This window comes from Sporosarcina luteola, assembly GCF_023715535.1.
GTDB lineage: Bacteria > Bacillota > Bacilli > Bacillales_A > Planococcaceae > Sporosarcina > Sporosarcina luteola_B.
Map to the genome: position 1 here is coordinate 1 of NZ_JAMBOI010000014.1, position 57,671 is coordinate 57,671.

Below are 57,671 nucleotides of genomic sequence, written 5' to 3' on the forward strand. Positions count from 1 at the left end.
TCGGTTTCCTTATACGGATTCAAAGATCCCAGCGTCCGCACGACTTTCCTTCACTTCTACTACAAAAAAATAGTAGCACAAACCATGGCCATGGTCTGCACTACTAATGTTAGTATGTTTCCGCGGGCGAGCGGTGAGCCTCCTCAGTCGCTTCGCTCCCTCCGGGGTCTCACCTGTCTCGCTTTCCCGCAGGAGTCGCCGCCATCCGCTCCGATCAACGGTGTTTGCAATTAAAATAAATTTGTTCAGGATAGCCATCCAGCTACTAAAATCTCAAGTTACCCAATATTGTTCTCTAAGTACGAAAACCTCAATATTGTTTCTTCACATCTTTATAAATTTCTCTAGCCTGTTTATAAATCTCATTACTTGGCTCGATTTGATAATTTCCAGCACCATCACTTAGATGAAAAATCCCCTTCTCATCTATCACCAAAGAACTTGAAATTTGGTCATTATAGATGAAGGTTAGCGTTACTGCTTTTTCATAATTAATTTGTTGGTTTGTTTGTCCACTATATTCTATTTCATTGTAAGCCTTCACAAGCGACTGAACAGTTTCTTTATCTACTTTGTTGTAACCCTCGTACAAGCTTTGTCCAAAGCCAATATCATAGTAATCAGCTTTAATTTGTTTGACAGAGTTACCATTACACCCGCTAACAATAAAAAATACACTTAGTATAATACACAAAAACAATAACTTCCTCACAACTTAACTTTCTCCCTTCAAACTCCGTGAATCTGTTGAACGATCAGTTGTGTTTGGCCGTTGCGCTTTTCCATTGTTCCTGTGATTTGCACCATTGCAAGTTCCTGTATATGGATGTTGCTTGCGGCGTATTGTCTTGGGAAGATCGTGCAAGATAGTTCTCCTGTTTCGTCCTGGAGAGTCAGGAAAGCCATCGCTTCGCCTTTTTTTGTACGGATCCGTTTGACTTCCCTAATCATTCCGGCGACTTTTAGCATCGTCCGTTCTTTTGCATCGGGAACGACTACTAGATCCACCACTTGTTCCTCCAACATCTTTTTCATTTCCAATGCTGGATGTTCGGATAAATAAAAACCAAGCACTTCCCGTTCATATTCGAGCATGGCAAATCTCGGCATTGACCCGCCAGGAGTGTATTTCGGCTTTGCTACTGAATAAATGATTTCGTGGAGTAAGTCATCTCCGTCGGGACTGACGAACTGGGCATGATTGCGCGCAGCTTCAATCGATGCCAACAGGACGGACCGGTCTTCTCCGAATTCATCGAGTGCTCCCGCTTTTATGAGAGGTATGATCGTTTTTTCGGTAAAATAAGTTCCTCCGATTGCTGCTGAAAAATCGAAGAGCGTCTTCCATCCTTCAGGCGTACGCGCGTCTTTAATGACATTGTAAAAAGACGGTGTCACGCCTTTGATTGATCCCAACCCGATACGAATAGCACCTTTCTCGACGATGTGGGAGAATTTGCTCTTTTGAATGGAAGGAGGAAGAATTTCAATTCCTTTCCCTCTAATTTCATGGATGTATTCCATTGTCTTCTCTTGGTTTCCAGTCGCCATCGACAACAGCGCAGCATAAAAATAAGCGGGTGCATTCGCTTTTACGTATGCCAACTGGTAGGAGATCAATGAGTATGCAACCGCATGGCTTTTCGGGAAGCCGTAATCCGCAAATTTGACGATCAAATCATAGATTTCACTTGCGGAGCCTTCAGGAAAGTTCTGTTGGACGGCACTTCTTACAAAGTGTTCGCGTTCCTGTCGCAGCACTTCACGTTTCTTTTTACTGACAGCCCTGCGTAACAGATCCGCTTCCGCCATCGTGAACCCAGCAATTTGCACAGCGATTTGCATGATCTGCTCCTGGTATACGATGATTCCCTCGGTTTCCTGGAGAATCGGCTCTAGGGTAGGGTGTAAATAATTATTTTTTTCCTTTTTGTTTTTCCTCCGACTGTAGAGCGGGATATTCTCCATCGGGCCTGGCCGGTATAATGCATTGATGGCGTACAGGTCACTGAACGCATCCGGTTTGATTAGCCGTAACGCATCTCTCATGCCGTCCGACTCGAATTGGAAAATCCCCGTCATGTCGCCATTCTTGAAAAGTTCAAAAGTCTTTGCGTCATTCAGAGGAATCTCTTCGAAATGCAGCTTCTTGCCCGTGTCGTATTGAATCATCGATTGGATACGGTCCATTAACGTCAAATTGCGCAATCCAAGGAAATCCATTTTCAATAAACCGATTTCCTCCACATCTCCCATTGCCCATTGAGTCAAGTAAATATCATCACCGCCATTTTGGAGTGGAACATTTTCGACTAATGGCATCGGAGACAGGATGACTCCCGCTGCATGGGTGGAAGCATTTCTCGGCAAGCCTTCCAACGTTTTAGCTGCTTGAAACCACTTGGCACGGATAGGATCCATTGCGATCCAGTCTTGAAGGGCTTTCGACTTGCTGACGGACTCTTCCAGCCTTTTGCTATGCCCTTCCTGAATCTGTTTGGATAAGAAAGACATTTCTTCGTTGGAGAAGTCGAATACTCGGGCTACGTTTCTTGCGACAGATTTAGAAGAGAGCGTTCCGAAGGTAATGATTTGAGCAACGTGTGCCTTCCCATATTTCTTAGCTACATATTCAATCACTTCAGAGCGGCGGTTATCGGCAAAATCGATGTCTATATCAGGCATTGAAATTCTTCCTGGATTAAGGAATCTTTCGAAAATGAGCCCATATTTGATTGGATCGACATCCGTGATTCCTAGGGAATAGGCGACGAGGGAACCCGCTGAGGAACCCCTACCCGGGCCTGTCAATATCCCATTCTCCTTTGAAAAACGCATGAAATCCTCAACAATTAAAAAGTAATCTGAGAAGCCCATGTTTTCGATGACTGTGAGTTCTGTGCCAAGCCGTTCATAATAAGTCGGACTTACGGTTCCGAGCCGGCTGATCAACCCTTCCTCACAATTCTTTTTCAGCAATGAAGCTGCCGTGTGCCCTTCCGGGACCGGAAAGGCAGGCATCAACGGACGGCTAGGCGGCAACTTCGCATTACAGGACAACATGATTTCAGCCATTGCTTCAATCCATTCAGGATGATCGGAAAACCAATGCTGCAACTCTTGTTCGTCCGGAACATGAGCATCATAGATATCCATTTTCGGCCTTGACGGGTCATTCAGCTTGTAACCTGACCGTATTGCCGCAGCTACTTCAAAAGCGAAAGCATCCTCTTTGTCAATATATCTTGATTCATGAAAGGCAGTAATGAATGTATCCGTCTCCTCGGCAATACGCTGAATTTCCTCTTCAGCGTGGTGCTTCACCCCACCTGGCCGGGAAATGCCGACAAAGACATTCCTACATGCTTTTTGGATTTTTAGGATCGTATCGGCTTCACGTCTATCATTCCAAGAATTATCGGTCATCGGACAAATGAAGACACACCCCTCGCTATACGCTTGAAGCCATTTAAGAGGTAGTGTTTCAGGCTCCTTTGTAGAAATCGCACTGCTGATTTTAAGTAGGTTGCTATAGCCTCTGTCGTCTTTCGCATATGCATATAGCAGAAGATCGTGACCGTCATCCAACTCCAACATGATTGATAATCCGATGACAGGATGGATGTCATATTTCTCCATCACTTTGCAGAATGAACGGACGCCATACATCTTCGAATTGACAATCCCAACAGATCGAGCCCCTCTCCTTTGCAGAAGCGGGGCCAACTGATCAAGCTTTATAATGCCGCGCAGCAAATCGGCGCCGGTCACAATTTGTGGATAGACAAGTACCAATGAAAATCCCTCCGAACCGTTACTTCACTGCACATAAATCTTTCAATTTCGCAATGACCTCATCCGCTTTATCCCACGAATAAATTGACGCCCCCGAAGCGAGCGGATGTCCCCCGCCGTCATATTCAGCAGCGAGTTGATTAATTACCGGTCCTTTTGAACGGAATCGGACACGGATCTGATCCTCTTCCTCGACAAAAATGACCCATGCACAAATTCCTTTTACATCCCCAAGGGCTCCAACAAGTTGAGATGTCTCGCTCGCGGTTACTCCGAACTTTTCAAGAATCGTTTTGTCGATTTTAATGAAAGCCGCTCCATTTTCATCAATCGTGAATTGTTGATAAATATAACCTTTCAAATTCAGCAATCTACGGTCTTCTTCATACATTTCCGCGAAGAGCTTCGTCCTATCAAAATCATATTTGATTAGACCGCTTGCAATTTCGAACGTCCTTACAGTCGCACTTGGGAAAAGGAATCGGCCTGTATCTCCCACGATCCCTGCAAATAGCAAACGGGCACAAGCATCCGACATCTTCCATCCATAATGCTTTTCCCCTTCTTCAAATAGAAGATATATCATTTCAGATGTGGAACTTGCATCGGTATCCACCCATCTCATATCTCCGTATGGATCGACATTCGGATGGTGATCGATCTTGAGTAAAAAATCGGCTTTCTCATAAAACTCTGCATCGATCCGCTCTGTATTACCCGTATCGGTAACGATGACAAGTGCGTTTTTATAATCGTCAGGTCCTACTTCATCCTGAATCGCTAAATAAGTGAGCATATCATCATGCGTTCCGGATGCATATACTTTCTTTTCTGGATAATTGGTTGTTATCAATTCCTTCAAGCCGACTTGCGAGCCGTATGCATCTGGGTCGGGCCGTACATGACGATGAATGATGATTGTGTCGTATTGTTCAATTGTGTCGATGATTTGTCGTTTCAATTTGCTATTCCTCCGGTTTTTAATGATTTCTGTTCGCATTTACTGAAAGAAGCCGCTACAATGAAAGAAGTTATTTGATGGAGGCTTTTTTATGAAAACACTCAATTTCCTACTAGTCTTTCTTATCATTGCATCAGGCGTTTATTATTTCTATTTCAAGACTCGTCAATTCAGAACACGTCAAGTGTTTCCCATTCGGAAACAGTACTTTGCAAGCAGAGCCGGTACATTTTTGGGGGGATTACTTTTCTTCTTCGGAATAAACCAGCTTCTTCTGTTCCAAGGGATTGCAACGTATGTCGTTTCCAGTCTATTCATCGTACTAGGCGCCTATATTATTTTCTTTAATATGAAAGCTGCAAAGCATTATAAACAATTTATTGACGAAGAGACTACTCTGAATGAAAACTGATGCGACCGCCGCATCAGTTTTTTTCATTCCAATCATCGATCGAATAGCTGATACATTACCATCGCTTTGGCGATTAGTTCCGAATCCGAGAAGAGATCGAAGTCCACTTTAACGAATCTCCTGCTCATATGAAGGATTCTCGGTTCAACTATTACAGTACTTCCGAGCTGAACATGCTTAATGAAGTAGATAGTCATATTTTCGGGAACGCTTTCTCCCCTTTTCCGCATTTTGATTGCACGGTTTCCTACATCCGTCAATAATGTCGTCAGTGCCCCGTACGACAGAGACCCCAATTGGTTCGTCATTTGTGGAACGACAGTGAATTCGATATTCAGCGGCTGATCAGGCACGGCTTTCATTTGGCCCTTGACGATATCATCGATTTTTTCGCCTTGCTGCGGTTGCCTTTGGGTCATCTGAAACGCTTTCAGGACATCTTGGCGGCTGATGATTCCTTGAAGAATTCCACTGTCGCTGACGACAGGCATTAAATCAATGCCCTCCCATATCATGCTATGGCCCGCGGAAGCGACGCTCGTTTTCCCATTCACAGTAATGGGGTTTTGTGTCATCACTTTTTCAATCAGGTCGGTCCCAAGCTTTCCAACAGCATCACGGGAAGTTACTATTCCAATCAATTTTCCGTTCCGATCAATAACCGGATATCCCGAGTGGGCCGTTTTCTGGTTCACTCCATTGAAATGAGCTACATTGTCCTTCGGTGAAAACGTGATTGTCTCAGCGAGAGGAGTCAGTATATCCTCCACAAGAAGTATTTCCTTTTCTATCAATTGGTCATAAATTGCACGGTTCAACATCGTTGCTACTGTGAATGTGTCATAACTGGATGAAATGATCGGTAAATTCAACTCATTCGCCAGTTTTTTCGCTTCATCGGCAACATCGAAACCTCCAGTGACAAGGACGGCCGCACCTGCACTTACTGCAAGTTCATGCGCCTTGAGCCTGTTCCCGACGATCAATAAGCTGCCTGCATCTATATACCGTTTCATATCATCAAGCTGCATCGCACCGATGACGAATTTGGTCAAAGTCTTATGAAGCCCGTCTCTTCCTCCGAGAACGACACCGTCTACGATATTAACGACTTCGGCAAATGTCAGCCTTTCAATATTCTCTTTTTTCTTCTTTTCAATTCGGATTGTGCCAACACGTTCAATCGTATTCACAAGCTTCTGGTTTTCAGCTTCTTTTATTGCCCGGTATGCCGTTCCTTCACTGACGGATAAGGCTTTGGCAACTTGGCGGACTGATATTTTCTCGCCGACTGCCAATCCTTCGATATAGCGTAATATCAGCTCATGTTTTGTCGACATTTCTTCACCTTTTTCTCTTTTAACCTGTCCCCATTTTATCATACATCGGAAAGAATAGTATTTGCAGGAAGACTCAGGTCGATAAATGGTTGAATACTGGAGTAAAGAAAAACCGATCCGGCGATGTGCTATCCGGATCGGTGACGGTATTTATAATTCCAGTGAGTCTCCCGCTTTCATAATCTTCACTTCATGGTTTACGACAAGATCCTTGAATGTTTCCGGATTTTGCCTAATTGGCGGAAATGTGTCGTAATGGATAGGCACGACAACTTTCGGATTCAGCAATTCAACTGCCGCCGCGGCATCTTCCGGACCCATCGTAAAATTATCGCCGATCGGCAAAAAAGCGACGTCGATGGATTGCTGTCTCCCGATGATTGCCATATCGCCGAAAAGGGATGTATCCCCTGCGTGATAAATTGTTTTTCCTTCCACAGTGAACAAAATTCCTGCTGGCATGCCTGTATAGATAATTTCGTTCTGGGCGGTCGTGTAGGAAGAACTATGGAACGCTTGCGTATATTTCACCGTCCCGAAATCGAATGTATGGGAGCCTCCGATGTTCATGCCATGCGTAGTAAAGCCCTGCCAACCTAAGTAGACGGCCAGTTCATTCGGTGCAACGATAAGTGGATTGCATCGTTTTGCTATGTCAAACGTATCTCCGACATGATCGTTATGTCCGTGCGTCAGCAAGATTACATCGGGATTCTGTACTGAAGCATCCAAGTCCGTCAGTTCATTGCCAGTGATGAACGGATCAATCAATAATGTCTTCCCTTCCGTCTCAATTTTCACGACAGAATGTCCGTGATAAGAAATTTTCATTTGCAAATCCCTCCAAATCTGTTCATATACACTATACTTCTTTATCTTACCGGAAAACCCTCTTTTTTGATATGATATGTATGTTGAGGAAGTTGATATCGGAGGGATAAGGTGAATAAAATTAATGAGATCAAAAGTTACTTGCTAGAAAATGATGTGGATGCGGCATTCATTACAACTCCGGACAATGTTTTTTATGTTTCTGGATTTCGCAGTGAACCGCATGAGAGACTATTAGGCGTGATGATCTTCAAGGAAGCTGAACCATTTGTTATCTGTCCTCTAATGGAAGTGCCTGATTTGAAGGCGTCCGGTTGGACATTTGAAGCGATTGGGCATCAAGATACTGAAGATGCTTGGGAAGTTCTCGCAACTGCAGCCGTGAAAAGAGGAGTTCCTCTTCAGACAATTGCAATCGAAAAATCCCATTTAACCGTCGAACGACTAGAACGGATGGAACAACTCTTCGAAGGAGCGTCATTCCAACGTCTCGACGAACAACTGAATAAAATGAGAAATATCAAAAGCGAGGATGAGCTTGTAAAGTTGCGCAAGGCAGCAGCATTGGCAGATCACGCAATCGAAATCGGCTGCAAAGAGATCGCCGAAGGGAAAACCGAGCTTGAAATTCTTATGGCAATTGAATTTGAAATGAAGAAAATGGGCGCAGAAAAGATGTCCTTCGACACGATGGTATTATCAGGTCCTAAAACAGCTTCCCCGCACGGAACGCCGGGAGACCGGAAAATCCAAAAAGGTGATTTCATCCTGTTCGACCTTGGTGTCGTATACGAGGGATATTGTTCAGATATTACAAGAACAGTCGCATTTGGCGAACCTTCCGAAAAACAGCGTGAAATTTATGAAACTGTCAAAAAGGCAGAACAGACAGCAATCGACATGGTCCGTCCTGGCGTGAAAGCAATGGACTTGGATAAAGCCGCAAGGGATGTCATTACGGAAGCAGGCTACGGTGAGTATTTCACGCACCGACTTGGACACGGGCTTGGCATTTCCGTACATGAATTCCCTTCAATTACAGGAACAAATGAAATGGAACTCATTGAAGGAATGGTATTCACTGTCGAACCGGGGATTTATCATCCTGAAATTACGGGAGTGCGAATCGAAGATGATCTAGTCGTCACTTCTGACGGTGTAGAAGTGTTAACGAAATTCCCGAAAGAACTGCAGATCATACAGCCTTGAAATTGAAAACATGCTGTCCGAAATAAATCGGACAGCATGTTTTATTATTTGCTTAGTAGCGTCTCAGCCGGAACATACTCCAAGCCTTGCGCGTCTGCAACAGCTTTATATGTTACATGTCCTTCCAATGTGTTGATGCCTTTTTGCAATGCAGCATTATCCAAACAAGCTTGTTTATAGCCTTTGTTTGCAATTTGCAACGCATATGGAACTGTAACGTTCGTCAAAGCCATCGTCGAAGTGCGCGGAACAGCTCCCGGCATGTTCGCAACTGCATAGTGGACAATGCCATGCTTCTCATACGTAGGATCATCATGAGTCGTCACGCGGTCGGATGTTTCAAAGATTCCGCCTTGGTCGATTGCGATATCCACAAGAACCGAGCCCGGCTTCATCGATTTGACCATCTCTTCCGAAACCAATTTCGGCGCTTTAGCCCCTGGAATCAATACACAGCCAATAACAAGATCTGAATCCTTTACTGATTCTGCAATATTGAACGGGTTGGAAACAAGTGTCTGAATGCTATCACCGAACATTTCATCCAATTGGCGAAGACGGTCTACAGACAAATCGAGCACAGTAACTTTAGCACCCATGCCGACAGCTATTTTCGCAGCGTTCGTTCCAGCCTGTCCGCCACCGATTACTGTGACTTTTCCGCGAGATACGCCTGGGACTCCTGAAAGAAGAATTCCTTTTCCACCGTTAATCTTTTCAAGATATTGCGCGCCGATTTGTGTTGCCATACGTCCTGCAACTTCGCTCATCGGTGCTAGCAACGGTAAAGAATTATTCACTTGCACAGTTTCATAGGCGATGCCGACAACCTTGTTATCTAGCATTGCTTTAGTCAATTCCAATTCAGGGGCAAGATGCAGATAAGTGAACAGGATTAGCCCTTCACGGAAATAATCATACTCGGAAGCAAGCGGTTCTTTCACTTTCATGACCATGTCTACATTCCAGGCTTCTTTCGCAGTAGATACGATTGTCGCACCAGCTTCGATATAATCCTCATCAGTAAAGCTGGAACCATGTCCTGCACCAGTTTCAATGAGTACTTCATGGCCTGCTGACTTCAAGTTGTATGCGCCTGCAGGTGTCATCGCCACCCGATTTTCATTATTCTTCACTTCTTTTGGAATCCCAATACGCATTTCTGATCCTCCTATATATAAGAAAGTTAGTTGGCCACAAATCGACAATTCGACAAGACCAAGTACTAACAATTCTATCAGAAGTTAAAAGAATTTGCGCTATAAATATAATAAACAAATTCTTCAACATAATATTGTTCTATTTTTATTCTGAAGGTTCCAAATTAAACTCCTATGTTTTTTGAAGTTTGTAAAGGGAATAGTATCAGTAACCCCGACATTTTTCAGACAAATTCCAGCGATTCCATTTTGAATTTCCAATAATAGAAGAGGGTTTATTCAATCTATATCGAAGTTAGTAAATGTAAATATAAATATATTGGATGGAGTGATTGGAATGGTATTAAAATACGAGCAGATTATCGTGGCTGTGGATGGATCTAAAGAATCCAGTTGGGCATTCAAGAAGGCAATGGGCATTGCAGCGCGCAATGACGCAACATTGAACTTGGTGAACATCATTGATACTCGTTCCTATGCGGCGGTTGAAGCATACGATCGGTCCATCTCGGAACGAGCACATAAATTTGCCGAAGATCTGCTAACGGAATACAAGCAAGAAGCAGAGGCAGCCGGGTTGAAGAAGGTAAACATCGTCGTGGAATACGGTTCCCCGAAAACGATGATTTCCCGCGATTTATCGAAAAAGCTTAGTGTGGATCTCATCATTTGCGGTGCTACCGGTTTGAACAAAGTAGAGCGCTTCCTTATCGGCAGCGTATCCGAAAATATAGTCCGCTCAGCGGCTTGCGACGTTCTTGTCGTCCGTACACCGGAAGGAATTTGACAAACAAGATAAGAACCTGCCCCTTATGCCGGGCAGGTTCTTGTCTTTCGAAAATTTTAAGTAGTCCACTGTATTATGTATGTCTACTCTCCTCCGTGTTCTTCGATGATTTGCATGGCAATGCCTGTCAACTCGTCATGTTCAGTAAATCGTTCAGATAGCATATCGGTAAGTATATGTTCCAGGAAGTATTTCACACAATTCATATCTTGAAACAACAGGATTGTACGTAATGCCTCTTCGTATATCTCTAAAAACAAAGGCTCGGGATTAGCCTTTTGAATTTCACCAAATGCTTCATAGAGCAAATCGATTTTATCAGCTACAGATAGAATGCGCCCTTCCAATGTCTCATCTTTACCCTCACTAAATCGCTCCAAATAAATGGCTTGAAACTCTTGTGGAAGTTCCTTTTCCACGAACTTCCTCGTCATTTCTTCCTCGACTTCACTGAATAACTGCTTCAACTCTTGCGAAGCATATTTTACAGGCGTCTTTATATCCCCGGTAAAAAGTTCCGCGTAATCATGGTTCAATGCCTTTTCATATAGAATTCTCCAGTCAACTTTCTGGCCGCAATCCTCTTCAACTGTGCCAAGAAATTGAGCAATTTTCGCCACCTTAAAGGAATGACTGGCGACGGTATGGTGCTGATATTTGAACTTTCCTGGACAACGAATAATTTGTTCTAAATCAGAAAGACTTTTAAAGTATTGATGTACACCCATCTTTTTCATCACCGCTTCTGTATTATTTGAGGACTTGAACATTTCCACACAGTACAATCATAATTACGTCTTGTAAATGCTTTCCCCTATTCTCACTAAAGTATGCAGGAAAGGGATAATATACACAGCCAATTCAATACTCCTACTCATTGAACGCCATGCAAAAAACCCTTCAAATCCATGAAAGGATAAGAAGGGTTAATTAAGATACAATAAATTAAAAACAATAATCGGATATCAACAGCACTTATAATTCCTCACTTACCCAGTCCTCAATCTGTTCGAGGAACCGGGACATCGCTAGTTTATCTGACATATTCGGCACTTTTGAGAGCAGTACATCCGGCTTTGCTTTCATTTCAGCATACGGCTTCTGCAGGATGAAAAGGCTCTTTTCGTGTGCGGCGCTTCTGAATAAGGATTCCGGTAATTGGAGGACCGCCCTGATGACAGCATTCTTTTTCAAATAGCGATGAAGTTCTGCTGATTGATCTGATTCGAAAAGGGATGAAGGCGTTAGGAAAATCGCATATCCACCTTCCCTCAAGTGATTCATCGATTGTTCAATGAATAGATGATGGGCAAACGCATGTCCTTCCGCCGGCATCATTTCAAAGCTGATGGCATTGTCGTCATCAGGATAATAGCCGACTGGAAGATCACATACGACCAAGTCAACAGGATCTACGAGCAAAGGACGCAATGCATCCTGAACGAAAAAGCGTACAGGCTGTTCCAGAAGTTCAGCAGTGATGGCAGATAATCTGACGAGTAGTTCATCAATTTCCACCGATGTCGCCGTTGCTTTATCTCCGATTGCATTCATGACTGTGAACAGCAAATTGCCCGTTCCTGCTGCTGGATCAAGCAAGGTAACTTGCTCTTTGTGCTGCATCAACTTGTTTGCAAAATGCCCGATGAGCATGCCAATCGCATCTGGTGTCATCTGATGATTCGGTTGAGCTTGCTCTTTCATCCCTTTCAGGACAGCGAGCTGAATTCCTCTTCGGATTTCCTCTTTTGTCACGGAAGGAGACAATCGGGGCATTCTTTCCCCTGACAGCCATTCCTGACATGCTTCAATGACTGCTTCCAAATAAAGGTCTTCATTGTTAGATTCTGCGTGTTCATTTAAAAATGTAAAGATCTGTTCAGTATTTGTTACCATTTCGTATCCCTCTAATCCAAAATATAGCTTGCTAAAAACCTTTTATAACGGAATATGGCCCACCCGTTGCCGAGTGGGCCACGTTATTATTTTGTCAATTCGTTTACGGCTGCAATCGCCTTTTCGTAATCTGGATGGTCTGTGCCTTCCATTACATACTCGACATAAGTGACTGTATCGTCCTTGTCGACTACGAAGATGGAGCGAGCTAATAGCCGCAGCTCTTTCATGACGACACCGTACGCTTCCCCGAATGAAAGGTCGCGGTGATCCGACAATGTCTGGACATTGCTGACACCTTCCGCAGCACCCCATCTCGCTTGCGCAAAAGGAAGATCGACGGATATCGTTAGCACTTCCACATCGTCTCCGAGTGAAGTCGCTTCCTGGCTGAATTTTCGCGTCTGTTCAGAACATACACCAGTATCGATGGATGGAACAACGCTTATCAATCTGATTTTCCCTTTTGAATCATTCAGCGTAACCGGTTGTAAATCGTTGGATAGTACTGTGAAATCTGGAGCTTTGTCGCCTACTGTTACTTCTTTACCGAGCAATGTGACCGGATTTTGTTTGAAAGTGACATTTACCATGAAGACGCCTCCTATTCATTTCAATTCATTCTACTAAACAATTGTTCCTGCTTGCAACTCTTCACCCTTGCGCTCCTGCCTCGTTTCAATTACTTCCCTTTCAAATGCTTGTTCATGGATGACGTATGTGTCAGCAAAAAGGTCATGTAACGCTTCCTTTTTAGGCATGAAGGCAACGAACAGATAAGGGATGGTAAGAAGCTTTGAAATGAAGCGGCCAATTACTTCCCTGAAGAAAACTGTTGCCCACGTAAGTTTTCCGCCGTCTTTTGTGACAACTTTTATCCCCAAAATCATCTTTCCTACCGTCTGACCTGTAAATTTTGTCATAAGTGCAAAATAAGCAAGGAAAAGGATAAGGAGTGTGACTTTGTATGGGCTGAATAAAAGAAAAGATGGATTTGAAATTTTAATATCCAGAACCCTGAATATAGGTTTGATGAAGATTCCGCTGATTGATGATACGACAAGCAAGTCAATGATATATGCCCAGAAACGTGTCCAAAAACCGGCAAATTTCGGTATGAATCGCTCCTTCTGGACAATCTCATATGCAGGGAGGCGTACTGCTTCAGGTATATCGTTCATCGGCTGGTTATTTTCAATATGATCCGTCATGCCCTATCCCCTCCTTATTTTTCACCATACAAGTACATCATCCGCGGCGCATCGTAATCTGAAAGCAATTTCCCGATAAGTTCAGACTCAATATTGCGTCCGAAAAGATTGCCGACCTTCACTCCGAAAAGCGAGCCAAAGCTATCCATCGGCGCGTATTCAAAAACTGTAGCGTTCTCCAACTTGTAATCAGCCTTCATTGCATCGATGACATCGCCCATCTTTCCGAAATCGTCTGCAAGACCGGATTCAATCGCCTGTCTGCCATTCATGATACGGCCATCCGCGATCTTTTTAACTTGTTCTGTCGACATGTTACGGCCTTCTGCAACAATCGCCACAAATCGTTCGTAAGAGTCATTGATCATTTCTTGAAGCATATTGTGCTCTTCATCTGTCATTTCGCGAGATCCGCTCATGATGTCTTTGTAAGGGCCTGTTTTGATCGTATTGAAATCAATCCCGTATTTTTCCGCAAGCTTTGCATAATTAACGCTTTCCATGATGACCCCAATTGATCCCGTAATCGTTTCAGGGTGCACAAAGATTTTTTCGGCAGGAGCAGATACATAATAACCTCCGGATGCGGCAAGTCCTCCCATTGCTACGTAAACGGGAATTTCCCTATCAATCTGGATCGCCTTGATGGCATCATAAATATCCGATGATTCCACCACTCCACCGCCTGGCGTGTTCACCGAAAGGACGATGCCCTTAATCGTTTGATCGTTCAAAATCTCAGTAAGCTGTGACATGAACATTTGGTGATTGTAACCGCCTGATGCGAACAAGGAACTCCCGACATCCTGGATGACGCCATCCAATGTAAGAACGGCAATCCGATCCCTGCCTTTTCCTTGTTCGATGACCACTTCGCTATAGCCTGTTTTTCCTGCAGCCATTTCTTCCATTAAGCCGCTGAAATCCCTCGTGAATAAATACGAAAGTGAGTTAATGCCTATTGAAATGAATACAAGTACTGCAGCTACGATGATCGCAATCCACCGTTTTATTGCCATTATGTAATTCCCCCTTCTTTCTTCCACCATTGTATACGTTTCGTACCCGATAAATGTTTCATTTTACTTGGAAGGATGATGAGCGCTCCTTTTTGTCGCGATCGATTCATAAACCTTTGAAACCGTGAAGAGGATAAGTGCCGACCATATCAATGAAAATGATAATAGTTCAATCCCGCCAAATGATTCCTTGTAGACGACTACGCCCAGGAACAACATGAGCGTCGGTGCGATGTATTGAATGAAACCCGCGACATATAACGGAATCATCCGCACTCCTTTTGCGTACATGACGAGAGGAAGTGCAGTCCCGATGCCTGTAAGGATGAGAAGAATATCTGTTTTCACATCCGCATGTAAAAAGACGGCTTGCCCTTTCACGAAAAGGAATATGTAATAGCCGATTGCGAATGGCGTAATGAATAATGTCTCGATTGCCAGTCCCCGAAGCGCATCCAATTTAATGTTTTTCTTAATGAATCCGTAAATCGCGAACGTAAATGCAAGACATAAAGCGATCCACGGAAATTTTCCGTATGAAACCGTCAGGATGATGACACCCGTAAAGGCAAGTAGGAAAGCGATTTTCTGTGAGGAGGAAAGTCTCTCCTTCAGAAAGAAAATGCCGAGCAAAACGGATACAAGAGGATTGATATAATAGCCAAGGCTCGTTTGTACGATGTAATTATGATTGACCGCCCATATGTAGGTGAACCAATTTCCTGAAATTAACACGGTTGCGATAAATAGTCCCCAAAATTGGGACTGGCTTTTCCATAGCTCCTTGATGTCACTAAGTAGCTCTCTGCCATTTTTCATGAGCAAAACTACAAGGACTGTGGAAACGAATGCCCACACGATTCGTCCCGTTAAAATTTCATCACTTTGTACATGTTCAAGATGTTTCCAATAAATCGGCATGAATCCCCAAAAGAGAAAGGCTCCGACGACCCATAGGACACCACTTTTTTCAGACTGCATTCAGGCACCCTCCTTTCGAATAGGACAATTATAGTCCTTCCAAAACCGTTCGTAAACCCATCAAGGAAAAACCGTCCATGCCATTCCGGCTTTGGACGGTATAAGTGATTCATTTATTCTGTTCTTGCTTTCTCAATTCTACGCGCATGATTTTACCGGAGGCCGTCTTCGGCAATTCACTCAAAAACTCGATTTTTCTCGGGTATTTATAAGGAGCTGTAAGTGTTTTCACGTGCTCCTGTAATTCTTGTACAAGATTGTCATCTTGCTTCATTGCAGGATCGCGTAGGACGATGAAGGCTTTGACGATGCTTCCCCTCACTTCATCGGGACTGCCGACAACTGCACATTCACGTACTGCGGGATGCTTCGTCAGCGCATCTTCAACTTCAAACGGACCGATCGTATAACCTGAACTGATGATAATATCATCGCCGCGCCCTTCAAACCAGAAGTAGCCATCCTCATCGAGCCGTGCACGATCCCCCGTAACGTAATATTCGCCCCTAAACTGCATTTTAGTCCTTTCAGGGTCATTCAAATATTCTTTGAAAAGGGCAGGCGTCGAAATGTGGACAGCAATATCGCCCACCTCTCCGGCAGAAACCGGATTGCCTTCATCATCGATGATGTCCACACAGTTCCCTGGAGTCGGTTTCCCCATCGAACCCGGTCTGGCTTCCATTCCTAACATTGTTCCGACAAGCAGGGTATTTTCCGTTTGTCCATACCCATCCCTGACCGCAAGATTGAAAGTCCTCTCAAAAATATCGATCACTTCCCTGTTCAACGGCTCGCCTGCTGATACAGCACTGCGAAGGGAGGAAAGGTCGTAGTCCTGTAAATTTTCGGCTTTTGCGATGAACCGGTATTCCGTTGGCGTACAGCATAGCACGTTCACTGCATATTTTTTCATTAAATCCAAATACGTATTCACATCGAATTTCCCGTCATAAACAAGTCCTGTCGCTCCGCTGCCTAGAACGGAAAGGAATGGTGACCATATCCATTTTTGCCATCCCGGTGCAGCGGTCGCCCATACGACATCTCCTTCCTCAATGCCAAGCCAGTTTGGTCCCGCGGTCCGTAAATGTGCATAGGCCCAAGCGTGTGTATGAACGACTCCTTTCGGCTTTCCTGTCGTACCTGAAGTATACGACAGGAAAGCCATATCCGTCCCCTTCGTATTGGGAACTTCAAAATCAGAAGAGGCCGATTCCATCATTCGTGTCAATGATTTTTGTCCATCTTTTGCTTCACCTATAACAAATAATTGGACGTCTTGTAGATTTTCCACGTCTTCAAACTGATCCATGAATGCGTCATATGCAATGATCGCTTTAGCCTGACTGTGTTCCAACCTATATTCAATATCCGAAGAACGAAGCATTTCAGAGCTTGGAATGACAACAATCCCTGCCATCAATGCTCCGATATATGTTACATATGCATCAATTGTCCGGGGGACCATGACAAGGATGACATCCCCTTTGCCCAAGCCGTTTTGGATAAAAACATTCGCGCACTTTTTCGCTGAAGTCATTAATTCATCGTATGTAATTTCCTTTTCCTGTCTATCCGAACTGATATAAATGAGCGCGCGCTTTTCCTTGCCAGTAGCGTACTTTTCAAATTCAGAAACAAGATTATAGTTCTCCGGTGCAAGTAAATCTTCACGTTTCATCTAATTTCCCCCTTTTCGTCTATCACAATTATACAAACGTCTTGTGGAAATTTCAAAACATATTCATTTTTCTTGCAAGGCGTATGAATAACCTATCCATTCGAGGTGAAGAATGAGGTGTAATGCAACTAAAAGAAAAACTGCCCCGGAAAACCGGGACAGCTGGCGTGCGTCTGTTATTATTGTTGGAAACCGTTCATTTGTTGTTGGGCTTGACGCACTAATCGCTTAGTAATTTCTCCGCCGACGGAACCGTTGGCACGCGATGTGGAGTCTGCTCCAAGGTTTACACCAAATTCTGCAGCGATTTCGTTTTTCATTTGGTCAAGCGCTTGTTGTGCCCCTGGAACTAGAAGTTGGTTTGAGTTGCCGCTGTTGTTGTTAGCCATGTTGTTCTCACCTCCTTGTGCATATAGAATGGACCGTTTCCGGAAATTCATGCAGGAGGCTAAAATGGTAATTATTGCCCTTATATCAAAGCAGATCCTCGAAATCATCCTTCTCATGTTGACGCCAAACTTCGATAACCTCTCTATTTCTCACCGCTTCTTCAATCAATGGTTGAAAATCAAAAAAGCTTTCAAAACGATGGACTTTTTCAAGTTTCGGTTTTGTTTTTGGATTGCTCGGGGTAAAGATTGTACAGCAATCTTCATATGGCCTAATTGAAGTTTCGTAAGTCCCGATCCGCTCTGAAAGCTCGATAATGTCCAGTTTATCCATCGCAATCAAAGGACGGAGAATTGGCGTGGAAGTCACTTCATTAATAGCAGTCAGGCTCTCAAGCGTTTGACTCGCCACTTGCCCGAGGCTTTCCCCGGTGACAAGCGCTAATGCGCCGATTTCTTCTCTCACTTTATCGGCGATTTGAAGCATCATTCTTCTCGTAGTCGTCATTGATAAATTATCAGGTACTTGTTGGACAATGGCTTGCTGCAACTCTGTAAAAGGAATGACGTGAAGACGGACTGGCGCACCGAACGAGCATAGTTTTTCAGTCAAATCCATCACTTTTTGTTTTGCCAACTCACTCGTATACGGCGGGCTTGCAAAATGGATCGCATCAATTGAGACGCCGCGTTTCATAAGAAGATATCCCGCGACCGGACTATCGATGCCGCCTGAAAGCATAAGCAGTGAATGCCCATTTGAACCGACAGGCATGCCGCCCGCACCTTTATACACTTTGGACGTCAGGAATGCACCCTCCTTCCGGATATCGACATGCAGCAGTATATCCGGCTTTTTCATTTGAACGATAAGTTCAGGAAAATGATGCAATACATGTCCACCGAGTGCTTGTTGCAGTTCTGCTGTCACGTATGGGAATGTTTTATCCGCCCGTTTTATTTCCACTTTGAATGTTTTGCCTGCCGTATCTTCAGTACCGACCACTTCGAGCGCCTTCTCTTTAATGGCGTCCAGATCAGCTTCGCACATAGCAACCGGACTGAATGACTGGATGCCGAAAATATACGGCAGCCGTTCAATTGCCTTTTGCATATCAGACTCTTCATCAGCGATTAAAAACATCCGGTCACGCTCGGCACGCAATTGAATAGATTTCAGATCACTCATTGCACCCTTTATGTTGTTTCGTAATTTACGCACGAAGTGATTGCGGTTACGCCCTTTCAGCGACAATTCTCCGTATCGTATTAAAATTTCCTTCCATTTCATTAGTTACATTCCCCTCTCAATCAATTCCATAAAGCTTTTAAGCACTTTTATGAATTCGGCGATTTCGTCTTTTGTATTAGTGTTGCCGAAGCTGACTCGGATGACACCGTTTTTAAATTTATTTTCCAATCCAATTGCTTCGATGACATGTCCCGCATTTTTATTTTTCGAGGAGCAGGCGCTTGAAGTCGATATGATGATGCCATGTTCCTGGAAGTAATTCACGGCCACTTCTCCATTGATCGATTTGAACGAAATGGATAGAATATGCGGCGCGCCATGATGCGGCGAAAGGATGCGTATGTTTTCATACAAACTGCATGCATCTATCAACAGATTCCGCCACTCCCGATAATCTGCACTGTCTTCATGAATAGTGCTCATTCTCATCGCCTTTGCCATAGCAACAGCATTCGGAACTGAAACTGTACCACTTCTCAAGCCATTTTCTTGACCGCCGCCGAAATTGATTGCGTGTGGTGTAACGTTTTTTTTCAAAAACAAAGCACCAGAGTTTTTCAATCCATTCATCTTATGCGCTGAGACGGTGATGGCATCCAGGCCTAATGATTCCATGCTGACAGGCAGCTTCCCGAAACTTTGGACGCAGTCCGAGTGAAAAACTGCACGGCTGCTTTTTTTGATCAATTCGGCGCACTGCCTGATCGGTTGGATTGTGCCGATTTCATTATTGACATGCATGATACTGACAAGGATGGTGTCCTTTCTAAGCTTCTTCTCCAATTCCTCTATCGAGATTAGTCCTTGGGCGTCCACTGCCAAGTAGTCCACTTCGAATCCGATCTCTTCCAACTTTATACATGCATTCAAGATGGAAGGATGTTCGATTTGAGTTGTGATCACATGATTGCCTCTCGAACGATATGCTTCAGCGATGCCTAGAATGGCCAAATTATTCGCTTCCGTTCCACCCGACGTGAGTACGACTTCTCCGCTTTCATTATCGATAAGCTTTAGCATTTGTTCTTTCGAACGCTTCAATAAAGCTTCAGCTTCCCTTCCTAACACATGGAGCGAAGCGGGATTCGCATAATATTTCATATTTGCGGCAATGAAAGATTCGAGTACGCTCTCATCCGGTCGTGTCGTTGAACTGTTATCAAAATAAATCATATGGATTTCCCTTCCTTTTTGGCGCAATAAAGCCACCCGCAATTAGTATGCCGGTGGCTTGTTACTGTCAACCAACTATCAATTACTTCCTTATATTACACTTGTTCCTTCAACATTTCTTCAATTTGCTTCATTGCACCCGGCTCGACTGCTTCCACAGCTGTAGCCGCTTCTTCCAATGCCTTCGCATAGCGGAATTGCCGGAAAGATTCTTCTGCATCGAGCAATCTTTCGTGCATTTCCGGATTGGATGCACGGTAGCGGTTTCCATACTGGATGATCCGCTCTACGAGCATCACGTTTTCAAGAAGCTCCTCGACTTTTTCATTCACTTCTTTTACAACGTTTTGCGCATTCGCTAAATAGCTTTCAGCAACGGACATATTCAACGGAATTTCCTGCAAGCTTTGGCTTACTAGGAAAAGCTGTTCCTCCGCTTCTTCAAGCCTAGCATCCATTTCATCCGGAATGCCTGGAATATTGCCTCTGTGAAGCTTCCGATCAGCATTTTGCAGTTCCCGTGCTAGATCAGCCAGCTTGTTCCTGACAGTATTTTCGTCTATCCGAAGATTTTTCATCCGGTTGGCAAGACTTTCTTGTTCCTCCGCGATTTCCTCAAGCTCATCGGAAATTCCTTTAAGTTCCGCTTGTATGTAGGAATAGGCCGAGTCTTCTTCCTCCATCATGATTTTCAACGTGTCATGACGATTTTGGATTGTTTCCAACCTTTTCAAGCTTGCTTGAGGCAATTTCGCTTCTTTTTCATCCAACCGGTAACTTTGTTGCACATAGACGGCTTCATCGGATGTTTCCCTAGTTAATTGTATGATGGCATCGAGCGATTCTTCAATTTCAGCAAAATGAAAATCAACATAATGCTTGGCATTCACTTCTTTTTCCAATGAATCGTAGAATGTATCGATACGGTCGTTCATATCCATAACGTTTTGCCGTACCGCATCGATATCAAGATGGGCCAATCTCGTCAATTGTTCGCCGATTCCTTCTTCGATTTCATCCAACTGATGATGCAGGTCAAGATGTGCCAAGTTATAGGATTGGTCTTCCATTTCCTTGATTCCAATCCGCAATTCCCGTATGGAAGCCGGCATCTTGTTTTGAAGTTCCGTCAGCAATGAAGGAATCTCATGGATAAGCGTCGACAGCCTCTCCCCTTTTGCAGATAGGGTGATGACAATTTCACGTGCAAGCAAATAATTTCCATTTGCCGTCAATTCATCATATTGCTCGAATTTAGGAGTGAAGGACTCAAGTTCTTTCTCTAATGGGACGACTGTCATTCCGTAAGAATGCTGATGGGCTAAAATTGATTTCCTTGCCAATCTGTATTGCTCGCGGAGGTTTTCCATTTCAATCCTGTTCTTTTCCTCGCTGCCGATCAATTCATTCAGCTCGTCCAATATGTCGTTTTTCCTCTTGTCACAGTCGCGGATTTTTTCCTGGATCTCTTTTTCCGTTGCCGTCGCCTTTTTAAACCGGAAACGATCAATCATATCTTCCGCATCAAAGAGCAATGAATCGATTTTTGGCATATGTACATCGACGACTTCGGTCCACTCATTTCTCCACCGCTCGAATTTCTCCTCAGTTTCGCCTGTCATATTCAGTTGTTTTACTTTCATCATCTCTTCAAAAATCGGTTTGTTTTGAATTTGCATCTTTTCATGTTCCAGTTTGTTGATTTCGCTAATATGTTTACGCCTGAACAAAAAGGCGATGGTAATAAGTACAAGTAGAACAATAATTGGAATGATGAAGTATTTCACCATTGTGATCCCCCTATTCCGAAGTCACTGAAATATACTTTTAACTGCTGGATACAACAATATTATCTTATATAGTAACATGTTTAAAGCCTTTTCATATGAATTTGGGCGAATTATAGGGAAAAAGTTGTTTTCTGCGCTAAATTCCGCGAAATTTGTAGAATTTTCATGAGAGACTTATACTTAATGAGACTATATTCAGGGGGTGCTATTTTGTTTACTGCAACTAATTATTCGGATATTCCGAAGGAGAAGTATGGACAACTGGCAAAACAGCTGGATGCCTTACTTTCAGGAGAGAGCAACCGCTATGCAAATTTAAGCAATGCATCGGCTTTGCTCAATCAATTTTTTGATCGTATCAATTGGGTCGGCTTTTATATGATGGATGGCGAGGATGAGCTTGTGCTCGGACCATTCCAAGGATTGCCTGCTTGTATTCGCATTCCGCTAGGGAAAGGTGTATGCGGGACTGCAGCGCAAAAACAGGAGACCATTTTGGTTCCTGACGTCAATCAGTTTCCGGGCCATATCGCATGTGATGCTGCATCACGTTCAGAGATTGTCGTTCCTTTGATGAAAGACGGCAGAGTGATCGGGGTTCTCGATATCGACAGCCCGGAGTATGATCGTTTTAATGAAGATGATCAAGCGGGGCTAGAGCAATTTGTGAATGTGCTTGTTAACCATATATGAGTGAATGAAAAATTGCCCGGCGAATTTCAACGCCGGGCAATTTTCATGCATGGGTGGAATGATTTTGTTCCAGGATGATAAACGCTGATTCCAAGTCGGCAATGAGATCGTCTGCGTGTTCGAGACCGACAGATAGACGGAGCAAGGAATTTTCAATGCCCATTTGCAGGCGAGCAGCCTCCGGGACGCCAGAATGCGTCATCGTAGCTGGATGTTGAATGAGCGTTTCAGCATCACCAAGACTGACGGCTATTTTGATCAACGAGAGGCTATCCATGAATGTTTGCGCGCCTTCTTTACCGCCTTTTACTGTAAATGAAATAAGCCCGCCTCCAGCTTTCATTTGTCGCTTGGCAATTTCAAATTGCGGATTGCTTTGATCGAAAGGATAATAGATATTTTCGACAAGTTTTTTGCCTTTCAAATAGGAAAGTAGTTTTTCGGCATTTGCCGTATGCCTTTCCATCCGGATTGGCAGCGTCTTCAATCCACGGATTAGCAACCATGCGTCGAACGGAGACATGATCGCACCGTAATCCTTTTGAACGGTCATCTTCAGCTTTTGCATCTCTCCGGCATCTTTTCCGACAAGCAGTCCAGCAATCACGTCTCCATGACCGTTAATATATTTCGTTGCGCTATGCAAGACAAAGTCCGCTCCGCAATCGATGGGGTTTTGTAAATAAGGGGAAGTGAATGTGTTATCCACGACGACGACTAATCCATGTTTCCGAGCTACATCACAGACCATTTCCAAGTCTACCAATTCCATCGTTGGATTGATCGGTGTTTCCACATAAATGCATACCGTTTCCGGCGTGATTGCCTTTTCGATCTCTTCCTCAGTCGTCATGCTGATCAAGCTATGGGTAATATTATATTTCTCTTTCATGATTCCTAGTAAACCGAATGTACATCCATAGATTCCCCTGGAGCAGATAATATGGTCGCCCGCTTTCGTCAAGTGGACAAGTATGGAGCTGACCGCTGCCATTCCGGAGCCGAAAGCAAGGGCACCTGCCCCATTTTCAAGAGCGGCCATCCTTTCCTCAAGTATACGTACTGTTGGATTGCCGAGCCGTGAGTAAATATTGCCCGCCTCCTCACCCGAGAAGCGCTTCTCCCCTTGTTCTGCAGTTTCAAAAGAATATGTCGAAGTCTGATAGAGTGGCACAGCCAAACTGCCATGATGTTCAGTATCATCATAGCCTTCATGGATTACGAGCGTGTCTTTGTGCAGTTTCGATTTATTCATTTCCATTCCGCCCTTCTGTAATGTAAGCACTTACATTTCCTGTTTTCATTTTACCCTCTTTCATGAAAAAGAAAAAGAGCAACTTCAGCGTCATTTTAGCGCTGAAGCTGCTCATGGAGAACGAACCTATTCTTCCCATTGTTTTTCGCGTGATAAAGAGCATGATCCGTCGCTTGGAAAAGCCCCTTATACGATTTTCCGTCAGTCGGAGACCAACCACTCAAGCCAATCGATACTGTCACACGCGGATCGGTGGCCTCAGGGATTCCTTCGACAAGTTGCTTGGCCAAGTTGAGACCTTCTTCGACTGTTGCGGACGGCATGAAGACTGCGATTTCCTCACCACCCCATCTACTGGCGATTCCCCGACCTTCCACTTTCGAGAGGATAAATGCCGAGATCTGTTGCAATACCAAGTCCCCTGTCGTATGACCGTAAGAGTCATTCACCAATTTGAAATCATCGACATCCATCAGGATGAATACGCCGGATTCCTCTCTTTCAATCGTTGCTGTAACAATTTCATCTAAATACGAACGGGTGAATAATTTAGTTAGATGATCTTTATTAACAAGCTCTTGCAACTGATCACGCAGCATGATGTTGGAGATCGCCAGAGATGAATGGCCGATGAGGGAACGCATCAATTTGAAACTGTCAAATGAAAAAAAATATTCTTCCCGGTGCATGAGGATTACAAATCCGATCACCTCGCCTCCATTGCTGATTGGAAGGGCCACAAGTGATTTGAACTCATTGATATGATCCGCATCTATATTGGCGTCAAAAACTGCCTCTTCCCCTTTTCTGAAACGTGCCGAAACTGAATCAAGATACCTTTTACCTGCCATTTCTTTGAAGAGTGGCGTGGAAGAATGCGAGATGGAGTAATTGCATTGTTCTTCATAAAAGACAAAGGCCATTTCATGCGGGTAGAATGCATGCATAAACTGGTCTTTGAGAAAAGCGATCATTTCATCTAGATCCAAATTGCTGTTCAACTTCCTTGACGCTTCATTCACTAATTGCAGATCATCCACCAGGCGATGGGATTGGTCATAGAGACTGGCGTTTTCAAGTGCATTTCCTGCGCCATTCGCCATCGATCGGATAAAACTCTTCTGCGCAATCGTAAATTCAGTGTTCTTCGGAGCAGTTATCTGCAGTATGCCATAAATCCCCTGCCTTCCACGAATGGGCGCATTCAGTAGACTGCTTGCAATATCAACGGCGTTCTCAATCGTCAAATCCCCTGAGAGGAATGCATCGACTGCAGACACTCTTTCATTAGCATAGTCAAACAACCGGTACTCATCCGTCTTCCCTATCTGTTCATTCGAAAGAAGCAGATCGACGTCGTAAGCCGGAAAAGAGCCGCATACCGCTTCCATCAAGCCGTCAAGAATGACGTCACTTTCCATCGTAGAGTTGAAAAGTTCAGCCACTTCAAATAGATGCCTATATGCCTTCTCGCTCTCCGAAATCTTATGCATTTGTACAACTTGGCCAATGAATGTGCCGAACGCTTTTTTCAGCGCTTTCAAGTGAGGCGTTTGGGCAAATTCATGCCATTTATCACTGGCCCTGAATAGAAGTGCGGCAAGAGGAGCAAGATGGACATTCCTGATGATGAGCGAATCGTCCGCAAACTCATATTCCCTATCTGAAGAATGCGAGATGAATGACACATTGAAGATTGGATGGTCTTTCGCATATGTTTCCGGTCCGCAATTGTTATGAGAAGGTGCAGTATTCAATAGCGGTGTAAAACGATTATTGTCGTACAGCAGTATTTCTGCATCCTTAATTTCAAATTGCTTCATGAATAATTCTTTGAACTTGACGAGTGTTTCTCCTAAAGGATATTCATCAGTAAGACTAGACAATAAATCAAAAATGGAACATTTCAATTCATATAAAGACAATTCATGAACGTTCATTTCCATCACCCTCATTCATGTTCCCTGTATTTCTACCTATTCCATCATTCTAATACATACAACCTATTATTAATAGTTTTTACATCGATTCTACTCCTATATTCGGACGGCGAGGAAAAGAGCTTGACTCACATCCGTATAATTGTTATGATGTTCCTTGTGTAAAATAGTTGCAGCAGTTGTATGATCCATGCTGTCCAGTCTATTCCTTTTAGTAAGGTGCATCGCGTAACCTCGTGGCTGCTGAGGCGAGGATGCAAGATTATAGAATGGCACACGGATTGAATGCATCTGGTTCTTATTTTACAACAAAATAAAACCAAAACAGAGGAGGAGTCTTTCATGGCTCGTTATACAGGTCCATCTTGGAAACTTTCCCGTCGTCTTGGCATTTCGCTAAGCGGTACTGGAAAAGAAATCGAAAAACGCCCTTACGCACCGGGACAACACGGTCCTACTCAACGTAAAAAACTTTCCGAATACGGAATGCAATTACAAGAAAAACAAAAACTTCGTTTCATGTTCGGCGTGAACGAACGTCAATTTAAAACAGTTTTCAACAAAGCTGGTAAAATGCCTGGTAAACACGGTGAGAACTTCATGATCCTTCTTGAAACTCGCCTTGACAACATCGTTTACCGCATGGGTCTTGCACGCACTCGCCGTGCAGCTCGCCAACTCGTCAACCATGGTCACATCCTAGTTGATGGCAAACGCGTTGACATCCCATCTTTCAGCGTAAAACCTGGTCAAGAGATCTCTCTTCGTGAAAAATCTCAAAACCTTGATGTTGTAAACGAAGCTCTAGAAGTGAACAACTATGTTCCTGAGTACGTTACTTTCAATGCTGACACTAAAGTCGGTTCATTCGTACGTATGCCTGAACGCAGCGAACTTGCTGCTGAAATTAACGAAGCTCTTATCGTTGAGTACTACTCTCGTTAATCGCTTCCTTATGAAAACCCCGAGATTGCATTTGCAATTTCGGGGTTTTTTCTACGTTTTACTAGTAGTTTAGTTAACAAATTTCTCTGTTTTACCTACCGACTCCCAATAGTCATTGCGCAGCTGCACTTTTAAAATCTTTCCAGAAGCATTTTTAGGTAGTTCATCAACAAAGGTGACTCCTGTAATCGCTTTAAAATGGGCGAGTTTGTCTCTTGTAAATTGAATTAGGTCTTCTTCTGTGGCGTTATGCCCTGAACGTAGAACAACGTAGGCATGAGGTGTTTCCCCCCACTTTTCATGGGGAACTGCAATTACTGCCGCTTCCAGAATAGCTGGATGGTCATACAAAACCCCTTCGACTTCAATAGAAGATATATTTTCTCCACCGGAGATAATGACGTCTTTTTTCCGGTCGACGATTCCTATAGTTCCATATTCATCTACAACAGCCATATCACCTGTATATAGCCAGCCATCACGGATGGCTTCCATTGTCGCTTCTTCATTTCGCCAATAACCTTTCATGACGCCATTTCCACGGACTATGAGTTCTCCAATATCCTTTTCATTCCAAGCCACTTCTTCCCCCAAATCATTTACGACTTTTACATCAGTACCAATCATTTGATGCCCCGCTTTTGCTTTTAAACGGGACTCTTCATCTTTTGTGAAATCTTTGAAGTGAGTTTGGATTCTTGAGATGGTACTTAACGGACTAGATTCCGTCATGCCATACACTTGAATAAACTCCCACCCTAGCTCATCTTCCACTCGAGTGACAAACGTTGTCGGCGGTGCCGATCCCGCTATAAATACACGGGTGTTTTGCTCAAGTTTCAACTGATTTTCATCGTAGTATTGCAATAAGGAATTCAGGACCGTCGGAGCCATATGCATGACGGTAACGCCGTGTTTCTCTATCGCATCAAAAATATTTTTCGGAGAGGCTTTTCGTAAACAGATTTGAGTTGCTCCATTAGCAGTGTAGTAGAACGGGGAGCCCCAACCATTAACGTGAAACATCGGCAATACATGTGCAAGGACATCCTGATCCGTTACCCGCAAATGATGCATACATGTCAAAGCATGAAGATAGTTGTTTCGATGTGTCAACATCACGCCTTTTGGTTTTCCGGTTGTTCCACTCGTGTATAGCAAGCTGCACACATCCGTCTCTTCCAAAGCTTCACGTTGGAATGCTGCTTTTGAATGAGTTTGTAAGAATTCATCATAATTCATTTCATCACAGGAGCCGTCAGAATAGTGGACAATGATCTCCTCAACCGTTTCCAGCTTTTCTTTAATTGGCAGGATTAGATTGTACAAGTCCTGATCTACAAACAAAACTTTTGATCCGCTATGATTTAAAATATAGAGATAATCTTCTGGTTTTAGTCGGATATTCAATGGTACCATGACAGCACCCAACTGAAACACACCATAAAAACCTTCTAGCATTTCTACTGTATTCGGTGCTAAAAATGCTACACGGTCGCCTTTTTTTACTCCTAACTTACGAAGGCCGTCTGATAACTGATTGACACGGTCATTCATTTCCCGATAAGTAAATACCCGGTCTTCACTGATCACCGCTTTTTTATCTCCATAGAGTTTAACGGCATGATCTAAAAACTGTGTTACTAGTAATGGTACTTCCATGGATATCCCCCCTATTATCATACGTAAGAAATCATAGCAATTATAAAATAAATACTATCACAAAATTCAGCCTTTTGTAAATTAGAGGGGGGCTATTTCCCCCTCAATAAATCTTTCAACTGTTCAAGCACGACTGCAAAAGCTTGCTTCTCACCCACTTGCCTGAATTCACGGAACGGATCCCCAATCGTTTTCATTCGCTCCACTACACTATTGATTGTAAATTGTTCCGGCCGTAATGAAGCACCAACCTCTTCCCAATTCAGTGGCGTGGCAACCGTAGCCAATTCATTTCCCCTAGGGGAATATGGAGCGACGATTGTTTTTCCTTCGTGATGCTGTACATAGTCCAGATAAAGTTTGTTTCCTCTGTTCTTTTTCAGACGTTCAGTTGTGAACCATTGCGGCTCTTGGTCGCATAGGAAATCAGCGATGAATTTTGTGAAGATGCGGGTATCGTCGTATGTGAATGTATTGAATGGGAGCGGGATATATACTTGCAAGCCTTTGCCGCCGGATGTTTTGACGAATGATGTCAGTTTGAACTGATCAAATATTACTTTTAAGCGAACTGCCGCTTCTACAGAAAGTGAAAATTCCTCGACGGAAGGCGGATCTAAATCAAAGACGATTTCGGTCGGCATTTTTGTATCAATCGTTCGAAATGGAATGTGGTATTCGATCGCAAGCTGATTCCCTAGCCATAGCAAAGTTGTAATATCATTGCAGACGATATAGTCAATGTCCTCATCTCTTGATGTCTTCACAAAGTCAGGAGCATAGTCAGGTACGCTTTTCTGATAAAATTTTTCGCCCGGCACGCCATGAGGGAAGCGGATTAGGGTTAGATGCCGTTCTTTCATGAATGGCAGCATGAAGGGTGCCGCCGATTGCAAATAAAGTAAGTAATCGTCTTTCACCAAGCCTTGTTTCGGCCAAACCGGTTTGTCAGGATGAGTAATTTGGATATTCTCTGGAATCGGGTTCACTTGCCTAAGCAATTGACGCCACTGGCAGTCATCGGGATTCACTTCAAACTGAAAAGAATGGAACCTCGGTTCGCGCAGATGTTTCCCGTCAAAGCTGATGCAATTTATATTTGCACAAATGGATGGTTCGATTTTGTAAACGGAGTTTCCAATATGGTGTCCGTTTGCGAGAAACAACTCACTTAGGGTCTTCATTTCCTCATCTGACATTCCGTGCTTGAATGTCGTTACCTCAAATAGCTGACCTCCTCTATAAATTGCACCTGTGAAAAATCCGTTTACCTGTTCATATTTCGTTATAATGACTGTGACTTGACGCCAGTTTTTTACTTTCAACCATTGATTCGTCCGTTTTTCATGACTCCAGATACTTTCTCTCCGCTTGGCGACTGCCCCTTCTCCATTGTTCAGCCGGACTTGACGCCATAATTCCTTTTCATCTGTAACCGTTTCTATTAATTGAATTAGACTATCGTGTCGATAACGCACAGTAGTCGGCAGCCCGATCTGATCAAAACACTTCTTCAGTTGCACTTTCCTCTTTTCAAGTACAGTGCCGGAAACATCTTTTCCTTTTAGCAATAAAAGATCGAAGACGATGTATTGGCAAGGGAATACTCTAGAATGCCGGAAAATCACTTCTTTTTTCCGCATCCTTCCCCTCGTTTGCACGATGGAAAATTCACTACTAAAATCGTTTTGAAGACAGACCAATTCCCCGTCAAATGTAATCGGGAGAAACGGTTTAATCAAATGTTCAATGCGGCGGCAATTCTCGATAATTTCCGGAAATATATCATTCAATAGTTTTTCGTTTCTGCTGAATAGCTGAATCCCATCGTTACTCCATTGCAGAATCGCTCGGAATCCATCGTATTTCGTTTCATATAGCCAATCTTTCCCGACAGGCATTTCTTCTGCATCCATCATTAACATCGGTTTCATCATAGATCGCTCCAAGTTTTTGTTAGTGTTTGATGAATCGGATTTCGTATACATAAGAATGAGCCAGCTTTCCATACTAAGAATAAAAGCGGGTGATTTCATTGCATACAGTTTGGAAAGGCAGCATCAGTTTCGGTCTTGTCAATATTCCGATCAAGCTTCATACGGCCACGGAAAACAACGATATTAAATTGCGCCAGCTTCATAAGGAGTGTCATTCACCGATAAGCTATCAGAAAGTATGCCCAATTTGTGATAAAGAAGTGAAGAGCGAAGAAATAGTGAAAGCGTATGAGTATACGAAAAACAAGTTTGTCGTACTCGATGATGAGGAACTCGAAAAGCTGAAGAAAGAAAATGAAGACAAAGCTGTGGAGATCATTGATTTTGTAAAGTTGGAGGAAATCGACCCGATCTATTTTGAAAAGAGCTATTTCATGGCGCCCGATGCGAATGGCGGCAAGGCGTATGCTTTATTGAGGAAGGCTCTAAAAGAATCCGGAAAAATCGGTGTGGCGAAGATTATCATCCGTTCGAAGGAGCAGTTAGCAGTCGTCCGGGTCTATAAAGACGCTTTGTTAATGGAAACGATCCACTTCCCGGATGAGGTGCGCAATGTGGGAGATGTACCGAATATCCCGGCTGAAGACTCTGTTGTGAAAAAAGAACTCGATACAGCACTTCTGTTAGTTGATCAATTGACGACAGTGTTCGATCCCGATAAGTATACGGACGAGTATAGAACTGCTCTCATGGAATTAATTGAAGAGAAAAAATCGGGTAGTGTGACTGTCGCAAAACTGGAGAAACAGGCAATATCACCTTCCAATACGACCGATTTGATGGCAGCGTTGCAAGCATCGCTTGATAAGACGAAAAAGAAGAAGCCAGCACCACGGAAAAAAGCGGCGGCGAAGATGAAAGCGTAAAAGGTCTGCGAGGGGGACGCGTTATCACCGAATTTCAGGCGTTTATCACCGACTTGGGATGGGTTATCACCGATTTGGCATATACCACCGATTCTCGGAGGGTTACCACCGACTCGGAGTACTTTACCACCGGCTCTCGACTGTTTACCACCGATTCTCGGACATTTACCACCGACTCCCCCATTTCCAAGGATACAAAAAGGCCATTCCCCTAAAGGATGGCCTTTTTGCATTAGATGAATTTCACCATTTTATAGTTTTTCTTCCCTCTGCGCACAATCGTGAACGCATCGTCCAAACGGTCTGCTGCAGTGACTTCATATGCGATATCCGTCACTTTTTCACCGTTCAAGGAAATGGCGCCGTTTGTCACGTCTTCGCGTGCTTGCCGCTTGGAAGAAGAAACACCGGCTTCGACGATGAAGTCGACGATGTTCGTATCCGCCTTCTCCAGTTCAGCTGTCGGTACGTCCTTAAATGCATCTTTCATTTCCGCAACTGTCAACGCCTTCAAGTCTCCGCTGAATAATGCTTTTGAAATGCGGATTGCCTGATCGAGCGCTTCCTGGCCGTGGATGAGGCGCATCATTTCTTCTGCAAGTGCTTGCTGCGCTTTCCGTAAATGCGGTTCCTCTTGGACAGAAACTTCCAACGCTTCGATTTCTTCACGGGACATGAATGTGAAGATTTTCAAGTACTTGATAACGTCCGCATCAGCCGTGTTGATCCAAAATTGGTAGAACTCATAAGGGGACGTTTTTGCAGCATCCAACCAGACGGAGCCGCCTGCTGTTTTCCCGAATTTCGTGCCGTCCGATTTTGTAACGAGTGGGATCGTGATGCCAAACGCTTTCGCTTCTTCCTCATGCGTCTTCCGGATAATCTCAAGGCCTGTTGTAATATTGCCCCATTGGTCAGAACCGCCGATTTGCACACGGCAGCCGTAATTATTGTACAAATGGTTGAAATCGAGGCCTTGAATAAGCATATAAGAGAACTCGGTAAAAGAGATTCCTGTTTCGAGCCTTGATGAAACGTTCTCTTTTGCAAGCATATAATTAACGCTAAGCAATTTTCCATAGTCTCGAAGGAAATCGATGGCGCTCATGTTGCCCATCCAGTCATTATTGTTAACGAGGACTGCACCATTCTCACCATTGAAGTCAAATAACTTTTCGAATTGCTTACGAAGGCCTGCCACATTTTGATCCACTTGTTCTTCTGTTAGAAGCTGACGTTCATCGGCACGGAAAGATGGGTCACCGATCATCCCTGTCGCACCACCCACCAGTAAAATCGGACGGTGGCCATGCAACGCAAAACGACGTAATGTTAATAACGGAACGATATGCCCAATATGCATGCTGTCTGCCGTCGGATCAACGCCGCAATATAATGAAATCTTTTCCTCATTTAGTACTTTTTCTAGACCTTCCTCATCTGTCTGTTGATACAGCAGGCCTCTCCATTTCAAATCTTCCAACAATCCGTTTTTCATTAAAATCCCTCCAAATATAATCAATTACGCCTCGGCGTAATTGCGTCCAGATTTTGAATTGCGCTTGCGCAATTCAAAATCTGTGACATCCGCCGGAGGCTGACTTGCTTTAGCAAGTAAAAAAAGCCCCTACACGATTCAACTGAATCATGCAGGGACGTTAGACATTTAGTCAAATAACGCGGTACCACCCGGCTTGAGAATATATTCATTCTCCGCTTGAAGACGCATTATCGCTGCGTACGCGTCACACTCCAAAGCTGTAATTCGTAAACGATGTACCGGACAGCTTGCACCAACCGCTGCCTCTCTAGACGGATCGACCGTTACTACTCCGGCTTTCTCACCATGTGAAAAATGATATATGACTTATTGTAATCTAAAATATCGATTTGTCAAACATTTTCTATTGATTTCCACGAAATGTGCTATAATAGGAAGGATTTTAGGGGGGATGAAAACTTGAGCGAAAAACGTAAAAACAGGATAGATCTTATAGAAGAAAAGTTTGAATCAATGAAGAAAAAAGGATGGGCAAAGGGGCTTCGCATCACATCTGGAGTCATTTGGAACCTTTTCCTGCTCTTCCTCATTTTCGGTCTGACTCTTGGGGTTTTTGCCGCCTCAGTCGGTGCAGGATATTTTGCATCACTAGTCGCAAAAGAACCGCTTCGCTCCAAGGCTGAAATGCGGGGAGACATCTTCAATTATGAAGAGACATCTGAGATTTATTTTGCTAAAGACATTTATTTAGGTAAAGTAAACGCCGATATTGAACGGAAGGAAACGACATTGAAGGATGTTTCTCCATTTGTCATCGATGCCGTTTTAGCAACTGAGGACGAATACTTTGATTCACATGAAGGAATTGTCCCAAAAGCGATTTTCCGCGGACTTTTTCAGGACGTGACGAATTCCTCCAGTCAGACAGGGGGCTCGACCCTCACCCAACAATTGATTAAAAACCAGATTTTGACGAATGAAGTTTCCTATGAACGGAAGGCGAAGGAAATCCTGCTCGCCATGCGGCTAGAACATTTCATGGAAAAAGATGAGATCCTGGAAGCCTACTTAAATATTATTCCATATGGAAGAAATGCAATGGGACAAAATATTGCGGGGATCGAAACTGCAGCGGAAGGTATTTTTGGAGTTACTGCAAAAGAGCTTAATCTTCCACAAGCTGCCTATATCGCGGGTATTCCGCAAGCGCCTTTCGCTTATACACCTTTTCTTAGCAACTATTATGGCGGCGGCTTGAAGAATGATGAAAACATTAAGCCGGGAATCGACAGGATGAAAACGGTCCTTTTCCGTATGAAGGAAACGGGATATATTAGCGATAAGCAATATGAAGAAGCGATCGCTTACGATATCACAAAAGACTTTCGCGAAAAGACAGAGCGCGCAACCGAGAGATATCCTTATTTGACGCAGGAAATCCAAGGGGAGACAATTGAAATTCTTGCTAGAGTCTTGGCAGAAAAGGATGGCATCGATCCGGAACGGGTTGATGGAGATGAAAAAGTACAGGAAAAATATAAGATCCTTGCAGAACGTGCAATGCGTACTGGTGGATACCGAATTTATTCAACTGTTGAAAAAGACCTCTATGATGCAATGAATAAAGTGGGGCAGGAATTCGAACATTACGGTTTCACGTATACACGTGAAGAGAAGGATTATAGCACTGGGGAAACCATTCTGAAGGATAACCCCGTTCAAGTTGGTGCGATCATGATTGAAAATAATACAGGTCGGATCCTTTCCTTCATCGGAGGACGCGATCACCAACTTATTAATACGAACTATGCTACGCAAACTCATCGGTCAAACGGCTCAGCGATGAAACCGCTTCTCGTCTATGCACCCGCGATTGAATACGGGGTGATCGGTGCAGGAAGCCCTGTCGTCGATGTGAAATTTGAAATTCCCGGTTGGGCCCCAGCAAACTATACTGCCAATGTAGAAAATGGCATCATTCCTGCAAGGAAAGCATTAGCAGAATCACTGAACCTGCCAACGGCCCGATTGTATAAGGAGATTGTGGACAGAAGGCCTGCTGAGTTTTTAGAGAAAATGAATTTCAGTCAACTGCATAAGGAGGACTACACAAACTACTCCACCTCTATCGGAGGAATGAAAAACGGTGTAAGTGTTAAGGAAAACACAAATGCATTCGCCACATTTGCAAACGGCGGCAAGTTCATACAATCGTATATCATAGAACGTATAGAGGATATGGCTGGCAATGTCGTTTATCAACATGAAATTAATCCTGTCGATGTATTCAGTCCCGAAACATCTTATATCATTACGGATATGCTCCGAGACGTTCTGAAGCCTGGCGGAACGGGTCAGCAATTGCCCGGCTTCATGAATTTCAAAACTGACATGGCCGCGAAGACAGGTACGACGAATGAATACGCGGATGCTTGGCTCGTCGGATATAACCCGAACGTTTCACTTGGAATATGGTTCGGCTATTACGACCTGTCACGGAAATTATATACGCGGGGATCAGGGCAAATGCACCCGACAACACGTACAACGATGCTGTTTGGAAGACTGATGAATGCTGCAAATGCAGTGAGGCCGGACCTGGTCGGTGCAGGCAGCACATTCAAACAGCCGGAAGGAGTCGTTTCGAAACCATTTTGCGGTATTTCCGGATTGGCTCCGTCAGAAGCATGTACATCTGCTGGATTGGTCAGGTCGGACTTGTTCAATTCAAAAGCAATGCTTCCGACAGAACCGGATGACAGTATTATCAATGCTTCCTATGTCTCCGTCAAAGGCAGCCGTTACATGGCGCTACCTTCTACGCCTGCCGAATTTATCGTCTCAGGCGGAACAGGAGTCAACCAGGCATTCATCGACCGGATGCTTGGACCATGGGGCGGAGATGCTTCGAAGCTGTTCCCATCCATGTCCGTATTTGCTTCAGGTGTTGTATCGGGCGCATCATTTACTGCCGATGACGCGGCGCCGGCAGGAGTCAGTGCCTCGCTTAACGGATCGACATTGGTTTGGTCGGAGTCGCCTTCAAATGACGTTATCGGTTATTATGTGTACCGGAACAATGAACGGATTGCGACCGTCAGAGATGGATCCGCCAATTCGATAGCTGTCGGTCCGGGGGATTATTATGTCAGAGCCGTTGATATTACCGGACTGTTATCAGGGGGTTCCAATATCGTCATTGTAGACAGCCCGGAGCCGCCACCTACTACGGAAACGCCGGATGACGGGGATACACCTCCCGCGACACCTCCAGGGAATGAAGGCAATAGCGGAGATAACGGTAACGGCAATGAAGGCAGCGGGAATGATGATGGAAGTACAGGTAACAATGGAAACGGAAATGGCAATAATGGAAACAACGGAAACGGCAACAACAACGGAGGAGGCAATAAACCTCCTTCAGACGATGATGACGATGAGTAACAGGTAAATTTGAAAGGGACTCCCGCAATAATCCGGGAGTCCCTTTTCATTATATCTACCGTCAATCTTCCATCGTCGATAAGTCGCCTGTCGGCAAATTCAGTTCCCATGCCTTCAACACACGGCGCATGATTTTTCCGCTTCTCGTCTTCGGAAGCTTATCCTTAAATTCAATTTCCCTTGGTGCAGCGTGTGCGGCAAGTTCCTTTTTGACGAATTGCTTGATATCATTCTCCAATTCCTCGGAAGGTTCATATCCTTCATGGAGGGCAACGAAGGCCTTAATGATTTCACCACGGACCGGATCGGGCTTCCCGATGACTCCCGCCTCGACAATTGCCGGATGCTCTAGGAGCTTGCTCTCCACTTCGAATGGTCCTACTCGTTCGCCGCTCGTCATGATGACGTCATCGACCCGTCCTTGGAAGAAGAAGTAACCGTCCTCGTCCATATAGGCAGAATCCCCGGAAACATACCATTCATCATTCAAGAAATAGGAATCATACTTCTCAGGGTTATTCCAAATTTGACGCATCATTGCAGGCCAACCTTTTTTGATGGCCAAATTACCCATCCTATTCGGCGGCAATACTTGCCCCCGGTCGTCAACGATCGCCGCTTCAATTCCCGGAACGGCTTTCCCCATTGACCCCATTTTAATCGGCAACGAGCCGAAGTTGCAGATCGTTTGGGCACCTGTTTCCGTCATCCACCAAGTGTCGTGGATCCGCAGCTTGAACACTTCCATCCCCCAACGGATGACTTCAGGGTTCAACGGTTCTCCGACTGAAAGAATATGGCGCAATGATGAAAGGTCGTATTTCTTCAACGGTCCCGCACCGGCGCCCATCAGCATCCGGAAAGCAGTTGGTGCGCTGTACCAAACCGTTACACCATACTCTTGAATGGATTCGTACCAGCTGTCCGTAGAAAATCTTCCGCCGACAATCAGTGATGTCGCACCTGCCAGCATCGGTCCGAAGATCCCGTACGCCGTGCCAGTAACCCATCCCGGATCCGCTGTGCACCAAAAAACATCCTCATCTTTCAAATCCAATACCCAGCGTGCCGTCTGCAACTGCTGCACCATCGCTTCTTGCACATGCAAAACGCCTTTCGGTTTACCAGTGGAGCCTGACGTATAATGGAGCAGCGTCGGAGACTCCTTATCCAGCCACTCTACTTTAAAGTGGGAAGACGCATTCTTCAAGTGTTTGTTAAAATCTATATGCTTATCATTTTCTTCAATATTTTCGCCAACTAAAAAGATTGTTTTTAAATGAGGCAATTTGTATACAGGGATCCTATCCAACAAGTCAGGAGTCGTAACAATCGCTTTCGCTTCGCTGTCGGAGAGCCTATCATATACCGCACCTTCCATGAATGCTTCGAAGAGCGGCCCGACAATCGTCCCCATTTTCAATGCTCCCAGTATTGCAAAATACAGCTCAGGAGAACGGGGCATGAAAACGAATATCCGATCCCCTTTTTCCAACGTTGAATGGTTCGTCAGTACATTTGCAGCTTTATTGGACATTCGTTTCAGTTCGTTATACGTATATGCTTCTTTGCGCGATGCATCTTTGTAAAAGAGCGCCACTTTGTTTTTCCGATAGGAATTCGCATGACGATCTACAGCCTCGTGCGCAATGTTGATGAGTCCGGTTTCATGCCAGCTGAATTCCTTCTCTGCGTCAGACCATTTAAAATCCCTCGCTGTTTGGTCATAATCCTGTAATTGATAATCCCCCTGCATTACAGGCAAGTTATTGATTTCCATTCCTATCACCCTTTCGTCAAACATTTACCTCTATTATTCTACATTATTATTTCTTTATTTGCTAATAAATTAATATTTTTAGTATTGTTGTTTAATTTGTTATCAAGAAGCTATTTGCCTTGGAGATAATTGTTGTATACTGTGAATAAGGTCTATTTAATTGTAGGACGGTGAGTAGGTTGGAACATAGGAAAACGTATAACGCGATGGAAGTCAAACATAAGAATGGCGACTTGATCATTGAAGGCCCGATTCCCGGCAATGAATTGGCAAACCTTGAATTCCATGAACATTTGATCTCCTTCAGACCGCCTGAACAGCAGCACAAGGCACTTATCGAAATCGCCGATCTCCCGGAAGGACGGATCATCATCGTCCGTGATATGAACCAAATCGTCGGGTATGCAACGTATTTGTATCCCGATCCGCTGGAAAGATGGTCGAAAGGCAAGATGGAGAATCTAATTGAATTAGGAGCCATTGAAGTAATTCCGAAATATAGGGGCGGCGGAGTCGGTAAGGCGCTGCTCGAAGTATCCATGATGGATGATGCAATGGAGGACTATATTATTCTGACGACCGAATATTATTGGCACTGGGATTTGAAAGGGACAAAACTGAATGTATGGGAATACCGGAAAGTGATGGAGAAGATGATGAATGCGGGCGGGTTGGAATATTATGCGACCGATGATCCGGAAATAAGCTCACATCCCGCGAACTGCCTTATGGCGAGGATCGGCAATAGGGTAGATCAGGAATCGATTCAACAGTTTGACAGTCTTCGTTTCATGAATAGATTCATGTATTGATGGGAGGTTATTCTAGTGCTAATTGAAGAGATTATGAAAAGGGATGTCTCCTCCCTTTCACCTGAGGATACCGTTAGCGATGCTTTGACGATCATGCAGAAAAAGAAAATACGGCATCTTCCGATCGTATCGGATGATAAAGGGCTGGTCGGCATCGTAACGGACCGTGATTTGAAAGAGGTCGTCCCTTCCCTTTATTCCGACTCTGGAGATGCAAGCGTTTACAAAATTCCCTTGTCTGAAATCATGACAAAAAATCCGATCAGTGGCCACCCAATGGATTTTGTCGAAGAGGCGGCAGTCATTTTTTACGATAATCAAATCGGCTGCCTTCCGATTGTTTCGGGCGGAAAGCTTGTCGGCATCATTACAGAAACAGATCTGCTGTATAAGTATATCGAGTTGACTGGAGTCCACCAGCCGGGCTCACAAATCGAAGTCCGCGTACCGAATATACCCGGCATCCTCTTTGAAGTGTCAAAAGTGTTCCATCAACATAAATTGAATGTGCTAAGTGTTCTCGTATATCCAGATAAGGAAAATGAAGATAATAAAATACTTGTCATTCGCGTCAAGACGATGAATCCGCTTACTGTCATAAATGGCTTGCGGAATAGTGGATTTGAAGTGCTCTGGCCGAATGTACCAGGCATTGACTTATGATGAAAGACGCTGTTTTCATTTATTCCGAAGAACAACTTGGCTATTCATTCTCAGACACTCATCCATTCAATCAAAAGAGGATAGTGTTGACGTTGGATCTGTTGAGGAAATCTAATGCGATATCCGATGAAGACATAATTCTACCGAGAATTGCATCCGACGAGGAATTATTATTGGCACATGATCCGAAGTTCATCGATATTGTGAAACGGGCTGGCCAGGGGCTGATAAGCGATGAGGTCGGCTCCGTATACGGCATCGGGACTGAAGACACTCCAATATTCCCAAATATGCACGAAGCGAGTGCGATGCTTGTCGGGGGGACGTTGACAGCAGTCGATGAGGTAATGGAAGGAAGGGCGAAATACGCTTTGAACTTGGGAGGCGGCCTCCACCATGGCTTTCAGGGCAAGGCATCGGGGTTCTGCGTCTATAACGACAGCTCGGTCGCCATTAAATATATTCAAAAAAAATACGGTGCACGTGTGCTCTATATCGACACGGATGCACATCATGGCGATGGAGTACAATGGACATTTTATGATGATCCGGATGTCTGCACGCTTTCCATACATGAAACAGGACGATATCTTTTTCCGGGGACTGGGGCTATTACTGAACGCGGAAATGGCGATGGGTACGGTACTTCATTTAACTTCCCAATTGATGCTTTCACGGAGGACGAGTCATTTCTTGATATTTACAAGACCGCTATCGAGGAGATCGCCGCTTTTTTCAAGCCGGATGTCATCTTGACCCAAAACGGGGCGGATGCTCATTATTTTGATCCCCTCACCCATTTGTACGGAACGATGAAAATTTATGAAGAAATACCTCGCATCGCACGTGAAATCGCAGATCGATATTGTGATGGTAGGTGGATTGCCGTCGGCGGCGGAGGCTATGACATATGGCGAGTTGTTCCGAGGGCGTGGGCTCATGTTTGGCTAGCGATGAAACAACTGCCGGCTCCTACGGGTAGATTGCCTGACGCATGGCTTAAAGCCTGGCAGGGCGAGTCCCCTGTACCTTTCATTGAAACGTGGCAAGATCCGGATCCGTTATATGAGCCGATTCCTCGCAAGGTGGAAATAACAGAGAAAAATTCTCAAATGCTTGAACGTGCATTACATATTGTGAGGAGTCAACGATTATAGCGTGGCAAGGTGAGTGAAATGAGCTATTACATGAAGAAAGCTGTTCCGGGAATTTCTCCGGAACAGCTTTTCACTTCGTCGACTGGCGTTCTTCCTTATGGTACGGCAGGATGACATTCACATCATCGACTTCCTCGCCGTTCATCAGTTTCGTCAATAATCTCATCGAAACTGCACCCAAGTCATATAGCGGGACGATAATGGCAGTTAATTGTGGCCTTACTGCGCGAGAAAGCAAAGAATGCTGGAAGCAAATCACTTCGTAATCATCAGGCACCGAAAATCCATCATCCCTGATTCCGTTTAGTACACCAACTGCTATTTCATCATTGCCGGCAAAGATGGCGGTCGGCTTCTCTTCAAGATTACGGATAACGTTCCACTTTTCATAAGCGTCATCATACGTATTATCCGTTTCAATGAAAAACTCTTCAAAAAGAGGAAGTCCAGCTTCCTTCACTGCACGCTCATATCCTACTTTCTTGCATAGCCGATTGATATCCCTCGACATCGGACCGCTCACATGCACGATGCGCTCATGACCATTATCAATCAATTTTTTCACCGCTTCATAGGCCGCTTCCTCATGGTCTATGTTCACTGTCGGCAAGTCGGTGTTATCTCCCAATGTACCGGCCAAAACAATCGGAACGTTCGCCGTCGCCATTTCCGACCGGATTTCATCTGTCAGGGAATCACTCATGAAGATGAGACCATCAACTTGTTTTCCGAGATGATCCTCTAATAGCTCAAGTTCCCTTGTTGCCCGCTTGTCCGAGTTGGACAGTATGATATTGTATTCGTACATCGTCGCAATATCCGCAATACCGCGCGAAAGTTCGGCATAATAGCTTTTTGAAATATCCGGAACGATGACACCTACTGTTGTCGTTTTCTTACTTGCAAGCCCTCTTGCTACGGCATTCGGGCGATAGCCAAGTCGTTCAATGCATTCAAGCACTTTTTTACGTGTTGCGGGTTTTACGTTCTGGTTTCCGTTCACTACACGGGAAACCGTAGCCATGGAAACATTTGCTTCTCTCGCTACATCATAAATAGTTATAGCCATTGACGAATCTCCTTCCCATCAGTATGTATTCGCTTACTTTCATTATAAACAAAACACCGGATCCTTGAAAGGTCCGGCGCTGTTTATAGAATAATACAAATGTAGTCAATTACGCCTTGGCGTAATTGCGTCCGGATTTTTATCGAGCAAGCTCGATAAACTCCTCTAAAAATCCGTGACATCCGCCGGAGGCTTCTAACTTAATCCAGCCTGTCAGGGCTGGATTAAGTTAGACAGTTTGATGGGTGTTCATGAATCTTTGAATTTCAGCGTAGAACTCATCGAACTGTTTGATATCCATTTGCTGTGCAGCATCGGATAAAGCTACAGCCGGATCAGGATGCACTTCCGCCATGACACCGTCCGCACCGACAGCAATTGCCGCTTTTGCAGTCGGTAGCAACAAGTCTTTTCTGCCTGTCGAGTGAGTGACGTCTACGAATACCGGTAAATGCGTTTCCTGTTTTAAAATCGGAACTGCCGAAATGTCCAATGTGTTCCGGGTAGCCCGCTCATATGTACGGATTCCTCGTTCACATAGCATGATCTGGCTATTCCCTTTGGAAATGATGTATTCAGCCGCATTGATGAATTCATCAATTGTTGCAGCCAATCCACGCTTCAGAAGGACTGGTTTATTCGCCATGCCCGCTTCCTTCAGCAATTCAAAGTTTTGCATATTGCGCGCTCCGATTTGAATCACATCGATATAATCGAGTGCTTCTTCCAAATGGGAAGGCGTAATAATTTCTGTCACGATTGATAAGCCTGTTTCATCCGCGACCCGTTTCAATATTTTTAATCCCTCAAGTCCAAGCCCTTGGAAATCATAAGGGGATGTACGCGGTTTATAAGCGCCGCCTCTTAGCATCGTCAATCCCTTAGCTTTGATGGATTGGGCAACTGCAAGAACTTGTTCATATGATTCAACGGCACATGGACCAAAGATGAAAGTCGGTTCCCCATTTCCGATCTTTTGCCCGTTCACATCTACAATCGTATCTTCCGGCTTGCGTTCACGGGAAACAAGCAATGCATTGCGTTGCTCATCTTCTTGAATTTCGAGGGCGGACATGAAGATGCCTTTAAAGATTTGTTCTAATACCCCGTTTGGAATCGGTCCGTTGTTTGATTGAACCAAAGCGTTGAGCATTTCCCTTTCGCGGATCGGATCATATCTGTTGACACCTTGCTTTTCCTTTACTCTGCCAATTTCCTGGACAACCGAAGTTCTCTCATTAATCAAGTCCAATATTTTGGTATTCAACGCATCTACCTGAACCCGAAGCTGATCTAAATCATTTTGTCTCATCGTTATGTCTCCTCCCCGCACACATCATTCCCTGTTCGAAGTGGGAAATCTATGTTACATTTTTGTATAATAGAACTAAGTATAATGAAAAGTATTTGAAAAGTCACGTCATTTTTACAAATTGTTTAATTTCGTTAGTATTTGACGAAAAAGGGGTGTATTATTCTGTCGAACAAACTTTTCGCACTTGATATCGGTACACGTTCTGTTGTTGGCATCATTCTGACCGAACAGGACGGCATATACCACGTCGCCGATCTCGTCATAGTCGAACATAAGGACCGCTCCATGATCGATGGGCAAATACATAATATTGTAAGCGTCGCAACTGTCATTTCAGAAATAAAATCCATGTTGGAGAAGCGACATGGGACGCTGAATAGAGTAAGTGTCGCTGCAGCTGGACGGGCATTGAAAACGATGGAAGGATCCATGACGATTGAAATTGCGGGAAAACCCCTATTCAATTCCGAGGATATTAACAGGCTTGAATTGGCTGCGGTTCAACAGGCCCAGCAGAAATTACTTTCTACAGCATCGACTGCCGACGATTATTATTATTGTGTAGGGTATTCGGTTCTTCACTATAAGTTGGATGGTAATGAAATCGGCAGTCTGATTGATCAGGCGGGCAGGTCAGCAACTGTAGAAGTTATAGCGACATTCCTCCCCCGTGTCGTCGTCGAATCGCTCCTGTCCGCTTTGAAGCGGGCTGGCCTTGAAATGGAGGCGTTGACACTCGAGCCGATTGCCGCCATTAATGTGCTGATTCCCCAATCCATGCGCAGATTGAATGTCGCGCTTGTCGATATCGGGGCGGGTACATCGGATATCGCCATTACGGATAATAATACGGTCGTCTCCTATGGCATGGTTCCGATCGCAGGCGACGAAATTACAGAGGCGCTCAGCAACCATTTTCTTCTTGACTTCCCGGTAGCTGAAGTTGCAAAACGGTCACTTTCATCAGATGAAACGATTACAATGTCGGATATACTTGGATTCGAACAGCAAGTACCTTCATTGGAAGTAGTATCTATTATCAAGCCTGCTATCGAGAAGCTGGCATCGAGCATCGCTGATGAAATCAAAAGGCTCAATAATAGCAAATCTCCCCAAGCCGTCATGGTTGTAGGTGGAGGAAGCCTCACACCACTTCTACCAAAGGAATTGAGCATTCGGCTTGATTTGCCTGAAAACCGTGTCGGTATCCGGGGACTTGATGCGTTGTCGGATGTCACTTGGTCAGAAGGCATCGTTTGCACCCCTGCGCTAGTAACGCCAATTGGGATCGCAATCGCAGCGAGAAGAGCACCGATCCATTATATGTCGGTCACTGTCAATGAAAAAACAATTCGATTATTTGAATTGAAAGAGATGACGGTCGGGGATGCTTTGCTCGCCGCAAATATTAAGGCAAGACAACTTTACGGCAAGCCGGGAATGGGAATGTCGATTACTTTGAACGGCAGCCTCATGACGATTCCTGGTGAACATGGTAAATCAGCCAGTATATTATTGAACGGTAGTCCTGCGAGCACAAAAGATTTCATAGCGAATGGTGATCTAATTACGCTAGAACGGGGCAAGGACGGAAAAGATGCATCCCCTACCATTCGTGAACTGATCGGAGATATTGATCCAATCGAAGTGAATGTCAATGGTAATAAATATACGATTGTGCCGACTATTGAATGTAACGGCCAACAGGTTGAGCTCGATACAATAATTCATGATAGGGATCAAATCGTTTACTCACATACAACTAAACTGAGTGACGTGTTATCAGGACTCGACATTAAAACTACTGCCCCTTTTGAAGTGTATGTAAATAATAAAAGAATTCTACTGGCAGAATGGTCTACCACATTCTTAATTGGCAATATGCCAGTTCCCGCTGATCATCTTCTTAAAGATGGGGATGAGGTTCGGATAAAGGCACATACTTCACCGACAGTCTGGGAAATTATTTCTGCACTGGATCAGTCAACTCAGTCGACAGCTTCCATTACGTTCAATGGGCAGCCCGTGACGATAACGAACAGCGGGTCTTCTATTTTGTTGAATGGTCAGCAAGTGGACAATTCATCCATTGTACACTCAGGAGATCGGCTTACGATAGCGGAAACGGTTCACCGCCCATTCTTGTTCAGCGATATCTTCCTGTTTGTCGATTATTCATTGCCGACGACAGCATCCACTTCCTATCAGTTGCTGCGCAACGGGGAACCGATCGGATTCAATGATCCGATCTTCAGCGGAGATGCTTTGGAAATCAAATTCAGCTCATGAATTAACTATGTAAAAAAGCCAGTCAGCCACTTCACTAAGGGCTGTCTGGCTCATTTTATTTCACTTTTCTTTTTCGACGGAAATATGGTTTTGGTTCACATTCTTTTCTTGTCCGTAATTCTCGCTATTGTCATAGGAAACATCACTATTCCCTGTTGTTACATCCTCAGCGGCTTCTTTGTCCTGTTCTGTTGTAGTTCCTACAAAATCGATCGCTTCCTCCCCTTCGGAAGACGCTGTTCCATCGTCCATAGGGACCGATGTTTTAGTTGCCATCGATTTCACTTTATCCACAATCTGTCCGGATTGCTCCTGAATTGATTTCGTCAGGCCATCCGTCTTCTCCTTTGCAACCGAAGTGATTTCCGTTGCTTTATCCTTCGCAACTGAACTCAATTCGATTCCTTTGTTCTTCAAATGAACCGCCTGCTCCGAAAAATCGTCGCGCATTTCCCTGCCCGTCTTCGGTGCAAGAAATAGTGCAGCGGCTGCGCCTATAACGCCTCCCACGAGCGCGCCCAACAGGAAGCTCCCCGCCCCAGTGTCGTCGTCATCATAGAAATCATCCGTATTGGAACGGTATGGATAGTTGACAGGCAAGTGGGAAGGCTCCCCGAAAGTGTTCTTATATTCCTGGTTCCCATAATATTGGTGATCATAATGAGCGTCATTATAGTTCGGTTTCAGTTTATCAGTCATGTGAATTCCTCCAGTATGATTTTTTTCTAACGCGCGAGATCAGCGTCCGTCCGGGCTTGGCAAACGCTTCTGCCCCCTGTCCGGTTGATAGACAGTCCAGCCTGATGATCTTTCCGTTTTCATATCTTTCACTTTCCCGATAATGCCGAATGCAACGTTGCTCCATTGAACAACTTGGGCTATTTTATCACTGTTCTTCTCGGCTTCGACAGTGATCGAATCGGTGACTCGGCGAACTGAATTGTTCAAGTCGCTGACAGAGCTCCCTACCCCTTTCACTGCATCAACGACAGTGTTCAATTTTTCGGATTTCTGCTGAATATCCTCGGCAAGGGCATTTGTCTTATGAAGAAGTTCCGTCGTTTCAGACGTGACCCCTTCCAACTGGTTCGTCAAGCCATCCAGCGTTTCGGAAACGCTTCGTAATGTCGTTTTCAATGAACCTAATGTCATTGCAAGGCTGATACATAAAATCAGAAATGCTATTGCAGCAACTATGGCAGCAATGTACAGTAATACTTCCATGGCGATCCTCCTCCCGATGAACATACATAAGTAATTTCTACCCTTTAACGTAGGTAAATAAACTTCGCCTACTCTAACCTTTTTCGACATCCTTTGTAAATATCCTTCATTTTTCCCGAAATAAATAATTTCTGGATATTATACATGCTAGTTTATGCGTAATTGGATTGTTTTATGGACTTTTGAAAGTGTTTATGCGCTTATATGGACATTTTTGGACCTTTCAGGGGACTTATGCGTAATTGTAGGGATTTATGCGCGTATGAAGAATTTTATGCGTGAAAATAAAAAAACAGCCAATCCAAAGGGATTAGGCTGTTTCTTCTTTCTTTGTATGTTCGGCGAAGACGTTCAAATACTTTTGGATGTCGCCAGCGCCCATGAATAGGTACACTGCATTTCCATGCTTATCAAGGACTTCGATGTTCTCCAGTTCTAGATGTTGTGCTCCAGGAATTTTTCCAACGAGGTCATCAATCGTCAAATTGCCTGACTTCTCACGCGCGGAACCGAATATGTCACATAAATAGACATGATCCGCCGCAGAAAGACTGTCGGCAAATTGCTCCAGCAATGCCGCGGTACGCGTGAACGTATGCGGTTGGAAAATCGCGACGATTTCTTTTTCGGGATACTTTTGCCTTGCGGATTGCAACGTCGCCTTGATTTCCGTCGGATGATGGGCATAATCGTCCACAATAATCCGGCCATACGATTCTGTCACGGTGAAGCGCCTTTTGACGCCATTGAATGTGGCCAACCTCTCCTCGATGCCAGCAACCGGAATGCCTTCGTAATGGCATAGTGCAATGACGCCCAAGGAATTCAATATACCGTGGTCGCCCGCCAATGCGATAGTGAATGAATGGAAGAACTCATTTCGCACATAGACATCAAACGTGGCGCCTTTTTCGGATTTCACGATGTTTTTGGCAGAAAAGTCATTCACTTCATCGAACCCGTAGTAAACGACAGGGACGTTCGCTTTTATTTGTTGCAAATGAATATCATCACCGCAGGCAATGATCGCTTTTTTCACGCGTAAAGCCATTTGGCCGAATGCATCCAAGACATCATCCAAATCCTTGAAATAGTCCGGATGATCGAAATCGATATTTGTCATGATGGCATAGTCAGGCTCGTAGGCTAGGAAGTGGCGTTTGTATTCGCACGCTTCGAAAACGAAGTATTCACTGTCTTCCACACCTTTGCCCGTACCATCACCGATGAGAAATGATGTCGGAGCGTTCCCGGAAAGGACATGCGCCAACAATCCTGTCGTCGAAGTCTTTCCATGGGAACCCGTAACACCTACTGAAATGAATTTCTCCATATAGTTGCCCAAAAAGTCATGATAGCGTATTACTTCAACGCCCAATTCATGTGCTCTTTCAATTTCGGGATGACTGTCCGGGAACGCATTCCCTGCAATGACAGTCATTCCGGGCTTAATATTATTTTCATCAAAAGGTAAAATCGATATTTTTCTTTCATGCAACGGATCTTCCGTAAAGAAATATTTCTCCACATCCGAGCCTTGCACGGCATAAGATGAATCGTGAAGGATTTGTGCAAGGGAACTCATCCCCGATCCTTTGATTCCTATAAAATGGTACAATGTCATAATGCAACCTCCCGGGATCATAACTGTTCCCACATTCTGGTTCCTCAGCTGATTGGTATCGCTGATTCCCCACTCATTTTTAGTATTCTCTATTACCAATTCCGTTTTCTTTGAATCGTCAACCATCTTACATCTCATTAGGCTTTTCATTGCCATTCAAAAAATAATCAAGCTCGGTTTTCGTCAAATAGACTTCCCGTGCTTTACTTCCCCTTTGCTCGGAAATGAAACCTAGTTTTTCCATTCGATCCATCAATTTAGCGGCGCGATTATAACCGATACTGAAGTTCCGCTGCAATAAAGAAGTAGAAGCACTGCCTTGATCAATAATGAATTCGCAGGCATCTGCAAATAAAGGATCGGTTTCCTCTTCTTCCAATGAATTTGCCAATAAATCCTCTTGACCGAACAAATAATTCGGCTCCGCTTCGTTCTGAACGTGTTCTATTATACGTTCAATTTCGGCATCCGTGACAAATGTACCTTGCAACCGCACTGCTGAAGATTGACCGTTTCCGAGATAAAGCATATCGCCTTTTCCAAGCAGCCTTTCAGCTCCCGGTGTATCGATAATTGTCCGAGAGTCAATCTGGGAGGAAACAGAAAATGCTATGCGCGTCGGAACATTCGCCTTGATCGTTCCGGTGATGACATCGACGGATGGGCGTTGTGTAGCAATGATCAAATGGATTCCGCAAGCTCGTGCCTTTTGCGTGATCCGGCTGATCGATACTTCCACGTCGGCTGGCGCCATCATCATCAAGTCCGCCAACTCATCAATGACGATGAGTAGATATGGCATCTTCAGAGAGAATTTCCGGTCCTTTTCTGCCATCTCATTATAACGCTCAATATTTCTAGCACCGACATGCGCAAACAGTTCATATCGGCGTTCCATTTCTCCGACCGCCCATTTCAATGCAGCAGTTGCAGCCTTCACATCGGTGATGACGGGACTCAACAAATGAGGAATCCCATTGAACGGCGCAAGTTCCACCATTTTCGGATCGATGAGCAGCATTTTCAGATCCGTTGGTGATGCTTTATACAATAGACTGATCAAGATCGAATTGATGCACACCGATTTACCGGAACCTGTCGCACCGGCAATCATTCCATGTGGCATCTTCCGCAAATCCAGTGTTACCGGTTCACCCGTCAGGCTAAGTCCAAGCACCGCCTCCAAAGGAGAGTCCGACTCTTGGAAGCGCTTCGTTTCAATCACTTCCGAAATCCGGACGGCTCTCGGCTTCCGGTTCGGAATCTCGATACCAATGGAGCTGGTCCCTGGAATCGGTGCCTGAATTCGGATATCTTCCGCTGCCAGTGCCAATTTTAAGTCGTCAGTCAGATTTCGCACCTTGCTCACTTTCGTTCCGTGCCCAACCGTCAATTCGAATCTCGTGACTGTCGGTCCTTGTACCGCCTCAATGACATTTGCCTGCACGGCAAAATAGGAAAGTGCCTCCTCCAACTTTTCAGACTGGGACTGGAGCCATTCTGTGTCCTCTACATGCTCTTCGGGCTGAATAAGAAAGCTTTTCGAAGGCAATGCATAATAAGGTTGTTCTTCCAAGTCTTCGGCAGGCTCATCCTGTTTTGTAATATCGTGAACTGGTTCTGTTCGAATCGAAGCGTTTTTTGTGGAATCAAAGGCAGACTGGCTGCTAGCTTTTTTTTCACGTTCCTCGTATTTCAGCTTATCATTTTTCAACATGAGGACATTAAAAGGCACGATTCTTTCTTTTTTCTGTTCAGGGATGCGTTCAGGATGCACTTCTTCAATCACCGGTTCAGGCGCGGATGAGGGCTCTATCATTTCCTCAATTATCGATTCTGCAATGGAGGCAGGCTCCATTGCTTCTTTAGCTGTCTGTTCGGGATCTTCAGAAGCCTCAATTTCTTCGACTACTGTCGGATTAGGCGTTTCACTGATTTGTACTTCCGGCTCAGCGGCGGTCGGTTCCGTGTCAATTTCCTGCTCATCCGGTTCCATGGTTTCCTCTTCTACAAGTTCGTCAAATTGCGTCTCAGCTGGCATTTCTTTATCCGAAGTATGTGCATGATCTTCAAAACCAATGCGATGAATTTCATCTTCTGCCATTGATTGTTCAATTATTGGTTCGACTTTTTGTTCGTATTCCGGCTCAATTCGGGAGAAAACCGGAGTTTCTACGGTTTCCGTTTCCATATTTTCCTGTTGAAGTGCATCGAACCGATCATTTTTCGGCCTTGAATAGCCATAGATAGGTGATGGCACCTCTGTAGGAGTAAAGGGACGGTTACTTCGTTTCTGTATAATCGTTTTTTTATTCGGCTCTGTTTCGTCAGCTTGCACCTTTCTCGCTTTCGGTGTTGGCACCGAATTCAATTCTTGCTTTGTATTGTATTTTAATGGGGCAGTCGCCCGGTGAATAGTCGGTTTCTCGTTTCCACCTGGCCATCTGTCATTTTTATATAACGGCACAGGCGTGAAATCATCGTCATCAAGTTCAGTGATTAAATTGTCCGCTTTCCTTCGCTCGTTTTCCGGGTCCGGTTCCCACCCATAGATTTCGGCATCGGTTATGATCGGAAAACGGAAAGCCGGTTTTTCGGCTTGGCTTTGCTCTCTATGTTCTTCATACTCAATATCGTCAAAAGTTTCTTCAAATTCTTCATTTTTATCTGTTTCAAATATACGGTTCATCATTTTTTTAATCCAAGTCAAATCTATCACTCTTTTCAAGTCGATCATTCTATTTTAGCAGGTTTTCATAGATTAAATCAATCAGATGGCCAAAATAAGAAAAACGTACTGCTTAGGACAGTACGTTTTTCAATATCAAGCTATAAAAGGTTCACCAGGCGTTGCATCTTCAGCAAGGACCATAATCCCTTTTTCAGCAGGAGCGTCTGGAATGCCAAGCTCTTTTGCTGAACAGATCATCCCGGAGGAGGCAATTCCCCTAAGCTCTGCATCTCTTATGGCCATTCCCGACGGCATGACTGCCCCCACTTTTGCTACGACGACTTTTTGCCCCTCTTCGACATTAGGCGCTCCGCAGACGATTTGTAAGGTTTCATTCCCGACATCCACCTTGCACACGCTCAATTTATCTGCATTCGGGTGTTTTTCTTTAGCTACAACGTGACCGACTACAAACTTTGGTGAGAAATCCACATCTAATTCAAACTCCACACCATTCGCTTTAAGTGCCTCCTGCAGTTGACCGACAATCTCTTCGGTCGTTTCAATTTGTCCATCATTGTCCGGCTTCACGTAGTTTGAAGCACGGAAGACGTTGAATGCTACTACTTTATCGGTTGCTGCATCTTTGATAAGAGTGATATCCTTCTTGCTTTCAATTACCCTATCTTCCGGGCGTTCTGTCGTCAATTGAACGAGGAGTACATCGCCCACTCCGTTTTGATTGTAAAAAATATTCATTTCTTTCTACCTTCCTTTCGGGCAACCCGATTTTTCGCCATAATGAAAATCGGTTCTAATTTACCATCTTCATAGATGAATGACAAGGAGGTGACAGGCACTGCCCCTACCGTGAAAAATTGCATCGTCATTTGGGCAAGCACGTCATACCCCGTATCGTTTCGAATGTCACCAATGATCAAAACGTCCTGATGAGGTACCGAAACGGTCATATGCCCTTCGATTTCCGCTTCCATTTCCTTTAGGAAGGTGTGATTCAATATACGGCTTGCATCGTATCCGTCATTGTTATTGACGAAATAGAACAGATTTCCCGCCACTTCATCCTTCTTCATGTTCGTTGGCAATGATCTAACTTTAAATAGGGCTGATTCCATAATTTCCGACTCCGTCATTCCGATGGAATCGAGCATCGATTCATCAATGAGACGGTACGTCGTGCCCAAGTCGAGTGCATAGAAAATTCTCGTTTCAGCTGTATGGTCTTTCGCTATGAAGCGATCCCCTGCTTTCGAAGTTTGCGGGAAAGAAGTCGAGCGGATGACCGGGTAGATTGCATTTTCTTTTACGAACCCTTCAGCCTGCTCTCTCTCCATCGCTTTAAACGTTTCGCCAATCGTGTAGACGACTTCATTGATGGCGGCTTCTTGTTTTGTTTCATATTTAGCAAGGATTTCTGGCAAGGAAATATCCATCCCTTTTTTCAGTATGGAATGCTCCAATCGGACCTTATCCGTTTTCCGGTCGAAACGCCACTGGAAATGTTCGGACGGCAGATGCTCTTTTAATAGTTCCACAAGCTTTTGTGAATTCAATAACTTCACCCTTTCTTCAAAAATAAACGGCCGCTCGCCGCAAATGCGCCGGGTGACCGAAAGTTTATGCTTATGAGCCTTGCTCGATGGAACGTACAATTTCCATCATCTTGCCCATATTCGCTCCAATATTTTTGTTTTTCGTAATGGTCGTTATCTTTATTCCGCCGACACTTGCAATGAGCTCCACTTGATCTTCGCCTTTCCTGAGAACAGAGGAAAAACCGAAATACCCATCTTCAGTGAACACTTCCTCAAATCGCTCTTTCTTCTCCGTCTTAGTAGACAGTTCGTAAAAGAGCCTGCTGTCTCTGGACTCATTCGAATTAATGAAGAGAAGGAATGTTTCGTCGCCCTTTTTCATAATAATATTCTGGGCATCGGACTTCTCGTCTATCGTAAATCCGGCCGGTTTATATAATGAAACACCATGTACTTCATCATTCACATGTTTATCATGCAATTGAAAAGCTTCTCTTGCCGCTGCAATGCCTTTTTCCGCTTGTTCTTCAAAAGTGTTACCACACGCGGCTAATACAATTATGGATAGGAGTGCCAGGAATAAGAATTTCCAGAAGCGGAACATTCAGCTTCCTCCAATCGTACATTTTTATTCAATTACCGCTACCTATTTTATAGATTATCGTGCCTATATGCAAATCAAGCGGTTTAACTTAAAGCCTCCCGAGGATGTTTCGGATTTTTAAGCTGTCCTGTAGTATTTCAATTGACCGATCAATAATTGCATGACGTGTTCGAACAGCTTGTCGCGGGTGATTACCTGTGCGGTGAACATACCGATTGCACCATCGCTGTGGCGGATGCCATTCGCTTTAAAATATCCATCAACGACAACTCCCAATTCCCAACCCTTCTTCACTTCTGAAGCGATTTCTTCAGGTAATGGGATTTGAGCACCGCCGGCAGAGAATGATTTCCCTGAAGGTAGTACAAGCGCCCCCCAATTGCAAACGAACATTTCGCTTCCTATCATGCGCACTCCACCTTCCAATCCGATTCCGATTGCTTCAATTTCTTCATTGGCGGCATTCGTTGCGCGATTCAAAGCACCTGTTCTCGTTTCTTCGTCACCAAAGGGTTGATCCTTCACGCCGGAAGGGACTTTCACTTTTAATAATTCGCTTCCGGGAAAATGGCTTTCGATCACTGCCCGCACCGCTTTGACTTTTGCTTGATTGGTAGATCCTATGATGAATTTCATACTGCTCTCCTTTCTAGTCAGAAAAAAGCCATCCTAAAACGCAAGGATGGCTCTATTTACTATTAGACATTGCCCTTGATTGTTTCAACGGTCGTTTTATCGCAAGCTTTCACTAATTTGACAAGGAGCTCTTTCGCTGCTGCATAATCATCGGTGTGGATGATGGAAGCGGAAGTGTGGATGTAACGAGAACAGATTCCGATAACCGCACTCGGTACGCCTTCATTTGAGATATGGACTTGTCCTGCGTCCGTTCCTCCCATGGAGATGAAATACTGGTATGGGATATTGTTCGTTTCCGCCGTATCAAGGATGAATTCACGCATGCCGCGGTGGGTCACCATCGAACGGTCAAAAATGCGGAGTAATGTTCCTTTTCCAAGCTGGCCGAATTCATTTTTATTCCCGGAAGCGTCATTCGCCGGGCTTGCATCCAATGCGAAGAAAAGATCAGGATTAATCATCCGGGCAGCAGCCTGTGCCCCGCGCAAACCGACTTCCTCCATGACATTCGCCCCGGAATACAAATTATTCGGAAGCGTTTCTCCATGAACTTCTTTCAATAGCTCGATGGCCAAACCGCAACCATATCTATTATCCCATGCTTTCGCCAAGATCTTTTTGTCATTCGCCATTGGGGTGAACGGGCAGATTGGAACAATTTGTTGGCCGGGACGGATCCCGATTTTTTTTGCGTCCTCTTTGTCATCCGCACCAATATCGATAAGCATGTTTTTAATATCCATCGGTTTATTCCTGACTTCATCACTGAGGAGGTGTGGCGGAATGGAACCGATGACGCCGACGACTGGACCTTCCTCTGTAATGATCTGAACTCGCTGAGCCAACAGCACTTGGCTCCACCATCCCCCAAGCGGTTGGAAACGGAGCATGCCGTTGTCAGTGATTGCAGTGACCATGAAGCCTACTTCATCCATATGTCCGGCAACCATGATACGCGGACCTTCTTCAGGACCTTTCCGCACGCCGAAAATTCCGCCTAGGTTATCCTGGATAATTTCATCGGAATATTTTCCGAGCTCTTCCCGCATATAGTTGCGGACCATATGCTCATTTCCTGGCGCTCCAGGCAGCTCGGTCAATGTTTTGAACATAGTCAACGTTTCGTTGTTCATGAGAATTTCCCCCAATTCAATAGATACTCCTTCTAGTATAGTGTACGAATTTGAAACTTTCCATTATAATATTTAGCTTTCCGAACTAGTTTTTTCGACGAGAGATTTCATCCGTACTCCCCTAGTCCAATAACAGTTAAACATTTTTTTGAAATATGGTACACTTGTTGAAGATTGATGGAGGGGGTTCTCAGACATGAAAGTGAAGGATTTTGTAGCAGGAGTTTTAACAGGCGTTGCTGCCGGGCTCGTTGTCAACCAGGCAATCGGGAAGATGAACCCGAATACTCCGGCTGAGCATGTCTTGGATGCAGTGAAAGATGCTTTCAAAAAAGAAGGTCCGATCGACGGTTCGTGGATCGTCATGAAACCTGAACCGTTTACAAACAATGTTCTGTCGATGGAAGTGTACCGTGGCGGCGTTACTAGAATCCGTAATGGCGAACTGGAGCAATTTGAATTTGCAGCTAACTCGCATACAGGCACCGTCGTCGAATTGATCCAAAAATGACCGTACATGACCGCGCATACTAAAAGCAGCAGGTGAAGGAGTAAAATGCCCTCCACGCCTGCTGTTTTTGTGATTTATCTTGTACGCTCGACCGCTTCAGTAATTTCTTTACCGCTTTCATCCCACTGGACGAGACGGTAAACAGCGTCATGATAAAAGATGAAACGATATCGGTTCGCCAATGCTTCTTTCATTAGCTTTTCCTTTGCAAATATCGAAGTCATTGGGTAGTCGTCATAAGCCAAAACCCATAATGGATTGCTATGCGCATGCGTCGGCATGATATCCCCCATATGCAGAATCGTTTCCCCGTTTCGAGTCAATTTGATGACACTATGTCCGTCACTATGTCCACCTGTGTGAATCATTTCGATTCCGGGCAGCACTTCAACCCGGCCTTCGAATGTTTTCACCTGATGCTGGACGGGCTCCCAGTTCTCCTTCCAATACGTATTCCTTGAACGGATATTGGGATTCCGCATTTCATCCCACTCGACTTGTGATACATGAATTTCCGCATTCGGAAAAATTGACACGAGCTCATCATTTGCCCACCCCGTCAAACCCGCGGCATGGTCATTATGCAAATGGGTCATGAGGACAATATCGATATCGGCAGGTGTCAGTCCAAGCTCTGCCAAACCTTCCTCTACTCGCGTTTCGGAACGGACACCGAGATTTCGCTTTTGCTTGTCCGAAAGCTTCCCTTTCCCGATGCCTGAGTCTATGAGGATATGTTTCCCTTCATAGGAAATATAGATCGGATCTGTCCGAAGTTCGATCAAGTTGTTCTCATCAACATTGTATTTACGCGACCATAACGCTTTCGGGACGACCCCGAACATCGTGCCTCCATCGAGAAAATTGACTCCCCCATCGAGCCATGTTAGTTTCATATCGTGAAAATTGTATGTATCCAAACAAAACATCCCCTTTTCATCAATTATTGAACATTGCTTCCAACCGGTAGATCGGCTGCCCCTTTGCTGAGAACTTTTCTTCATACTCTGTCATAATATTATCTTCGGGCATTTCCGCATGTAAATCTAGCGATACGTCCTTGAGGATCATTCCATAAGCAGACATGGACACGAGCGAGTACTCGAACAACTTCCTATTATCTGTCTTGAAGTGGATTTCCCCTCTATTTTTCAGTACCGACTCGTAGCGGGCCAAAAACGATTCGTGGGTCAAACGTCGTTTTGCATGACGAAATTTAGGCCATGGATCGGAAAAATTCAAGTAAATCCTGTCCAATTCCCCTGCTTGGAATAAATCCCCCAAATTCGCGCCATTTCCTCTAAGAAGCCGTAGATTAGAAGGCTTCTCCGCCTCAAGTACCTTTTCCAGGGCAGACACGATCACATTGTCGAAATGCTCGATTCCGATATAGTTGACGTCCGGATTGGCGATCGCCATTCCGATAATAAATTGCCCTTTCCCCGTCCCTACTTCCACATGTATCGGGTTTTCATTGCCGAAAACCGATTTCCAATCTATTGATGTTCCTTCTTCTTCGTGGATCAGCACATCAGGATGCTCTGCCATGAAATCTTTTGCCCATGGTTTATTGCGAAGCCGCATAATCAATTACACTCATTTCTATTCAGTAGTATCGGGTTGCCCCTGCTCATTCTGTTCTTCAAAAAGCCTACTCACTGCCGTCGTCTGTCCGATATCCAAAATCGATTGTGCGGCCTTGAATTGGTTGAACTTCATCGGCACAGTCGATTTCTGGAGGGAGGCGAACCATTCTTCGTACATTCTTCGGTCAATGACGGTTGTATCGAATGGCACACCCGGATAATCGATGTAGCCATTCCTCGAAATGATCAATTTCTTAATAGGAAAATCAATATCCTGTGCCGAGAAAATTCCCGACACGATCTTTTCCATGCGGTTTAGTCCGATGAGAGGATTCAATACCTTAGATTCCTCGTCCCCATATTTCTTCGTCCAAAAACGATCGCCCTCACCAATGAAAGCTGCAGCGTCCTCTTTTTCCAACACCGTTATGCATAAGCACTCTATCGGTGTGATAAGAAGAATGTCGAGTTCGACAGGCGCCTTTTTCACTTTCAGAATCGGATAATAGAACAGAAGATAGCTGTCAGGAAGCCGCTGCGTGAAGCCCCTCAGCAATGAATCCCTCATAAAGCCCGGGTCCAGGTTGGATCTCTCCAACATTGTTGAGCTTGCCCATTTCAGTTGGAAATGGAACAGCTGGTCCAAGTAAAGCTTCCGAAGCTGCTCTACATTTTTTGGATGATAAATGATATTCGGATTAAAATCCAAGACTTCAACATCTTCTTGTCGATCCTTTTCCGCCTCAATCGGCTTTACTTCTTCCAAACGGCCTTTCCGATTGCCGAACAGACGGAATAGAGGGGAGTACCATTTCCCCTCCTCTGCCTGTTCCTCCTCCTCAGGG

Annotated in this window: 49 protein-coding genes and 1 other annotated feature (1 of these 50 running past the window's edge); of the genes, 12 read left to right on the forward strand and 37 right to left on the reverse strand. The window is 44.5% G+C overall.

What is annotated here, in order from left to right; all coding sequences use genetic code 11:
* Positions 1-310: 310 nt before the first annotated feature.
* Genes M3191_RS16190 through M3191_RS16200 form a run of 3 tightly spaced genes read right to left on the reverse strand, consistent with a single transcriptional unit; the run spans position 311 to position 4,756 of the window.
* Entirely contained in the window at positions 311-712 is a 402-nt protein-coding gene (locus tag M3191_RS16190; protein WP_251701408.1) for a hypothetical protein, read from the reverse strand.
* A gap of 17 nt (positions 713-729) precedes the next feature.
* Complete coding sequence (locus tag M3191_RS16195) at positions 730-3,795, reverse strand: DNA polymerase III subunit alpha (RefSeq protein ID WP_251701409.1); 3,066 nt, start codon at positions 3,793-3,795, stop codon at positions 730-732.
* 19 nt (positions 3,796-3,814) lie between these two features.
* Complete coding sequence (locus M3191_RS16200; protein WP_251701410.1) at positions 3,815-4,756, reverse strand: DHH family phosphoesterase; 942 nt, start codon at positions 4,754-4,756, stop codon at positions 3,815-3,817.
* A gap of 91 nt (positions 4,757-4,847) precedes the next feature.
* On the opposite strand from M3191_RS16200, the gene M3191_RS16205 reads away from it, so the two are divergent.
* Positions 4,848-5,168, forward strand: a complete 321-nt coding sequence (locus M3191_RS16205; protein WP_251701411.1) for a YtpI family protein — start codon at positions 4,848-4,850, stop codon at positions 5,166-5,168.
* A 32-nt stretch (positions 5,169-5,200) separates the two neighbouring features.
* Here the strand turns inward: M3191_RS16205 and M3191_RS16210 are convergent, their stop codons facing one another.
* Both M3191_RS16210 and M3191_RS16215 read right to left on the reverse strand, forming a co-directional pair.
* Positions 5,201-6,508, reverse strand: coding sequence for a DRTGG domain-containing protein (locus M3191_RS16210; RefSeq protein ID WP_251701412.1), 1,308 nt, complete (start codon positions 6,506-6,508; stop codon positions 5,201-5,203).
* Positions 6,509-6,658: 150 nt separating this feature from the next.
* On the reverse strand, positions 6,659-7,339 hold the full coding sequence (locus M3191_RS16215) for a metal-dependent hydrolase (RefSeq protein ID WP_251701413.1): 681 nt from the start codon (positions 7,337-7,339) through the stop codon (positions 6,659-6,661).
* Between the two features lie 111 nt (positions 7,340-7,450).
* Here M3191_RS16215 and M3191_RS16220 point away from each other — a divergent pair, with 111 nt between their 5' ends.
* On the forward strand, positions 7,451-8,548 hold the full coding sequence (locus M3191_RS16220) for a M24 family metallopeptidase (protein WP_251701414.1): 1,098 nt from the start codon (positions 7,451-7,453) through the stop codon (positions 8,546-8,548).
* Positions 8,549-8,592: 44 nt separating this feature from the next.
* Here M3191_RS16220 and ald read toward each other — a convergent pair whose 3' ends face one another.
* On the reverse strand, positions 8,593-9,708 hold the full coding sequence (gene ald / locus M3191_RS16225; protein ID WP_251701415.1) for an alanine dehydrogenase: 1,116 nt from the start codon (positions 9,706-9,708) through the stop codon (positions 8,593-8,595).
* Between the two features lie 337 nt (positions 9,709-10,045).
* Between ald and M3191_RS16230 the strand changes: the two genes are divergently transcribed.
* Positions 10,046-10,495 carry a universal stress protein gene (locus M3191_RS16230; RefSeq protein ID WP_251701416.1) on the forward strand — a complete coding sequence of 150 codons (450 nt, stop codon included), beginning with the start codon at positions 10,046-10,048 and terminating at the stop codon, positions 10,493-10,495.
* Between the two features lie 83 nt (positions 10,496-10,578).
* Here the strand turns inward: M3191_RS16230 and M3191_RS16235 are convergent, their stop codons facing one another.
* The 11 genes from M3191_RS16235 to ezrA form a co-directional block, all read right to left on the reverse strand.
* Positions 10,579-11,223 carry an HD domain-containing protein gene (locus M3191_RS16235; RefSeq protein ID WP_251701417.1) on the reverse strand — a complete coding sequence of 215 codons (645 nt, stop codon included), beginning with the start codon at positions 11,221-11,223 and terminating at the stop codon, positions 10,579-10,581.
* A 247-nt stretch (positions 11,224-11,470) separates the two neighbouring features.
* Positions 11,471-12,391 carry a class I SAM-dependent methyltransferase gene (locus M3191_RS16240; protein ID WP_251701418.1) on the reverse strand — a complete coding sequence of 307 codons (921 nt, stop codon included), beginning with the start codon at positions 12,389-12,391 and terminating at the stop codon, positions 11,471-11,473.
* Between the two features lie 86 nt (positions 12,392-12,477).
* The gene (tpx, locus tag M3191_RS16245) at positions 12,478-12,984 is read right to left on the reverse strand and encodes a thiol peroxidase (protein ID WP_251701419.1); all 507 of its coding nucleotides are present in this window, start codon (positions 12,982-12,984) and stop codon (positions 12,478-12,480) included.
* 33 nt (positions 12,985-13,017) lie between these two features.
* Complete coding sequence (locus tag M3191_RS16250) at positions 13,018-13,602, reverse strand: RDD family protein (protein WP_251701420.1); 585 nt, start codon at positions 13,600-13,602, stop codon at positions 13,018-13,020.
* 14 nt (positions 13,603-13,616) lie between these two features.
* The gene (gene sppA, locus M3191_RS16255; RefSeq protein WP_251701421.1) at positions 13,617-14,621 is read right to left on the reverse strand and encodes a signal peptide peptidase SppA; all 1,005 of its coding nucleotides are present in this window, start codon (positions 14,619-14,621) and stop codon (positions 13,617-13,619) included.
* A 63-nt stretch (positions 14,622-14,684) separates the two neighbouring features.
* Complete coding sequence (rarD, locus tag M3191_RS16260) at positions 14,685-15,602, reverse strand: EamA family transporter RarD (protein WP_251701422.1); 918 nt, start codon at positions 15,600-15,602, stop codon at positions 14,685-14,687.
* A gap of 109 nt (positions 15,603-15,711) precedes the next feature.
* The gene (mbcS, locus tag M3191_RS16265; protein ID WP_251701423.1) at positions 15,712-17,286 is read right to left on the reverse strand and encodes an acyl-CoA synthetase MbcS; all 1,575 of its coding nucleotides are present in this window, start codon (positions 17,284-17,286) and stop codon (positions 15,712-15,714) included.
* 179 nt (positions 17,287-17,465) lie between these two features.
* Positions 17,466-17,675 carry an alpha/beta-type small acid-soluble spore protein gene (locus M3191_RS16270; protein ID WP_251694152.1) on the reverse strand — a complete coding sequence of 70 codons (210 nt, stop codon included), beginning with the start codon at positions 17,673-17,675 and terminating at the stop codon, positions 17,466-17,468.
* A gap of 85 nt (positions 17,676-17,760) precedes the next feature.
* Positions 17,761-18,966, reverse strand: a complete 1,206-nt coding sequence (thiI, locus tag M3191_RS16275; protein WP_251701424.1) for a tRNA uracil 4-sulfurtransferase ThiI — start codon at positions 18,964-18,966, stop codon at positions 17,761-17,763.
* Positions 18,967-18,969: 3 nt separating this feature from the next.
* Positions 18,970-20,100, reverse strand: coding sequence for a cysteine desulfurase family protein (locus M3191_RS16280; protein ID WP_251701425.1), 1,131 nt, complete (start codon positions 20,098-20,100; stop codon positions 18,970-18,972).
* Between the two features lie 95 nt (positions 20,101-20,195).
* Positions 20,196-21,890, reverse strand: a complete 1,695-nt coding sequence (gene ezrA, locus M3191_RS16285) for a septation ring formation regulator EzrA (RefSeq protein ID WP_251701426.1) — start codon at positions 21,888-21,890, stop codon at positions 20,196-20,198.
* Positions 21,891-22,100: 210 nt separating this feature from the next.
* On the opposite strand from ezrA, the gene M3191_RS16290 reads away from it, so the two are divergent.
* A complete protein-coding gene (locus M3191_RS16290) occupies positions 22,101-22,583 on the forward strand; it encodes a GAF domain-containing protein (RefSeq protein WP_251701427.1) in 483 nt (160 codons plus the stop codon).
* Positions 22,584-22,626: 43 nt separating this feature from the next.
* Here the strand turns inward: M3191_RS16290 and megL are convergent, their stop codons facing one another.
* Both megL and M3191_RS16300 read right to left on the reverse strand, forming a co-directional pair.
* Entirely contained in the window at positions 22,627-23,838 is a 1,212-nt protein-coding gene (gene megL / locus M3191_RS16295) for a methionine gamma-lyase (protein ID WP_251701428.1), read from the reverse strand.
* A gap of 95 nt (positions 23,839-23,933) precedes the next feature.
* Entirely contained in the window at positions 23,934-25,778 is a 1,845-nt protein-coding gene (locus tag M3191_RS16300; RefSeq protein WP_251701429.1) for a sensor domain-containing diguanylate cyclase, read from the reverse strand.
* Positions 25,779-26,120: 342 nt separating this feature from the next.
* Between M3191_RS16300 and rpsD the strand changes: the two genes are divergently transcribed.
* A complete protein-coding gene (gene rpsD, locus M3191_RS16305) occupies positions 26,121-26,723 on the forward strand; it encodes a 30S ribosomal protein S4 (RefSeq protein WP_251701430.1) in 603 nt (200 codons plus the stop codon).
* 69 nt (positions 26,724-26,792) lie between these two features.
* On the opposite strand, the gene M3191_RS16310 is transcribed toward rpsD, so the two are convergent.
* Together M3191_RS16310 and M3191_RS16315 are read right to left on the reverse strand one after the other, a co-directional pair.
* Positions 26,793-28,385 carry a long-chain-fatty-acid--CoA ligase gene (locus tag M3191_RS16310; protein ID WP_251701431.1) on the reverse strand — a complete coding sequence of 531 codons (1,593 nt, stop codon included), beginning with the start codon at positions 28,383-28,385 and terminating at the stop codon, positions 26,793-26,795.
* A 92-nt stretch (positions 28,386-28,477) separates the two neighbouring features.
* Positions 28,478-30,319: a DNA ligase D gene (locus tag M3191_RS16315; protein WP_251701432.1), complete on the reverse strand. Its 1,842-nt coding sequence runs from the start codon at positions 30,317-30,319 to the stop codon at positions 28,478-28,480.
* Positions 30,320-30,420: 101 nt separating this feature from the next.
* Here M3191_RS16315 and M3191_RS16320 point away from each other — a divergent pair, with 101 nt between their 5' ends.
* Complete coding sequence (locus tag M3191_RS16320) at positions 30,421-31,248, forward strand: Ku protein (RefSeq protein ID WP_251701433.1); 828 nt, start codon at positions 30,421-30,423, stop codon at positions 31,246-31,248.
* 232 nt (positions 31,249-31,480) lie between these two features.
* On the opposite strand, the gene tyrS is transcribed toward M3191_RS16320, so the two are convergent.
* Positions 31,481-32,746 carry a tyrosine--tRNA ligase gene (gene tyrS, locus M3191_RS16325; protein ID WP_251701434.1) on the reverse strand — a complete coding sequence of 422 codons (1,266 nt, stop codon included), beginning with the start codon at positions 32,744-32,746 and terminating at the stop codon, positions 31,481-31,483.
* Positions 32,747-32,896: 150 nt separating this feature from the next.
* Positions 32,897-33,102 (reverse strand) — a binding site (T-box leader).
* Positions 33,103-33,262: 160 nt separating this feature from the next.
* On the opposite strand from tyrS, the gene M3191_RS16330 reads away from it, so the two are divergent.
* Positions 33,263-36,193: a transglycosylase domain-containing protein gene (locus M3191_RS16330; protein WP_251701467.1), complete on the forward strand. Its 2,931-nt coding sequence runs from the start codon at positions 33,263-33,265 to the stop codon at positions 36,191-36,193.
* Between the two features lie 61 nt (positions 36,194-36,254).
* Here the strand turns inward: M3191_RS16330 and acsA are convergent, their stop codons facing one another.
* A complete protein-coding gene (acsA, locus tag M3191_RS16335) occupies positions 36,255-37,973 on the reverse strand; it encodes an acetate--CoA ligase (RefSeq protein ID WP_251701435.1) in 1,719 nt (572 codons plus the stop codon).
* 179 nt (positions 37,974-38,152) lie between these two features.
* On the opposite strand from acsA, the gene M3191_RS16340 reads away from it, so the two are divergent.
* Genes M3191_RS16340 through M3191_RS16350 form a run of 3 tightly spaced genes read left to right on the forward strand, consistent with a single transcriptional unit; the run spans position 38,153 to position 40,605 of the window.
* The gene (locus tag M3191_RS16340) at positions 38,153-38,785 is read left to right on the forward strand and encodes a GNAT family N-acetyltransferase (RefSeq protein WP_251701436.1); all 633 of its coding nucleotides are present in this window, start codon (positions 38,153-38,155) and stop codon (positions 38,783-38,785) included.
* A gap of 15 nt (positions 38,786-38,800) precedes the next feature.
* Positions 38,801-39,448, forward strand: coding sequence for an acetoin utilization AcuB family protein (locus tag M3191_RS16345; protein ID WP_251701437.1), 648 nt, complete (start codon positions 38,801-38,803; stop codon positions 39,446-39,448).
* Complete coding sequence (locus tag M3191_RS16350) at positions 39,448-40,605, forward strand: acetoin utilization protein AcuC (protein WP_251701468.1); 1,158 nt, start codon at positions 39,448-39,450, stop codon at positions 40,603-40,605. The genes M3191_RS16345 and M3191_RS16350 overlap by 1 nt, the downstream gene beginning before the upstream one ends.
* Before the next feature lie 70 nt (positions 40,606-40,675).
* Here the strand turns inward: M3191_RS16350 and ccpA are convergent, their stop codons facing one another.
* A complete protein-coding gene (gene ccpA / locus M3191_RS16355; RefSeq protein WP_251701438.1) occupies positions 40,676-41,674 on the reverse strand; it encodes a catabolite control protein A in 999 nt (332 codons plus the stop codon).
* Positions 41,675-41,903: 229 nt separating this feature from the next.
* A complete protein-coding gene (locus M3191_RS16360) occupies positions 41,904-42,986 on the reverse strand; it encodes a bifunctional 3-deoxy-7-phosphoheptulonate synthase/chorismate mutase (RefSeq protein ID WP_251694133.1) in 1,083 nt (360 codons plus the stop codon).
* A 141-nt stretch (positions 42,987-43,127) separates the two neighbouring features.
* On the opposite strand from M3191_RS16360, the gene M3191_RS16365 reads away from it, so the two are divergent.
* Positions 43,128-45,278, forward strand: a complete 2,151-nt coding sequence (locus M3191_RS16365) for a cell division FtsA domain-containing protein (RefSeq protein WP_251701439.1) — start codon at positions 43,128-43,130, stop codon at positions 45,276-45,278.
* A 60-nt stretch (positions 45,279-45,338) separates the two neighbouring features.
* Here the strand turns inward: M3191_RS16365 and M3191_RS16370 are convergent, their stop codons facing one another.
* The 9 genes from M3191_RS16370 to M3191_RS16410 all read right to left on the reverse strand — a co-directional run bounded on the left by M3191_RS16370 (position 45,339) and on the right by M3191_RS16410 (position 54,729).
* Complete coding sequence (locus M3191_RS16370; RefSeq protein WP_251701440.1) at positions 45,339-45,977, reverse strand: YtxH domain-containing protein; 639 nt, start codon at positions 45,975-45,977, stop codon at positions 45,339-45,341.
* 39 nt (positions 45,978-46,016) lie between these two features.
* On the reverse strand, positions 46,017-46,502 hold the full coding sequence (locus M3191_RS16375) for a DUF948 domain-containing protein (protein ID WP_251701441.1): 486 nt from the start codon (positions 46,500-46,502) through the stop codon (positions 46,017-46,019).
* A gap of 310 nt (positions 46,503-46,812) precedes the next feature.
* Positions 46,813-48,126 (reverse strand): UDP-N-acetylmuramate--L-alanine ligase, encoded by a 1,314-nt coding sequence (murC, locus tag M3191_RS16380; RefSeq protein ID WP_251701442.1) that lies wholly within the window; start codon positions 48,124-48,126, stop codon positions 46,813-46,815.
* Between the two features lie 127 nt (positions 48,127-48,253).
* The gene (locus M3191_RS16385) at positions 48,254-50,836 is read right to left on the reverse strand and encodes a DNA translocase FtsK (protein WP_251701443.1); all 2,583 of its coding nucleotides are present in this window, start codon (positions 50,834-50,836) and stop codon (positions 48,254-48,256) included.
* A 114-nt stretch (positions 50,837-50,950) separates the two neighbouring features.
* The gene (gene ytpR / locus M3191_RS16390; RefSeq protein ID WP_251701444.1) at positions 50,951-51,556 is read right to left on the reverse strand and encodes a YtpR family tRNA-binding protein; all 606 of its coding nucleotides are present in this window, start codon (positions 51,554-51,556) and stop codon (positions 50,951-50,953) included.
* Positions 51,553-52,380, reverse strand: a complete 828-nt coding sequence (locus M3191_RS16395) for a DUF1444 domain-containing protein (protein WP_435368177.1) — start codon at positions 52,378-52,380, stop codon at positions 51,553-51,555. The genes ytpR and M3191_RS16395 overlap by 4 nt, the downstream gene beginning before the upstream one ends.
* 61 nt (positions 52,381-52,441) lie before the next feature.
* Positions 52,442-52,957 carry a hypothetical protein gene (locus tag M3191_RS16400; protein ID WP_251701446.1) on the reverse strand — a complete coding sequence of 172 codons (516 nt, stop codon included), beginning with the start codon at positions 52,955-52,957 and terminating at the stop codon, positions 52,442-52,444.
* A 117-nt stretch (positions 52,958-53,074) separates the two neighbouring features.
* On the reverse strand, positions 53,075-53,593 hold the full coding sequence (locus M3191_RS16405) for a DUF84 family protein (RefSeq protein WP_251701447.1): 519 nt from the start codon (positions 53,591-53,593) through the stop codon (positions 53,075-53,077).
* Positions 53,594-53,655: 62 nt separating this feature from the next.
* Entirely contained in the window at positions 53,656-54,729 is a 1,074-nt protein-coding gene (locus M3191_RS16410; RefSeq protein WP_251701448.1) for a M42 family metallopeptidase, read from the reverse strand.
* Between the two features lie 196 nt (positions 54,730-54,925).
* On the opposite strand from M3191_RS16410, the gene M3191_RS16415 reads away from it, so the two are divergent.
* Positions 54,926-55,240 carry a hypothetical protein gene (locus M3191_RS16415; RefSeq protein WP_251701449.1) on the forward strand — a complete coding sequence of 105 codons (315 nt, stop codon included), beginning with the start codon at positions 54,926-54,928 and terminating at the stop codon, positions 55,238-55,240.
* A 74-nt stretch (positions 55,241-55,314) separates the two neighbouring features.
* On the opposite strand, the gene M3191_RS16420 is transcribed toward M3191_RS16415, so the two are convergent.
* The 3 genes in view from M3191_RS16420 to M3191_RS16430 are tightly spaced (at most 19 nt apart) and all read right to left on the reverse strand, a layout consistent with a single transcriptional unit that may run on beyond the window.
* On the reverse strand, positions 55,315-56,160 hold the full coding sequence (locus M3191_RS16420) for a YtnP family quorum-quenching lactonase (protein WP_251701450.1): 846 nt from the start codon (positions 56,158-56,160) through the stop codon (positions 55,315-55,317).
* A 19-nt stretch (positions 56,161-56,179) separates the two neighbouring features.
* Positions 56,180-56,824 carry a tRNA (guanosine(46)-N7)-methyltransferase TrmB gene (gene trmB / locus M3191_RS16425; protein WP_251701451.1) on the reverse strand — a complete coding sequence of 215 codons (645 nt, stop codon included), beginning with the start codon at positions 56,822-56,824 and terminating at the stop codon, positions 56,180-56,182.
* A gap of 18 nt (positions 56,825-56,842) precedes the next feature.
* A protein-coding gene (locus M3191_RS16430; RefSeq protein WP_251701452.1) for a nuclease-related domain-containing protein crosses the window boundary here: on the reverse strand, positions 56,843-57,671 show its 3' portion. It continues 155 nt past the right edge of the window; 829 of the gene's 984 nt are visible here — the last part of the coding sequence; its start codon lies beyond the right edge, outside the window — the gene reads right to left on this strand; the stop codon is at positions 56,843-56,845.

What these genes read in the sequence shown, in the direction of transcription:
- M3191_RS16205 (WP_251701411.1), top strand. Translation starts at nt 4,848, where the DNA reads ATGAAAACACTCAATTTCCTACTAGTCTTTCTTATCATTGCATCAGGC.
- M3191_RS16210 (WP_251701412.1), bottom strand. Translation starts at nt 6,508, where the DNA reads ATGTCGACAAAACATGAGCTGATATTACGCTATATCGAAGGATTGGCA.
- M3191_RS16215 (WP_251701413.1), bottom strand. Translation starts at nt 7,339, where the DNA reads ATGAAAATTTCTTATCACGGACATTCTGTCGTGAAAATTGAGACGGAA.
- ald (WP_251701415.1), bottom strand. Translation starts at nt 9,708, where the DNA reads ATGCGTATTGGGATTCCAAAAGAAGTGAAGAATAATGAAAATCGGGTG.
- M3191_RS16230 (WP_251701416.1), top strand. Translation starts at nt 10,046, where the DNA reads ATGGTATTAAAATACGAGCAGATTATCGTGGCTGTGGATGGATCTAAA.
- M3191_RS16235 (WP_251701417.1), bottom strand. Translation starts at nt 11,223, where the DNA reads ATGGGTGTACATCAATACTTTAAAAGTCTTTCTGATTTAGAACAAATT.
- M3191_RS16240 (WP_251701418.1), bottom strand. Translation starts at nt 12,391, where the DNA reads ATGGTAACAAATACTGAACAGATCTTTACATTTTTAAATGAACACGCA.
- tpx (WP_251701419.1), bottom strand. Translation starts at nt 12,984, where the DNA reads ATGGTAAATGTCACTTTCAAACAAAATCCGGTCACATTGCTCGGTAAA.
- M3191_RS16250 (WP_251701420.1), bottom strand. Translation starts at nt 13,602, where the DNA reads ATGACGGATCATATTGAAAATAACCAGCCGATGAACGATATACCTGAA.
- sppA (WP_251701421.1), bottom strand. Translation starts at nt 14,621, where the DNA reads ATGGCAATAAAACGGTGGATTGCGATCATCGTAGCTGCAGTACTTGTA.
- rarD (WP_251701422.1), bottom strand. Translation starts at nt 15,602, where the DNA reads ATGCAGTCTGAAAAAAGTGGTGTCCTATGGGTCGTCGGAGCCTTTCTC.
- mbcS (WP_251701423.1), bottom strand. Translation starts at nt 17,286, where the DNA reads ATGAAACGTGAAGATTTACTTGCACCGGAGAACTATAATCTTGTTTCT.
- M3191_RS16270 (WP_251694152.1), bottom strand. Translation starts at nt 17,675, where the DNA reads ATGGCTAACAACAACAGCGGCAACTCAAACCAACTTCTAGTTCCAGGG.
- thiI (WP_251701424.1), bottom strand. Translation starts at nt 18,966, where the DNA reads ATGAAATGGAAGGAAATTTTAATACGATACGGAGAATTGTCGCTGAAA.
- M3191_RS16280 (WP_251701425.1), bottom strand. Translation starts at nt 20,100, where the DNA reads ATGATTTATTTTGATAACAGTTCAACGACACGACCGGATGAGAGCGTA.
- ezrA (WP_251701426.1), bottom strand. Translation starts at nt 21,890, where the DNA reads ATGGTGAAATACTTCATCATTCCAATTATTGTTCTACTTGTACTTATT.
- megL (WP_251701428.1), bottom strand. Translation starts at nt 23,838, where the DNA reads ATGAATAAATCGAAACTGCACAAAGACACGCTCGTAATCCATGAAGGC.
- M3191_RS16300 (WP_251701429.1), bottom strand. Translation starts at nt 25,778, where the DNA reads ATGAACGTTCATGAATTGTCTTTATATGAATTGAAATGTTCCATTTTT.
- rpsD (WP_251701430.1), top strand. Translation starts at nt 26,121, where the DNA reads ATGGCTCGTTATACAGGTCCATCTTGGAAACTTTCCCGTCGTCTTGGC.
- M3191_RS16310 (WP_251701431.1), bottom strand. Translation starts at nt 28,385, where the DNA reads ATGGAAGTACCATTACTAGTAACACAGTTTTTAGATCATGCCGTTAAA.
- M3191_RS16315 (WP_251701432.1), bottom strand. Translation starts at nt 30,319, where the DNA reads ATGAAACCGATGTTAATGATGGATGCAGAAGAAATGCCTGTCGGGAAA.
- tyrS (WP_251701434.1), bottom strand. Translation starts at nt 32,746, where the DNA reads ATGAAAAACGGATTGTTGGAAGATTTGAAATGGAGAGGCCTGCTGTAT.
- M3191_RS16330 (WP_251701467.1), top strand. Translation starts at nt 33,263, where the DNA reads ATGAAGAAAAAAGGATGGGCAAAGGGGCTTCGCATCACATCTGGAGTC.
- acsA (WP_251701435.1), bottom strand. Translation starts at nt 37,973, where the DNA reads ATGGAAATCAATAACTTGCCTGTAATGCAGGGGGATTATCAATTACAG.
- M3191_RS16350 (WP_251701468.1), top strand. Translation starts at nt 39,448, where the DNA reads ATGAAAGACGCTGTTTTCATTTATTCCGAAGAACAACTTGGCTATTCA.
- ccpA (WP_251701438.1), bottom strand. Translation starts at nt 41,674, where the DNA reads ATGGCTATAACTATTTATGATGTAGCGAGAGAAGCAAATGTTTCCATG.
- M3191_RS16360 (WP_251694133.1), bottom strand. Translation starts at nt 42,986, where the DNA reads ATGAGACAAAATGATTTAGATCAGCTTCGGGTTCAGGTAGATGCGTTG.
- M3191_RS16370 (WP_251701440.1), bottom strand. Translation starts at nt 45,977, where the DNA reads ATGACTGATAAACTGAAACCGAACTATAATGACGCTCATTATGATCAC.
- M3191_RS16375 (WP_251701441.1), bottom strand. Translation starts at nt 46,502, where the DNA reads ATGGAAGTATTACTGTACATTGCTGCCATAGTTGCTGCAATAGCATTT.
- murC (WP_251701442.1), bottom strand. Translation starts at nt 48,126, where the DNA reads ATGACATTGTACCATTTTATAGGAATCAAAGGATCGGGGATGAGTTCC.
- ytpR (WP_251701444.1), bottom strand. Translation starts at nt 51,556, where the DNA reads ATGAATATTTTTTACAATCAAAACGGAGTGGGCGATGTACTCCTCGTT.
- M3191_RS16400 (WP_251701446.1), bottom strand. Translation starts at nt 52,957, where the DNA reads ATGTTCCGCTTCTGGAAATTCTTATTCCTGGCACTCCTATCCATAATT.
- M3191_RS16405 (WP_251701447.1), bottom strand. Translation starts at nt 53,593, where the DNA reads ATGAAATTCATCATAGGATCTACCAATCAAGCAAAAGTCAAAGCGGTG.
- M3191_RS16410 (WP_251701448.1), bottom strand. Translation starts at nt 54,729, where the DNA reads ATGAACAACGAAACGTTGACTATGTTCAAAACATTGACCGAGCTGCCT.
- M3191_RS16415 (WP_251701449.1), top strand. Translation starts at nt 54,926, where the DNA reads ATGAAAGTGAAGGATTTTGTAGCAGGAGTTTTAACAGGCGTTGCTGCC.
- trmB (WP_251701451.1), bottom strand. Translation starts at nt 56,824, where the DNA reads ATGCGGCTTCGCAATAAACCATGGGCAAAAGATTTCATGGCAGAGCAT.